Origin of the sequence: Thalassovita litoralis, assembly GCF_900182725.1 — a bacterium.
Classification (GTDB): Bacteria; Pseudomonadota; Alphaproteobacteria; order Rhodobacterales; family Rhodobacteraceae; genus Thalassobius; species Thalassobius litoralis.
This window is the reverse complement of record NZ_FXTO01000022.1, coordinates 1-55,083: the sequence shown is the minus strand read 5'-3', so window position 1 is coordinate 55,083 and position 55,083 is coordinate 1. Positions and strand designations below refer to the sequence as shown.

The window sequence follows — 55,083 nt, the reverse complement described above, 5'->3', positions numbered from 1 at the left end:
GGGAAAGAACGGTCGCAGCCGCGCCATCTGTTCGTCGGTCAGCCAAAATAGATTGCTCATGATACCCCCTGAAAGTTTGGGGATTTGAAGCATGCGACCAATGCGATCTCAAGCCGATTAATGGGTCCTGAGCCTAGGAAAGCAGACGTTCGCAAGCAGTGCAGCATTCGGTAAGGTTGATCTCAAACAGCCATACCCGCCCCAAAAAATAAAAAGGGGCCTTCCGGCCCCTTCCCCATTCTTCAAACCACGCCAGTCTCAGCTCTCGCTCAGCGCGACTTTCATATCCTTAACGATGTAAATCACCTCGCCATCGGCCTCGACAATACCATCGGCCACGCCCATCGTCAGGCGGCGGGTTTGGATCGCCTTGGTGAAATCCACCTTGTAGGTCAGCATCTTGCGGTCGGGGCGGACCATGCCCGTCAGTTTGACTTCGCCGACACCCAGCGCGTAACCGCGCCCCAGCCAGCCGCGCCAGCCAAGGTTAAATCCGGTCAACTGCCACAGCCCGTCCAGACCCAGACAGCCGGGCATGATCGGATTGCCGGGAAAATGACAGTCAAAGAACCACAGGTCCGGGGTGATGTCGAATTCCGCCACCACATGCCCCTTGCCGTGCAGCCCGCCATCGCCCGAAATCTCGGTGATGCGGTCCATCATCAACATCGGCGGCGCGGGCAGTTGGGCATTGCCCGGCCCAAACAGCTCGCCTCGGGCGCATTTCAGAAGATCATCGCGGTCAAAACTGCTCGGATACTGGGACATAAAGATGAAACCCCTTTTATTCAGTCTTTTTCGGTTTCTTTCCCTCTAGCACCCGGTTCGCCCCCCGCGCAAGTCCGCGCAACAGCCACGCTTGCCAGTTGCAACCTGTTTTCAATTGAAATTCCCTGCCCTGATGCCCTATATTAACAGGTGAACTAAGGGAAACGCGACATGAACGTGACGGATCAGGCAAAAGAGCGCGGCGCCGAATGGCTGGCTGGGGGCAATGTGCGCCCGACCCGTCAACGCACGACGCTGGCCGCCTTGCTGGTCGGGGATGGGCAGCATCGCCATGTGACAGCCGAAAGCCTGTATTCCAAGGTTGTCGAACAGGGCGAAAGCGTGTCTTTGGCTACGGTTTACAATACCTTGCGGGCTTTTTGTCAGGCTGGCCTGATGCAAGAAGTCACTGTTGACGGCACCCGATCCTATTTCGACACCAACATCCACGAACACCCGCATTTCTTCTGGGAAGATAACGGTCAACTGACCGATGCCCCCAGTGATGAACTGGTGATTTCGCGCCTGCCCCAAACCCCCGAAGGGGCCGAGGTGACCAGCGTCGATGTGGTCATCCGTCTGCGCCGGAAATAACCCCACATCTGCTATGACCGCGAATCAATGCGTCATGCGCGTTGCATTTCGCCGCGTGTCCCGTACCATCGCGCCAGCCACAGCAGCGGAGGATGGACAATGCGCGCGATCACCTATCAGGCCCTTGGCCCGGCGCAGGATGTCCTGCATCTGACGGATTTGCCCCGCCCCAGCCCAGCGACGGGCGAAGTGCTGGTTCGCGTTCATTATTCCGGTGTGAACCCATCGGACGTAAAACTACGCAACGGCGCACGACCGGGCATAACCGCCCCGCCCTTTCCCGTGATGATCCCCCACAGCGATGGCGCGGGCATTATCGAAGCCGTGGGCGAAGGTGTCCCTGCCGATCGGGTGGGGGAACGCGTCTGGATCTGGAATGCTGGCTGGCAACGGGCCAACGGAACGGCGGCGGATTATGTTTGCCTGCCACAGGCACAGGCGGTTCCGCTGCCGGATTCGGTCACGCTCCAAACCGGGGCTGTTCTGGGCATTCCCGGCCTGACAGCCTGTCATTGTGTATTTGGTGGCGGTGAAATCCGGGGCAAAACGCTGCTGATTTCTGGCGGCTCGGGTACGGTTGGGGTGCTGGCCGTGCAACTGGCCAAATGGGGCGGTGCCAAAGTGATCGCCACCGCATCCCCCGCCCTAGCCCCCCGCGTTCGTGCCGCCGGGGCCGATGCTGTCCTGGACTACGCCGCGCCGGATCTGGCCGCACAAGTTCTGGCTGCCAATGACAACACCCCCATTGATCGCGTGATCGAGGTAGAGGCCGGGCTGAACATCGACCTGATCACCGAGGTCATCGCCGTCGGCGGGTCCATCGCGGCCTATGGTTCGGCGCAAAAAACCGAATTTACCCTGCCCTTCTATGCGTTGATGTTCAAACATGTAACGCTGCAAATGGTGCTGATCTATCTGTTACCGATGGAAGACCGGATCGCCGCCATCATGCGCCTGCACTCTGCCCTGACCGAAGGGGCGCTACACCTCGATATCAGTGCGATTTATCCTGCCGAAGAATGCGCCGCAGCCCATGAAGCGGTTGAAACCGGCCATCGGAAAGGTGCCGTATTGGTGTCTTTTGAATAACCCCTCCGCTCGGTCATTTGGGGAAAGCGGCGGAATTTGAGTATTTTGGGCAAGATGAAAGCGGGTGACGCGCTAAAATCGTAACGATGCGCCGTGCCTGTAGATCAGCCACACCAGCGGGATGCACGTCACCCTTGCTCTTTCTTGGTCCAAATATCCACTGCGCAACCGTTCGGCGATTACGCGGTCAGTGGGGTTATGGATCGGGGGCGATGCGGCTTCCCCATTCAGAGGACCCCAATTCAGATCAGGGCGTTCGCAGGTTCCCCCTTCGTCAGTCTTTGAGCTTCTTCAGGTGATTGCGTGACTTCGCCAGCCCTGCATCAAACCCTTCGCCATCGCCATATTCCACAAACGCCCCATAATGGGCATGGGTGCCATCCACCCGCGCGGCATGTTTGATCGGGCACCAATAGGCCTCAGTCCGGCCTGCGATTTCACGGACATAGGACAGCAACCCGTTGCAATAGCCGCAATAAACGCAGTTCAATTTCTGCAAACCATTCAGATAAGCCAGATGTTGACGGTCAATACGAATGTGATCCGCACGGCGGACCTTGGGGATGCCGTAAACCGGGAAACAAACCGCGTGATAGATCGTCACGAACACATCCAGCAATGCAAACGGCAGGATCAGGGAATAAATCACCGGGGCCGTGATCACCGTCAACGGACGGGTGTGACGCAAAAAGACCAGCCAGCGGACCTTTAGGGCGCGATGCTGGCGGCGCACGCCTTCTTCCCAGACGACGCGATCGTTTTCCATCTTGTACCGAAATGCGGCCCGGCGTTTGGCCAGTTCGGTTTCAAATTCATCCTGCAAGGCGCGGATGCGTTCCAGCAACGTTTCGGCGGCATTCGACATCTTGGACCCTCGGGCAATGACACCGTACCAGCTTAACACGGTTCGCCGATGCAAAAAGCCCCGCCATTTCAAGCGGGGCTTTCCGGCAGCTTTGGATCAGATGGCGTTCAGCCGATCGACACCAGTTCGATGGCAAAGGTCAGTTCCTTGCCTGCCAGCGGGTGATTGGCGTCCAGCGTCACTTCTTCTTCGGTGATGCCCACCACCGTGACCGGCACAACCTGCCCGGTGGGCGATTGCATTTGCAATTGCAGGCCCAGTTCCAGCGGGATTTCAGCCGGGATATTGGAGCGCGGGATCGCCTGCACCGCATCCGGGTGGCTTTCGCCATAAGCTTCGGCGGCAGGGACCACCACGGTTTTCTGATCGCCCACAACCATGCCCGGAATGGCCTTATCCAGACCCGGAATGATCTGGCCCGATCCCACGGTGAATTCCAGCGGATCGCGCCCGGCAGAGCTGTCGAACTGGCTGCCATCGGTCAGCGTGCCGGTATAGTGAATACGGACGGTATCGCCCGGTTTAACCTGGGTCATCGGTTTTCCTGTATTGTAAGGGGATGAATGAAGAGGCCGCCGTTCAGGCGGGTGCTCTGGGTTTGATGGGCGCAGCCTAATGGGCAAAGCACTGGATTGCAAACCGCGCGTTCTGGGGCCTTTCTATCGCCCGCGCCCCGTGCCACCCTGCCCCAAACGGGAGGAACCGCAATGACCATCACAACCTGCATTTTTGATGCCTATGGCACATTATTCGACGTGGCCGCCGCCGCCCGCGAGGTCGCCGCTGAACCGGGGCGTCAGGCGCTGGCGGACAAATGGCCCGAACTGGCGCAGCATTGGCGACTGAAACAGTTGCAATATAGCTGGCTGCGCGCGGTCATGGATCAGCATTGTGATTTCTGGCAGGTCACGCAGGACGGGCTGGATTGGGCGATGGAGGCAACGGGACTGGCCCCCGACCCCGATCTGCGGGCGCGGCTTTTGCAACTGTATTGGGAATTATCCGCCTACCCCGAGGTTCCCGCCATGCTGCGCGCCCTGAAACAGGCAGGGCTGAAGGCGGCAATCCTGTCCAATGGATCGCCCGAAATGCTGGACGGGGCGGTGCGTTCTGCCGGGCTGGGCGACCTGCTGGACGATAACCTGTCTGTTGAATCCGTCGGCATCTTCAAGCCCGCCCGCCCGGTTTATGATCTGGTCGGGCAGCGTTTCGATTGCAGACCTGAACAGGTTCTGTTTGTGTCCTCGAACGGATGGGATGCGGCGGCGGCATCGGGCTATGGATTCGTGACGGCATGGGTCAACCGTGCGGGCGATCCAGTGGACCGACTGCCCGCAAAACCGCAACATATCCTGTCCGATTTGACAGGGATTCCAGCTTTGGCGGGGGCATAATGGCTAAATTTACCACTTCAGACGGCCTGACACTACATTACGAGGATGACGGCGCGGGCCTGCCCGTCCTGTGTCTGGCGGGATTGACCCGCAACACACGGGACTTCGATTTCGTCGCGCCGCACCTGCCCGGTGTGCGCCTGATCCGCATGGATTACCGGGGGCGGGGCCAATCCGGTTGGGCGGATGATTACAGCACCTATTCCGTTCCCCGCGAAGCACGGGACGCGCTGGAACTGCTGGATCATCTGGGGCTGGAAAAAGCGGCTATCCTTGGCACCTCGCGCGGGGGGATGATCGGGATGTTTCTGGCCGCAACGGCCAAGGACCGGCTGCTGGGTGTTGCCCTGAACGATGTCGGCCCGGAACTGAACAAGGACGGGCTGGCGGGCATCGTTGCCAATCTGGGGGTGAACCCGGATGCAAAAACGCTGGACGAACTGGCCGCCCAACGCGCGCAAACACCGGGTTTTGCAAACGTTCCGCCCGAACGCTGGCAGCAGGAAGCCACCCACATTTTCACCCAGACCCGACGGGGGATGGAAATCAACTATGACCCGCGCCTGCGCGATGCGATTGTCGAATCCGCCATCGGAGACACACCCGATCTGTGGCCGCTGTTTCGCGCTGTTGCCCCCCTGCCCTGCGCGGTGATCCATGCGGAAAACTCTGAATTGCTCAGCGCTGAATCGGTGGACCGTATGGCGGCAGAAATGCCGGGCCTGATTGTCGCCCATGTGCCGGATCGCGCCCACATCCCCTTTCTTGACGAACCGCAATCGCTGGACGCGCTGCACCAATGGCTAGGGAAATTGCAATGAATATCGACCTGATCGAAGCCGCCGCACAGCGTCTTGCGGGGCATGTGCGGCGCACGCCGCTGCTGTCCTCGCCGTTTCTGGATGACATTGCCGGGCGGCGGGTGCTGGTGAAACCCGAATGTCTGCAACATACTGGCAGTTTCAAATTCCGGGGCGGGTGGTCGGCCCTGTCGGCGCTGCCGGATGACCAACGTGCCAATGGCGTAATCGCCTTTTCCAGCGGCAACCATGCGCAGGGGGTGGCCTATGCCGCTAAACTGCATGGGGTGCCTGCGGTGATCATCATGCCGTCAGACGCCCCAAAGCTGAAAATCGACAACACCCGCGCCTTGGGGGCCGAGGTGGTGCTATATGACCGCGCTGGCGAAGACCGCGATGCCTTGGGCGCCAGGCTGGCCGCAGAACGGGGGCTGACGCTGGTGAAACCCTTTGACGATCCGCAGGTCATCGCGGGCCAAGGCACCGCCGGGTTGGAAATCGCGGAACAGGCGGCTGAACTGGGCGTCACCCACGCCGATGTCATGGTCTGCTGCGGGGGCGGCGGTCTGACCTCGGGCATTGCCCTTGCACTAGAGGCACGCGCCCCCGACCTGCGCGCCCGCCCTGCCGAACCACAGGGGTTTGACGATGTGAAACGGTCGCTGGCAACCGGCACAATTCAGCGCAACCCCGCCCTGTCCGGATCAATCTGCGACGCGATTATTACGCCGCAACCGGGCGATATGACCTTTCCCATCATGAACCGCCTGTGTGGCCCCGGCATTGCCGTGACCGAGGATGAATGCCTGCACGCGATGGCACTGGCCTTTCTGCGGTTGAAAATCGTGCTGGAACCGGGTGGTGCGGTCGGGTTGGCCTCGGCGCTGTTTCATGGCGATGAAATCGAAGGCGATACCGTGATCGCCGTTGCCTCGGGCGGGAATGTGGACCCGGACATGTTCCAGACAGCGCTGAGTCGCTTCCTGTAATCGGTCCCCCAAATCTGTCCTTGCGGCCGGAAAAGTCCAACTTTTCCGAATAAATTTGCATTGTTAATTATTTTTTGAGATTTTAATTGACACTGCACACTAAATTTGGAACTTTTTGCCCAAGCGAACAGGGAGGAAACCATGCGGACCCAAGTTGCCATCATCGGGGGCGGCCCATCGGGGCTTTTGCTATCGCAACTGCTGCACAAGGCAGGAATCGAAACCGTCGTTCTGGAACGTCAGACACGCGATTATGTGCTGGGACGTATCCGGGCGGGCGTGCTGGAAACCGGCTTTGTCAACCTGATGCGTGAAGCCGGGGTTGCCGAACGGATGGATGCCGAAGGCTTTGTTCACGATGGCACCTTGATCGCCTATGACAATGAACAATTCCGCATCGACTTTGCCAAACACACCAATAATCATGTTGTGGTCTATGGGCAGACCGAAGTCACCCGCGACCTGTACAATGCCCGTGATGCAATGGGGGGTACGGTGATCCACGGCGTCAGCGATGTGGAACTGAACGACTTGACCGGAAAACCCTATGTTACCTTCACCCATGACGGCCAATCAAAGCGGCTGGATTGCGATTTCATCGCCGGGTGCGATGGGTTCCACGGCCCGTCCCGTCAGGCCATCCCGCTGGACGTGCGCCGCGAATACGAAAAGGTATACCCCTTTGGCTGGCTTGGCATCCTGTCGGAAACGCCGCCCGTGGATGACGAACTGATCTATGCCAATTCGGAACGCGGCTTTGCCCTGTGTTCCATGCGCAACGCCAACCTGTCGCGCTATTACGTTCAGTGTTCGCTGTCCGACAGCCCCGATGACTGGACCGATCAGGCATTCTGGGACGAACTGAAACGCCGCATCCCCGAAGACGCCGCGGATAAGCTGATCACCGGCCCGTCCATCGAAAAATCCATCGCCCCGCTGCGTAGCTTTGTCACCGAACCCATGCGCTATGGTGCGCTGTTCCTGTGCGGGGACGCCGCCCATATCGTGCCGCCCACCGGCGCCAAGGGGCTGAACACCGCCGCCAGCGACATCCATTACCTGTATACCGGGCTGGTGCAGCACTACCTGCACAATGACAGCAACGGGCTGGACACCTACAGCCAAAAAGCGTTGTCCCGGATCTGGAAGGCAGAACGCTTTAGCTGGTGGATGACCAACCTGCTGCACCGTTTCCCCGACCAATCCGCGTTTGACATCAAGATGCAACGCGCCGACCTTGAATTCCTGCGTGACAACGACGCCGCCCAAACGGTGCTGGCGGAAAACTATGTAGGATTACCATACTGATGCAAATTGCTGATCTGGACGACATCAAGATTCACTACCGCGAAGACGGCGACCCGAACGGCGCGCCGGTTGTGTTCGCCAATTCGCTGGGAACCGACCTGCGCCTGTGGGACAAGGTGATCGCACGCCTGCCGCAAAACCTGCGCCTGATCCGCTATGACAAGCGCGGTCATGGCCTGTCGGATTGCACGCCTGCGCCCTATTCGATGGGCACTCTGGTGCGCGATGTCGAACGCCTGTTGGATCATCTTCAGGTCAAGGATTGCGTCTTTGTCGGTCTGTCCATCGGTGGCATGATCGCCCAAGGGCTAGCGGTGAAACGGCTGGATCTGGTCCGCGCTGTCGTGCTGTCCAACACCGCCGCAAAAATCGGCCAGCCGCAGATGTGGGCAGATCGGATTGACGCCATAGCCAATGGCGGGATCGAGGCCTTGGAAGGCCCCATTCTGGACCGCTGGTTTGCCAAACCGTTCCGCGAAACCGCTGAATTTTCCGCGTGGCGCAATATGCTGGTCCGCCAGCCGGTGCAGGGCTATGTTGGCTGTTGCGCCGCTATTTCCGGCACCGATTTTTATACCCCCACCAGCGGGTTGCGCCTGCCGCTTTTGGGGATCGCCGGATCCGAAGATGGATCGACCCCGCCCGATCTGGTGCGCGAAACCGTTGATCTGGTGCCGGGGTCCAAGTTCCAACTGATCCGCAAGGCCGGGCATTTGCCCTGTGTCGAACGGCCCGACGAATACGCCGCCATCCTGACCGATTTCCTGAAAGAGGTCGGCCATGTCTGAGCGTTTTGACAAGGGAATGCAGGTCCGCCGCTCGGTTCTGGGCGACGCGCATGTTGACCGGGCCGAAGCCGCTAAAACCGCGTTTGACGACCCATTCCAAACCCTAATCACCGAAGGGGCGTGGGGGACGGTTTGGGCCTCGGACGGGATCACACCGCGCGAACGATCCATGATCACGCTGGCCTTGCTGGCCGCGACCGGCAATTTTGAAGAAATCGCCATGCACATCCGCGCCACCGCCCGCACCGGCGCCAGCAAGCAGGACGTACAAGAAGCGTTCCAGCATGTCGCCATCTATGCCGGGGTGCCCCGCGCCAATCACGCTTTGAAAATCGCCAAGGCAACCTATGCCGAAATGGAGGAGACCCAGGAATGAGCGATCCGATCATCCCAACAGACATGGGGCCACTGATCCCCAGAAACCGGGCCATACACCCGGTTGCCTATGACGTGGATTACAAAACCAGCGTTTCACGCAGCCCCAAATGGCCGCTGTTGTCGATGGAATCCACCCCGTCCGAAGAAACCGGCCCCCGGTTCGGCCATTCCCTGCTGGGACCGCTGGATAACAACCTGATCCTGAACTTTTCCAAAGACCCGGCCAAACCCGCCGTGGGGGAACGCATCCTGATGCATGGTCGCGTGCTGGATGAAAACGGGCGCCCCGTGCCGCATACGCTGGTGGAAATCTGGCAGGCCAATGCCGGGGGGCGGTATCGCCATATCAAGGACAGCTACTTTGCCCCGCTGGACCCCAATTTTGGCGGCTGCGGGCGCACCATTACGGATGAAAACGGCTACTACGAATTCCTGACGATCCGCCCCGGTGCCTATCCTTGGCCGAACCGCGCGAATGACTGGCGGCCCATGCACATTCACATCTCGGTCTTCGGCCACAGCTTTGCCCAGCGCCTGATCACCCAGATGTATTTCGAAGGCGACCCCCTGATCGACCACTGCCCGATTGCCGCCACGATCAAAAGCCGCAGCCAACTGGATCGGCTGGTCGCACCCTTGGATTTCTCGAAATCGCGCCCGCTGGATTTTCTGGCCTACAAGTTCGACATCGTGCTGCGCGGTCGCCGTCAGACCATGTTTGAAAACAAACTGGAAGGGATGTAAGTCATGGTTCAGAAGCTCGACACCCTGATTGAAACACCGTCGCAAACCGCTGGTCCCTATGTCCATATCGGTGCGATCCCATCCTTTGCGGGCAATCCCGGCATCTACCCCGAGGATCTGGGCCTGCGCGCGATCGAAGATGGCGCACAAGGCGACATCATCACCATCACCGGCGCAGTCATTGACGGCACTGGCTGGGCGCTGCGCGATGCCATGATCGAAAGCTGGCAGGCAGACGCCGCTGGCAAATTCCCCGGTCAGGATGGCGCCGATCCGCAGGTCAACGGATTTTGCCGCTTTGCCGCAGACAAAGACAGCGGCGAATTTACCCTGCGCACGGTGAAGCCCGGCAAAACGCCAATGCGCGGCGGTGGATTTCAGGCCCCGCATATCGCCCTGTGGATCGTGGCGCGTGGCATCAACATCGGCCTGCAAACCCGCATCTATTTCGACGACGAGGACAACAGCACCGACCCGCTCTTGAAACGGATCGAACAACGCCCCCGCGCCGAAACCCTGATCGCCAAGAAAACCGGCGAAGGTCAGTACCGTTTCGACATTCGCCTTCAGGGTGACAACGAAACCGTGTTTCTGGACATGTGACGCATTGGGCGGGGTGCGCTTCGGCGTGCCCCAGTCCCTATCTCGGCCCCTATATGAGTTAATTTCCCCAAAACATACCGCGCGGGAATTAACGAAGCGTGTACTCTGCCCCTTGCCGTGCTAACACCGCCTGCAACGACGAACGAAAGGCAAACGGCATGGCAAATTTCCTGCTGATCCACGGCGCGGCCCACGGCGCATGGTGCTGGCGTGATCTGATCCCCGAACTGGCCGCGCTTGGCCATACGGCACACGCGATTGACCTGCCCGGACATGGCAATGATTCCACGCCTTATCAGCAGGTTACGCTAGATAAATACGCCAATGCGGTGCTGGATGCGCTGACTGAACCGGCCATTGTGGTTGGACATTCCATGGCGGGCTATCCGATCACACTGGCCGCTGAACGCGATCCATCCCGGTTTCAGCGCCTTGTCTATCTGTGCGCCTATGTTCCCACATCCGACCTGTCGCTGGCCCAGATGCGGATGGAAGCCCCCTATCAGCCCCTTTTGCCCGCTATTCGTATGACCGATGACAAACAGGGCTGGACCGCCGACCCCACAATGGTGCGGGATATTTTTTACCACGATTGCCCCGATGGCACCACGGAATTTGCCCTGCAAAACCTGTGCGTTCAGGCCACGCAACCCACCTCGGTTCCGGTAACGACAGGCGCAAATTATGCCAGCGTCCCCCGCAGCTATATCCGCTGTGCCAATGACCGCACGATCCCACCGGAATATCAGATCACCATGACACAGGACTGGCCCGCGGCGGATGTTCATACCCTGCCCACCGCACATTCGCCGTTCTTTGCCGATCCGGCAGGGCTGGCGCGGCTGCTGGACCATATCGCACAACACTAAACTAAAGGGACGCTTATGGCCGCCTCGGTTTTTGCCTCTGAACTTTACAGCCGCCTTTTTCCCACTGGTGACGCCGGTCGCCTGTTCTCCGACAGCGCCGAAGTGCGCGCCATGCTGCTGGTCGAAGGGGCCTTGGCCAAGGTGCAGGGCGAAATGGGCCTGATCCCCGTAGAAAGCGCCGCCTTCATTCACCGGGCGTCAATGGAAATCCCGCTGGATCCCGGCGGATTGGCCCAAGCCACCGGCACCAATGGCGTGACCGTTCCGGGGCTGGTTGCGGCCTTTCGCAAGGCGCTGGAAGCCCCCGAACACGCGCAATATGTCCACTGGGGGGCCACGTCACAGGATATTTCTGACACCGCGCAAATGCTGCGGCTGCGTCAATTCCTGGCCCTGCTGGAAACCAACCTGCGCAAGACCCTGCACCAGCTTGGGCTTCTGGCGCACACCCATGCCGACCTGCCCATGCCGGGGCGGACCTATGGCCAGCACGCGACCCCAATCACCTTTGGGGCCACCGCCGCCCATTGGGGGGCACCGCTGCTGGATTTGCTGACGGACCTGCCTGCGCTGCGCGATGGCGTGCTTTGGGTGTCCCTGTCCGGGGCGGCGGGGACCGGGGCGGCCTTTGGTCCCCGTGCTGCGGAATTGCGGGCCGAATTTGCCAAGGCCTTGAACCTGAAAGACCCCCAGCGCACATGGCACGCCGACCGTGGCCCTATTCTGGCGCTTTGCGGTTGGCTGACCCGCCTGTGTGCCGCACTTGGCAAAATGGCCGAGGATACGATCCTGTTGACCCAAACCGGCATATCCGAGGTCACATTGGGCGCCTCCGGCGGATCGTCAACCATGCCGCAAAAACAAAACCCCGTGCAGCCCTCGGCCATTGTCGCATTGGCGCGACAGGCCATCGGGCTGAACGCGATCCTTCAGGACGCGGGCCTGCACCGTCAGGACCGCGACGGTGCCGCATGGTTCACCGAATGGCTGACCCTGCCACAGCTTTGCCTGTCGGCGGCATCGGCCTTGGAACAGGCCACCACGATCACCGCCACGCTGACGCCCAACCCTGCGGCCATGTCATCGGCCCTATCCGGCACACTGGACCTGATCCATGCCGAAGCCCTGTCATTCCGGCTGGCCGAACACCTGCCCCGCCCCGAGGCACAGGCGGCCATCAAAACCCTGTGCAAACAGGCCATTGCCGAAAATACCCCCCTGTCCGATCTGGCCCGCGCCGCCTATCCCGATCTGACGCTGGACGATGTTTTCGACCCAGCACACCAAACCGGGCAGGCCCCGGCGGAGGCCCGCGCCTTCGCTGCTGCCACGCAAAACTTGATCTCCTGATCTCACACGTTCTTTCTTGGTTAAAATATCCTGGGGGGTGGCCTGAAAATTTCCTGAATTTTCAGGCCGGGGGGCAAAGCCCCCCCACCCCGCCCGCCGCAGGCGTTCCCTACGTCACTCTTTCCTGACGCACCCCGCCCCCCTATCTTTGCCGCAGCCCTGCCGCATGGATCGCCACATGACCAACCGCCTGCCCATCCTGTTCATCCTGATCACTGTCATGATCGACGCGATGGGCATTGGCCTGATCATGCCCGTGATGCCCAAGCTGATCCAACAGGTCGAAGGCGGCGATATTGGCAATGCCGCAATTTGGGGCGGCGTGTTGTCGACCTCTTTCGCGATGATGCAATTCCTGTTCAGCCCATTGCTGGGCCGGTTATCCGATGCCTTTGGCCGCCGCCCCGTCCTGCTGGTATCCCTGCTGGTGATGGCGGCGGATTATCTGGTGATGGCGGTGGCCGGGTCCATTTGGGTACTGGTTGCCGGGCGGATCGTGGGCGGCATTACTGCGGCCACCCATTCCACCGCCAACGCCTATATGGCCGACATTTCCGCATCCAAGGATAAGGCCGCCAATTTTGGACTGATCGGGGCAGGTTTCGGGGTAGGCTTCGTGTTTGGGCCAATGCTGGGCGGTCTGTTGGCCGAATACGGCACCCGCGCCCCATTCTATGCCGCTGCGGCGCTGGCCTTGACGAATGCGTTGTTTGGTATGGTGGTTCTGCGCGAAACCGTCACCGATGCCACCCGCCGACCCTTTCGCCTGTCCGGGGCCAATCCCTTTTCGGCGTTCCGGTCGCTTTCTGCGCTCAATTCAACATCAGGCCCGGTGGCACCGCTGCTTTGGGTGGTGTTTCTGTATCATCTGGCGAATGTGGTCTACCCCGCTGTCTGGGCCTATTTTACCATCGCCCGCTTTGGCTGGTCCCCCGGCGTGATTGGCATTTCACTGGCGGTTTACGGGGTGTCTATGGTTGTGGTTCAGGGCGGGCTGATCCGGCCCGCCATCCGTATGTTCGGGGACCGGCGAACCGTGATCATCGGTCTGGGGATCGAGGTCATCGCGTTGGCCCTAGTCGCCCTGTTGTCAAACGGCTGGCTGGTCATGGCACTGATCCCGATTTCCGCCTTGGGCGCGATTGGCCTGCCCGCCCTTCAGGGTATCCTGTCCCATGCGGCCCCGGACGATGCCCAAGGCGAATTGCAGGGCGTCTTGTCCAGTATTGCGTCGGTATCCATGATTATCGGTCCCATACTGATGACACAGGTCTTCGCGCTTTTCACCTCGGACCACGCCCCGTTTCATCTGCCGGGCGCGCCATTTCTGCTGGCAAGCGCGTTGATGGCATTGGGATGGGCTGTCTTTGCGACCTGTCAAAGACCACAGGGGCGTTACGCCTGACATCGCGTATTTTTTTGCGTTACGGAACTTATTTTCGCACTTGAACCCAACCTTCCCCGCAGGCACCTTTCCCACAAGAGGAGAGAGGGTTCAAATCATGTCAAAAGTCAAAGCTGCCGTTTGTTACGAATATAACGCCCCGATGGTGATCGAAGAAATCGAACTGCGCGCCCCGGAACAGGGCGAAGTCGAGGTTCGGATTGATGCCGTTGCCGTCTGCCATTCCGATATTTCATTCTGGCAAGGCGGGTTTGGCGGCGCAGTTCCCGCCGTTTATGGACACGAGGCCGCAGGCACCGTCACCGGCGTTGGGCCGGGCGTCAAAGGCATCGCCGAAGGGGACGCCGTGGCCGTCACGCTGATCCGGTCCTGCGGGGTGTGTCCGTCCTGTGGCACCGGCCATCCCACCACATGCGAAGACCCCGGCGACTGGAAAAACGGGCCGCTGAAAACCAAGGATGGCGCACCGCTGTATCAGGGCGTTTTCACCGGGGCTTTTGCGGAAAAGGTTGTGGTCGACCAAAGTCAGGTCGTGGTGATCCCCGATGACATGCCCAAAGACGCCGCCGCGTTGATTTCCTGCGGGGTGATCACGGGGGTAGGGGCGGCAATCAATACCGCCAATGTCCGTCCCGGCGATGATGTCGTGGTGGTCGGTGCAGGCGGTGTGGGACTGAACGCCATTCAGGGCGCCCGGATCGCGGGTGCGCGCCGGATCATCGCCGTGGATATGAACCCCGACAAGCTGGAAGTGGCCAAGGAATTTGGCGCGACCCACGGTATCGTTCCCGACGCGAAACCTTGGATGAAGGTCAAGGAAATCCTTGGCGGGCGGGGCGCGGATGCCGTGCTGGTCACGGTCGGCGTTGCCGCCGTATACGATCAGGCGCCGCGCTATCTGGCCAATGGCGGCAATGTCGTCATGGTCGGCCTGCCGCATTTTGGATCGAATGCCAGCTATTCCCCGCTGTTGATGGCTGACATCGGGCAATCCATCCTTGGGTCGAAAATGGGCGATGTGGTGATCAAACGTGACATCCCGTGGATGGTAGACCTGTACCAACAGGGCCGCCTGAAGCTGGACGAGCTGATTTCAGGCCGCTGGACATTGGACCAGATCAACGAGGCTTTTGCGGACACCATGACCGGGGCCGCCCGTCGCAATGTTATCATGCTGTCGCACGACGACTGACGCAAAACACGCCAATAGCGGGTGGCGGATATTCGCCACCTGCCCATTTCGGGAATTTTCGCATCTTTCCTGCCCACTGGGTGCTGTAAAACTGCGGAAACACCTTCACACCCCCTATCAAATCGCTGTAAAATAAGGCTATCCCGCATCCAATGCCGCCGCGTTGGCCTATGTCGTTCTTGTCATTTTGGGGAAAATGCCCATCTACGGATAAGACGGCCCCGCTGTGGCCCCGGCCTCGCCCTTTTATGCAGGGCATGTTACAGAAGAATAAACAGCGCAGGATTTGACAGACGTGAACGTACAAGCGCCCCCCGCACCGCCCTCGGAAATGGAACGCAGCGCCGCCAGCGCCGCCGCCTATCTGAAAACGCTGGCCCACGAAGGCCGGTTGATGATCCTGTGTCATTTGGGATCGGGTGAAAAATCCGTGGGCGAGCTGGAAAGTCTGCTGGAAATCCGTCAAGCCGCCGTCAGCCAAATGCTGGCCCGCCTGCGCGAAGAAGGGCTGGTTGCCACCCGCCGCGATGGCAAGACGATCTATTATTCGCTGGCGGATCAAAACACCTACGAAGTGATCCAACTGCTGTATCGCCTGTTCTGTAGCCCGACAGATGCCGCCGAAGGCGCAACCTGCTGATCGTGCGATGATCCCCCTGCCCCGCCTGCGCCTGCGGCTGGTTTATGGCGATAGCCTGAAAATCGGCCCCGGCAAGGCTGATCTGCTACAAGGTATCGCTGAAACCGGGTCCATATCCGCCGCAGGGCGCGGTATGGGTATGAGCTATAAACGCGCGTGGTCTTTGGTCGAAGAAATGAATGCGGCCTTTCGTATGCCGCTGGTGATTTCGTCGCGCGGCGGGGCCAAGGGCGGCGGGGCCGCGCTGACAGACACAGGCCAGCAGGTTCTGACTGCATTCCGTCATCTGGAACAAAAGCTGGAACACGAAGGCGCTGCCGAAATCGCCCAGATTTCAGATTTGCTTTCGCCCGACTTCGATATGTCCGCAGAAAAATAACGCTTGCATTTTTTTGCCACCCAAAGCGATATATTTCCGTGAACATATTGAAACCCCGGAGTCCCATGTCCTTTCTTCGCTTGTGCCTTTTGCTTTTGTTGCCCACCCAACTTTGGGCTGGGAATGTAACTGTTTTTGCCGCCGCCAGCCTGAAAAATGCGCTGGAACAGGTTGCCTTGGACTGGCAGACCGAAACGGGAAATACGGCCACCCTGTCCTTTGCGGGCAGTTCCGCGCTGGCCCGACAAATTCAGGCGGGCGCCCCAGCAGACATCTTTATTTCTGCCAACCCCGGATGGATGGATCATCTGGCCGCAAATGGGCTGATCCGCACCGATACACGCGCCGATCTGCTAAGCAATACGCTGGTGCTGATTGGCCCCGCAGGCACAGCCCCCCTGCCCGGCATCACCCCGGCCACCGATCTGGCCGGATTGCTGGGCGATGATCTTTTGGCGATGGCTTTGGTGGATGCGGTTCCGGCTGGCATCTATGGCAAAGCCGCCCTGATACATCTGAATCTTTGGCCCACCGTCGAAAATAAGGTGGCACAGGCTGATAATGTCCGCGCCGCATTGGCCTTGGTCGCGCTAAAAGAAGCCCCCTTGGGCATCACCTATGGATCAGACGCCGTGGCTGAACCGCGCGTGACCGTGTTGAAAACCTTTCCGGCGGAAAGCCACCCCCCTATCCTGTACCCGGCGGCACAGACCACGGACAGCGCCGCCCCCGATGCAGCGGCTTTTCTGACCTATCTGCGCAGCCCCGCCGCCGCACAGGTCTTTGAACGGTTCGGGTTCAGCCCGGTATCCGCTGACTGATGGATTGGCTGACGCCACAGGAATGGGCCGCCGTCGCCCTGTCGCTCAGGGTTGCGTTGTGGGCGACAGTGGGCAGCCTGCCGCTGGCCATACTGGTCGCGCTGGCGCTGGCGCGAGGCACATTCCCCGGCAAGCAATTGCTGAATGGGCTGGTCCACCTGCCGCTGATCCTGCCCCCTGTCGTCACCGGGTATCTGCTGCTGATCACCTTTGGCAAACGCGCCCCGGTGGGGGCGTTTCTGTATGACACATTCGGCCTTGTGCTTGCCTTTCGCTGGACCGGCGCGGCATTGGCTGCCGCGATCATGGCCTTTCCGCTGATGGTCCGCGCGATCCGGCTGGCGATCGAGGCCGTTGACCCCAAACTGGAACAGGCCGCCGCCACATTGGGCGCGTCGCGGCTGATGGTATTTGCCACCGTCACCCTGCCGCTGGTGCTGCCCGGCATCATCGCCGGGGCCATTCTGGCCTTTGCCAAAGCGATGGGCGAATTCGGCGCCACCATTACATTCGTGTCCAACATCCCCGGCCAGACGCAAACCCTGCCTTCGGCCATCTATGCGTTTCTTCAGGTGCCGGGCGGCGAAGCATCTGCATTGAAACTGGTTGGCGTGTCTGTTGCGCTGGCGATGGGGGCGCTTCTGGCATCCGAAGCTTTGGCCCGCCGCGCCGCCCAAAAGGTGCAGGGATGACCGTTTCCATTCAGATCAGCCACGATTTCGGCCCCTTCCGGCTGGATACCGCGTTTCAGGCTGGCCCCGGCCTGACCGCCCTGTTCGGTCGATCCGGGTCCGGAAAAACCACCGTCATCAATGCGGTTGCGGGGCTTCTGACGCCCCAGCAGGGCAATATCACCGTGGCGGGGCGCGTCCTGTTTGACAGCGCGGCAGGTATTAACCTACCCGCCCATAAACGCCGCGTAGGATATGTGTTTCAGGACGCCCGCCTGTTCCCGCACATGACTGTGGCGCAAAACCTGCGGTATGGGAAACGCTTCAATCACCGCCCCGGCCCCCTGCCAGAATCAGAAGTGATCGACATGTTGGGCATTGGCGGGCTGCTGTCCCGCCGCCCCACGGCCCTGTCCGGGGGGGAAAAACAGCGCGTCGCCATCGGGCGGGCGCTGCTGTCGGCCCCTGATATTCTGCTGCTGGATGAACCGCTTGCGGCGCTGGATGCCACCCGCAAGGACGAAATCCTGCCCTATCTGGAACGGTTGCGTGATCAAGCCCGCCTACCGATCCTGTATGTCAGCCACGCCATGACCGAAGTCGCGCGATTGGCGAACACGCTGGTGCTGCTACAAGACGGCACAGTTCGCCGCGCGGGGCCGGTGACCAATCTGCTGTCTGATCCCGATCTGGCCCCGCTGATCGGCCTGCGCGAGGCGGGGTCGATCCTGACCGCCCGCGTTCTGGCCCATCACGATGACGGGTTAACCGAATTACAGACCGCGGGCGGGCATCTGCACCTGCCCCGGCTTTCCGCCGCCACGGGCAGCACCCTTCGCATCCGCATTCCCGCCCACGAGGTCATGCTGGCCCTGACCCCGCCGCAGGGCATTTCAGCGCTGAATGTCCTGCCCGCTGTGGTGGATCAAATCCGCGAAGGCAGCGGCCCCGGCGTTTTGCTGCGGCTGGCCACAGGGCCGGATTATATTCTGGCCCGAATTACGCGCCGATCCGCAACCGCGTTGGGCCTGCGTCCCGGCACCCGCTGCCATGCCATCGTAAAATCGGTATCCGTCGCCCAAGGCGATGTCAGCGGCCCCGATCAATCCAGCGCATAAAGCGAAATAACGACCTGCCCGGCCAATCGTGCGCCAACCCCGGTGAACATCGTCTTGTTCACCCAGTCATAGCGCGGGTCGCCGGTTTCCAACTGCGCCGTGGTCCGCATGTAATATGTTGCGGGGTCCACCTCCTCGCCGCGCGCCAGTGCCGCCACCACCTCGGCTGGGCCATGCCGATAGCCGTAGTTGCGAATTTCGATCACGGCACCGTCATCGGTTTCAAACGCATACCGCGCCACCAGTTCGGCCACGCCATTCGCCCAGATCGTTTGCCAATCCGCCCCGACATTCAGAATCCGCCCATTCAATGCCGGACCTTCGACCCGCCCGCCGATGATCGGGATAATCCGCCGCTGCCCCGCCTGCCCCGGCCCCAATTCCTTGATCGGGTCCAGATCGACATACAGATCACACACATGGCGCAGCGTGGGCGGCGCAAGGGCCGGACGGTCAGACATTATCGCTCCTCCTTCGAATGTCGTGATCACATTGCCCCCCGACATCAGACAAAACAAGCCCGCCAGCCTGCGACACCGCAAACCTTTCCCGATCGCCTCGCCTTGGTTAAAGCGTCACGCCAAAATCTGTGACACAGGTTTTTTGGCGGACCGCTTTAGGTGCTTGCCAAATCATCCCCGATACCGTCGAATGGTTCGACGAAAACGCCAGACGGAAACGGCCATGACCAGCGACACCGCACAGACGCCCGCGAAAAAACTCAGTTCCTCGGACGCACTGGCGCGGGATATTGTGCGTGGACTTTACGAAGGACGCTACGCCGCCGGGCAACGGCTGGTGGAACCTGATTTGGTGGCGAAATATGGCGTTAGCCGCTCTACCGTCCGCGAGGCCATCAAGAAGCTGACCGCCCAGGGCATCGCCGAATCCCATCTGAACCGCGGGGCGCGTATCCGGCAGCTTACCCGGACCGAGGCTGAAAATATCCTGCTTATTCTGGAACAACTGATCGGTCTGGCCGCCCGACAGGCCGCGCAAAAAATTGACATGCCCGGCAACCGGGAACTGTTTACTCAGATTCTGTCGCCGCTGCTGCAAGCCAATGATACACTGGACAAATTTGAATTTTCCCGGCTGCGCAACAAATTCAACCGGACCTTGGCCCGGATCGGTGGGAATGCTGAACTGGAAACCTTGCTGGCCAATGTAAACGCGCATGTTTTCGGTCATCGGATGGAAGTCAGCCCCGAGCACCGTCGTCAATCCTATCGCAAAATTGGCACGGCGGTTCTGTCGGGGGATGCAGCCACCGCCGAAGCCGAAGCGCGAGCCTATGTGCGCCGGTCGATCTCGCTTTTGAATACGCTTTTCCCCGAAGATTGACGCAGTCCCCCGTCTGGGTGTCTGCGAAAGCAGGGGCTTTGCCCCCGGTCGCCTTTGGCGCCCTCCCCCAGAGTATTTGAAATCAGAAAGAAGCGATGAAGTTGGGGCTGCCCTTGCCGCGCCTGTCACATATTCGTCGAAAATCCGGCGGCAACCGCGATGCAATCTTGCTCTTGACGCGGCAAACCGTTAATTCGCGCGAGACCAAGGAGCTAGGACTGACAATGCCCGTTCTCGTGATGAAATTCGGCGGCACTTCCGTCGCCACGCTGGACCGGATCAAACGCGCTGCAAAGCGCGTGGGGCTGGAAGTGGCCAAAGGCTATGACGTGATCGTCATCGTTTCCGCCATGTCGGGTGAAACCAATAAGCTGGTGGGGTATGTCAACGAAACCTCGCCGCTATACGATGCGCGCGAATATGATGCTGTCGTGTCGTCAGGGGAAAACGTAACCGCCGGTCTGATGGCGCTGACGTTGCAGGAAATGGATATTCCCGCCCGCAGCTGGCAAGGCTGGCAAGTGCCGGTGAAAACCACCAGCGCCCACAGCTCTGCCCGGATCGAGGAAATCCCGACCGACAATATCACCGCCAAATTCGGCGAAGGGATGCGCGTGGCCGTTGTGGCCGGGTTCCAGGGCATTTCGCCCGAGGGCCGTATCACCACGCTGGGCCGGGGCGGATCGGACACCACCGCCGTGGCATTCGCCGCCGCGTTCGACGCGGAACGCTGCGACATCTACACCGATGTGGACGGGGTTTACACCACCGACCCGCGGATCAGCCAAAAAGCCCGCAAGCTGGACAAAATCTCGTTCGAGGAGATGTTGGAACTGGCCAGCCTGGGCGCGAAAGTTTTGCAAACCCGGTCTGTCGAACTGGCCATGCGCTACAAGGTGAAACTGCGTGTGCTCAGCTCTTTCGAAGAACCGTCTGATGAAGCCGGCACGCTTGTCTGTGCCGAGGAGGAAGTCATGGAAAACCGTCCCGTATCCGGTATCGCCTATTCGCGCGACGAGGCAAAGATGACCCTTGTCTCGGTCGCGGACAAACCCGGCATTGCTGCCGCCATCTTTGGCCCGCTGTCCGATGCGGGGGTCAATGTGGATATGATTATTCAGAACGTGGCCGAACAAGGCCTGACCGACATGACCTTTTCCTGTCCCACGGATCAGGTGATGCGCGCCCAAAAGGCGCTGGACGATGCCAAAACCCGCGGCGACATCGCGTTCCAGGAACTGATCGCGGATACCGACGTGTGCAAGGTTTCGGCCGTGGGCATCGGTATGCGGTCGCAATCGGGCGTGGCCGCCAAGATGTTCAAGACCCTGTCGGACGAAGGGATCAACATCAAGGTTATCGCCACCAGCGAAATCAAGATCTCCGTGCTGATCGACCGCAAGTACATGGAACTGGCCGTGCAAGCCCTGCATGATGCGTTCGAGCTGGAAAAAGCCTGATCAAAAGCGGCAGACCACATTCAAAGGCCGGGCCGGATTTACCGCCCGGCCTTTTTCGTTGCCCGATAGGCGGATGGGCGGATACATGCGCACACCTGCGCGACATGCCAGCATAGGGCGAAGACGCTTGATTTTTTACCCTTGTCTGATACATCACTTTTGCCCGGTATTTTAAGGGGCTGCACAACAATCGTACCGACATGCGCAAGATAATTCCGCAACAGGCACTTTTTACGCAAAAATCGAACGCGCGGTATTGATATCCGTTTTCCTTGCCCGCGACTTGTGATCTAAGGCCCATCGGATCGGAAGAACTAGGGACAACCGCCGGAATGCCCGAAACCACGGAAACAGAAAGCCGCAAACTGCTGCGTCGCCTGCGCGATGCAATGGCCGAAGACAGCGCCGGACAGGCGCGGCTGGATAAGATCACCCATCTGATCGCAGATTCGATGGGGACCGAGGTGTGTTCGATCTACCTGTTCCGGGATCGCGAAACGCTGGAACTGTGCGCCACCGAAGGCCTGAAGGCCGAAGCCGTCCACCAGACCAAGATGAAACTGGGCGAAGGGCTTGTGGGGCGCGTCGCGCGCAGCGGCAACGTGGTGAACGAAGCCGATGCCCCCAGCGCCAAAGGCTTCCGTTATATGCCCGAAACCGGGGAAGAGATTTATTCCTCGTTCCTTGGTGTTCCTATTCAGCGGCTTGGTGAAAAACTGGGCGTTCTGGTGGTGCAATCCAAACAGGCGCGGCAGTTTTCCTCGGACGAGGTATATGCGCTGGAAGTTGTCGCAATGGTTCTGGCGGAAATGACGGAGTTGGGCGCCTTTACCGGCGACAATGCCGCGATGACAGCCCGGCATCAGCAATCCGTGATGTTCCGTGGATCAACGGCACAGGAAGGCGCGACCGAAGGCCATGTCTGGCTGCACGAACCCCGTGTGGTGATCACCAACCCCATCGCAGAAGACCCCCATAAGGAACTGACCCGCCTGCACGAAGCCGTGGATAAACTGCGCATCAGTGTGGATCAATTGCTGGCAGGGGCCAGCTCGTCAGGGGATACCGAGCAGTTACAGGTGTTGGAAGCCTACCGGATGTTCGCCAATTCCAAAGGCTGGCTGCGCCGCATGGAAGAGGATATTTCCCGTGGCCTGTCCGCAGAAGCCGCCGTGGAAAAAGAACAATCCACCGCCCGCGCCCGCCTGTCACAAGTCAACGATGCCTATCTGCGCGACCGCTTGCACGATCTGGATGACCTGTCCAACCGGCTGCTGCGCATCCTGACCGGGCAAGGCAAGGAAACCGGCGCAGATATGCCCGCGGACCCGATCCTGATCGCCCGTAATATCGGCCCGGCTGAATTGCTGGATTATGGCCGGTCGTTGAGGGGGATCGTTCTGGAAGAAGGGTCAGTCGGCAGCCATGCCGCCATCGTCGCCCGCGCTTTGGCAATTCCACTGGTGATCCACGCCACCGGCATTACCACCGACGCCTTGAACGGTGATCACATTATGGTGGACGGGGACCAAGGCATCGCACACCTGCGCCCGGACGATACGGTTGTGTCCGCCTTCCGTGATAAAATCGCCATGCAGGCACAGGCGCAGGAACGCTATGCCTCGATCCGGCAGGAACCGGCCCAGACGCTGTGCGGTAAAACCGTTGCCCTGCATATGAATGCGGGTCTGATGGCGGACCTGCCCAGCCTTGACAGTTCCGGGGCCGAAGGTGTGGGCCTGTTCCGCACGGAATTGCAATTTCTGGTCCGCAACCAAATGCCCCGCCGGTCCGAGCTTTCGGCGCTGTATGCGCGTGTTCTGGACGCCTCGAACGGCAAACGGGTGGTCTTCCGTACCTTGGACATCGGGTCGGACAAGGTGCTGCCCTATATGAAGCCACAAGAAGAACCGAACCCGGCTCTGGGCTGGCGCGCCATTCGGGTTGGTCTGGATAAACCCGGTGTGATGCGGATGCAATTGCAGGCGCTTATTCGCGCCGCAGGTGGGCGCCCCCTGACAATCATGTTCCCCTTCGTGGCTCAATACGAAGAATACAAAGCCGCCAAGGCTGAAATGGACAAGGCGCTGGAACGCGAACGCATTCTGGGCCATGCCACCCCCGAAACGCTGGAAATCGGCGCCATGCTGGAAACGCCTTCGCTGGCTTTCGCCCCCGATCGTTTCTATGAGGAGGTGGATTTTCTGTCGATTGGCGGCAACGACCTGAAGCAATTCTTCTTTGCTGCGGATCGTGAAAACGAACGCGTCCGCCGCCGCTATGATACGTTAAACGTTAGCTTTTTGACCTTTCTGGAAAATATCGTCAAACGCTGTGACGCCTCGAATACCTCGCTTAGCTTTTGTGGAGAGGACGCGGGCCGCCCGGTCGAGGCCGCCTGTTTTGCCGCGATGGGCTTTCGTATGCTGTCAATGCGTCCGGCATCAATCGGCCCGGTCAAACACATGCTACGCCGCCTGAATTTGGAAGAATTGCGCGCGGTCATCGAACAGGCCCGCGAAGAGGGGCACCAATCCGTCCGTCCCGCCGTCATGGACTATCTGCGCAGCGCAACCTGACCAGCCAACGCCTGAACCGTGCGCTCAGCGGCTCGTTTTGATTGGTTTGCCAATCAAAACGGATGCGCGCGGCCATCCCATGTTTCAAAGCAGCCCGTGCTATCCAGCGACAGCGCAGCAAAGCGGGACATCAACCCTGTCACGGCTTCCTCGGTGCTGATTTCAGCGGTAGTTCCCCCCATATCGGTCCGCACCCAGCCGGGATGATAGATGCCGACGGCGATACCTTCGGGTTTCAGATCCGTCGCCAGGTTCCGCCCCAGATTCAGCGCCGCCGCCTTCGAGGCGCGGTAAATATAGCTGCCGCCGGGCGCGCGTGTATCGCTGGCCATTTGCGAGGAAATAATTGCGATCTTCGCCCCCTGCGCCCGCCGCAGATTAGGTAGCAACGTCTGGATCGTCAGAAACACACCCGTCACATTGGTGGCCATCATCTGCGCCCAGAGTTCGGGGGCAAATCCGGTATCCAACACCTGCCCCTTGTCTAGGTACTGACCGGCATTGCAGATCAGCAAGTCGACCGGACGATCCGCGACAGCCTGCGCCAGCACGGGAAATTGCGCTGCATCCGACACGTCCAACGGCACATAATCGCCCCCTTGGCGGGATGTGCCGGTGACATCGTGGCCAGTCTGGGCGTAGCGTGTCGCCAGTTCATGACCAATACCACGGTTGGCACCAGTGATAACGATGTGCATAAGCGGTTTCCTTTCGCTTAGTTGGTCTTGCGTCCCGGCAAGAAAGGCAAGGGCAGGACGGGCACGCCATCCTCGATCAGTTTCTTGGCTTCATCAGGCTTGGCCTCGCCATAGATGGCGCGTTCCGGGCTGTCGCCGTCATGCATGGCACGCGCTTCCTGAGCGAAATTCGTCCCGACATATTCGGAATTTTCTTCGACCTTACGACGAAACTCCGTAAGAACGCGTTCAGCGTCCGAGGTGGGGGTACGCAAGGACGGCGCTTTATCTGTCGCCGGGGCCTCACCCTCTGCCGGGGCCGCAGCCGTGCGGGCCGACTGAACACGCGGGGCCATCAGGGATTTTTGTACCTCTGTGCTGCCGCAAATGGCACAGGCCACCATCCCGGCGGCCTTGAGCTTGTCAAAAGCATCACCAGACTGGAACCAACTGTCGAAACGATGATCCCTATCGCATTTGAGGTTGAATTGAATCATAAACCCGCCGATTGCAAAACTGACCTAGTACATACCGCGCGGATGGGGAAAATCAAGCGAGGCACAACATCCGCCGCCGCATCGGCACAAGTCGCCCCTACCGGGGCGAAATAGCATTTACCGAAGGAAAAACAGGGGGGAAGACTATGTTAACACTGTGGCATTGCGAAAACGCGCGATCCTTTCGGCCGCTTTGGGCATTAGAAGAACTGGGACTGGAGTATGAGCTGAAAATGCTGCCCTTCCCGCCGCGTTTTCTGAAAAAGGACTATCTGGCAGAAAACCCGTTGGGGACGATCCCCCTGCTGGTAGACGGCGATACGCGCATGACCGAAAGCGCCGCGATCCCGCATTATCTGGCCATGAAATACGGAAACGGGCGGCTGACGCTGGCACCGGATCATCCCGAATACGGTGCCTACCTGAACTGGCAGCATCACGGCGAAGCAACACTGACTTTCCCGCAAACGATCTGGCTGCGCTATGCCCAATTTGAACCGGACGAACGCAAACAACCCGGTGTGGCAGAGGATTACAAACTGTGGTTCCTGGCACGTCTGCGCATGTTAGAAGCCGTGCTGGAAGATGGCCGCGACTATCTGGTGGGCGGGCAATTCACGATGGCAGATATTGCCGTGCATTACGCACTGTTTCTGGCGGCCCGGATCGGGATGCGGGATGATCTGCCCCCCAATTGCCTGCGTTGGCACGATGCGCTGCGTGCCCGTGATGGATTCCGCGCCGCACAGACACGCCAGACATCAGATGCCACGGCGCAGGGCGTCAAAGCCGCGATCTGAGATAACGGGGGCTTGGGGGCTTTGCCCCCCCGGTCGCCTGCGGCGCCCACCCCCCAGAGTATTTCAGATCAGAAAGAAGCCGGGATGTTTCGTTCTGGTAAGCGACGGTTTAGGTTTGGGACGCTCGCAACAGGACTTCCCTGAGCGCGGTCAGGAATAGATTCCCATCATCTTGGTCAGGATTTGCAGCATCACCTCGTCCGCGCCGCCACCGATCGAGGTTAACCGGCCATCGCGCCAGATGCGCGAGATTTCCACCTCTTCGGTGAAGCCCATCCCGCCCCAGAATTGCAAGCAGCCATCTGCGATTTCGCGGGCCAGACGACCAGCCTTCAGCTTGCAGACCGTCGCCAGCCGCGTTGCGTCCTGACCGTCCACAACCATCCCAGCGGCCTGCCAGCAGGAGGCCCGCAGCAGGTCCAGTTCAGCCTGATATTCCGCCAATTTGAACTGAATATACTGGTTATCCAGCAGGGATTTCCCGAACGCCTTGCGCTGGCGGGTATAGTCAATGGTGCTGTCAATGGCCCGTTGCAACGACCCTATCGTGGAAAACGCCCCCCAGAGCCGCTCCAGCTGAAACTGTTCCATCTGATAGATGAAGCCCATCCCTTCGACGCCGACCAGATTACGCTGCGGGACACGCACGTTGTCAAAATACAGCTGCGCCGTATCCGAGGACCGCATCCCCACTTTTTCCAGCTTACGGGCCACTTCGACGCCTTTGGTGTCCATCGGCATGATGATCAGCGACTTGTTTTTATGTGCCGCCCCATCCGAGGTATTCGCCAGCACGCAACAGACATCGGCCTGTGTGCCGCTGGTCGTCCACATCTTGCCGCCATTGATAACGTAATCGTCCCCGTCCTTGACCGCCGTTGTCTTGATCGAGGCCACGTCAGACCCGCTGCCCACCTCGGATACGCCCAGACAAAACACCAGATCGCCTGCAATCGCCGGGGCCAGATATTCGGCGCGCAAGTCGTCGCTGCCGTGTTTGGCAAAAGCCGGGGTGGCCATATCGGTTTGCACGCCAATCGCCATCGGCACGCCACCACATTTGATGCGGCCCAATTCCTCGGCCATGACAGCGGCAAAGCTGTAATCCAGCCCCATCCCGCCAAATTGTTCCGGTTTGTCGATCCCCAGCAGGCCCAGATTACCCGCCGATTTGAACAGATCATGCGCCGGAAAAATCCCTGCGGCTTCCCAAGCGTCGACATTTGGGTTCACTTCGGTATCAATCCATTTGCGGATAGTGTCGCGCAGGGCGGCGTGATCGTCGGTCAGTTTCATCGGGTGGGTCTCTTTTATGACATTTAGCGCATCCTGTGACAGACCTGTGCCGGGGTCTTGCGCTAACCCACTGACCAAAAGTGACGTTACGTGAACGGGCCGCCCCCTTGCGCCGGGGACACGCCGGGGGAACACTGCCCGCGGAGCGAGATAAGGGAGGGCATTCCAATGCAATTAGAAGGCGTGATCGCCGTCGTAACGGGCGGTGCCAACGGAATCGGCAAAGCACTGGCCGAAGGGCTGCACCAGCGTGGTGCGAAAAAGGTGATCGTCGCGGATCTGGACGGGGACAAGGCGCAGGCCGTGGCCGCGTCGATCAACGGGCGGGCCTTTGCCCTGGATGTTCGCGACGGGGCCGCCATTGGCGCGATGATCGACACCATCGAGGCCGAAGAAGGCCCAATCGGTTTGTTCTGCTCCAACGCAGGTGTGTTGATGGGGCTGGACACGGACATGCGCAGCGCGGTTTCAGCCTCGGATGCGGAATGGCAGGCATCATGGGATATCAACGTAATGGCCCATATCCATGCCGCCAAGCATCTGATCCCCCGAATGGAAGCACGGGGCGGCGGCTATTTCCTTCATACGGTCAGCGCCGCCGGGGTATTGAATCAGATCGGCAGCGCGGTTTACGGGACCACCAAACACGCGGCGATTGGCTTTGCCGAAAATCTGGCCTTTACCCATCGGGATGCCGGAATCCGCGTTTCGGTTCTATGCCCGCAAGCGGTTCAAACCGCTATGATCACCGGCATTGATGGGGGCGGATCGGCCGGGGTAGACGGCATCCTGTCCCCCGAAGAGGTGGCCAAGGCCGCACTGGATGGGGTTCAGAACGACACCTTCCTGATTTTGCCCCATACTCAGGTGCGGGGCTATATGGAAAACAAACTGGCCGATTATGACCGCTGGATTGGCGGCATGGCAAAATTGCAGCGGATGTTGCGCGGGGCGTGATGCCCCGCAGCCTTAACTGGCCCAGTTTTCGGGTGCGAGCGTATAGTTCGCCCCCGGATACACCTTCAGATGCCGCGATCCCTGCCGGATCGAACGCGGTTTCAACCCATAGGTTCGGCGGATCGAATGGCTGAAGTGGCTGCTATCGGGATAGCCCAAATCCAGCGCCACATCGGTCAGGGAATTGTCTCCGCTGGCATGATCCAGAAACCGCCGCGCCCGTTTCCACATCCGCAGCGACCGGAACGATACCCCTGTATTCAGCTTGAACAGATGCAGGAACCGTGAGGGCGACAGGAAGATCTCGCGGGCGTAATCTTCGGCGGATACGGTACAATCCTCCAGATCGTTGCACATCAGTTCCAGAATGCTGGTGATACGCGGCTCCATCTGCCGCGCCTCCAGCCGTTCGCCCAGAAACAGCCAGTCGAATTCCGCTGTCATAAACCCCTGCGACAACACCTGTCCCAACTGGTCCCGCTGCTCTCGCACGCGCGTCAACACCCTCTTCCGGCTGTCGGGATTCTGAACCAATTCCCCCAAACGAACCTGCGCAGCGGGCGACAGGCTTTCCGGCTCGAACCCAAGATTGTGAATCGCCCCTGTCGGCGATACCAGCCGGTGACTTTGATAAGGCGCCACCAAAGCCACCTCGCATTCCGCCCATTCACCTACCCCGATGGCGATCTGAAATGTCCCCTCGGTCGCGCAATACAGCGAAAAAGAGCCAAGATTTCTTGGCTTTTTCGAATTTCCGGCCAAACCGGAATAAAACAACCGCTCGCGCCCGATCATCAGAACGCTGGGGTTCCACGGTGTATTCAACGATGTCTCCTCCCCTTAGGCGGACAAGGCCGCGCGCCCCTAGGCTGCGGATTTTGAACAGATGTGTCAATTATGATCGTCAGACGATATTGCCTGATCACAAAATTTGTCGTAACGTCATGCCAAGATCAGGCCAGTCCCCAACCGGATTGGCAGCAAGGAGGAAACAGATGATCCCAGACAAATCCCCCCGTGTGCTGGAGCTGGAAGAAAAACTTCTGGCTTTCATGGAAGAGCATATCTACCCCAACGAACAGCGTTTTTATCAGGAAGCCGAAGATCACGGCCCCTGGAAACTGTACCCCGTCATCGAAGAACTGAAACCCAAAGCGCGTGAAGCAGGGTTGTGGAACCTGTTCTTGCCCGAATCAGAACACGGTGCCGGGTTGAAGAACATCGAATATGCCTCGCTGTGCGAAATCATGGGGCGGTCCCATCTGGCCCCCGAAGTCTTCAACTGCAATGCCCCCGACACCGGCAATATGGAAGTGCTGGCCCGCTACGGTACGCCCGAACAGCAGGCAGAATGGCTGACCCCGCTGCTGAATGGTGACATCCGTTCGGCCTTTGCGATGACGGAACCGGATGTGGCATCCTCGGATGCAAAAAACATCGAAAGCTCGATCATCCGTGATGGCGATGAATATGTCATCAATGGCACCAAATGGTATACGACCGGGGCCACCCATCCGAATTGCAAGATCTTCATCTTCATGGGGAAAAACGATCCTGATGCCGATCCGTACCGGCAACAGTCGATGATTCTTGTGCCGCGCGACATCCCCGGCGTGACGGTGAAACGGTCCTTGCCGGTCTTTGGTTATTACGGTGTCCCCGACCGCGCTTCCGAAGTGGTTTTCGATAACGTCCGCGTTCCGGCCTCGAATATGCTTCTGGGCGAAGGGCGCGGGTTTGAAATTGCCCAAGGCCGCCTTGGACCGGGCCGCATCCACCATTGTATGCGCCTGATTGGGCTGGCGGAACGGACGCTGGCAAAAATGTGCCTGCGCACCCAGCAACGCGTGGCTTTTGGCAAGCCGGTTTCGGAACAATCCGTCACCCGCGAACGCGTGGCCGAGGCCCGGATCATGATCGAACAATCCCGTCTTTTGACCCTGCGTGCTGCGCATATGATGGATACCGTCGGCAATAAAGAAGCCAAAGCCGAAATCGCCATGATCAAAATCGCCGTTCCCAACATGGTCTGCCAGATCGCGGATTGGGCCATTCAGGCCTTTGGCGGCGGCGGCACCGGCAATGATTTCGGCACCGCCCACGCCTATGCCACCGCCCGCTTCCTGCGTCTGGCCGATGGTCCCGACGAGGTCCACCGGGATCAGCTGGCGCGGCTTGAGTTCCGCAAACAAGCCGCCCGCAACGATACCGGCGGGGTCGATGGCTGGGGCGTTCTACCGCCGCGCATCGCGCTGTCGCCGAATTGAGCGCCTGACCTTTCGTCACCGGCCTGCGGCTTGTACCTGACTTTTGGGGCGCTGCACCAAACCCCGGAGTATTGCAGATCAGAAAGAAACCAATCTGCTTCTTTCTGATGGAAAATACTCTGGGGGAAGGGCGCCGCAGGCGACCGGGGGCAAAGCCCCCCTTTTCACATCCGAACGATACGATCAGTGCCGCCGCATTTGCGGCAGCGATAACCGTTCCGCCAAGGCCATGCGCAGTTCATCCTCGGGGTGGTCTGCGTCAATCGCCAGTTTGCGTAATCCGAAATGAACATGGGCGATTTGCTGGTAATAGCTGGTAAAGGCGTAATTCGTCGCCGCCCCGGCCACTGCGCCCAGAACAGGCACGGTTTGCGCGGCCAGCTTTTGCCCCAGAACCGTAGCCAGATGCGGCGCGACACGGGCGATCAGCGATTGAATCGCCTTGCCCTGTAACGCCATCCGGGTCGTGAAAAATGCCAGATCGGCCCCATCATCCTGCGCCAAAGGCCCGGCGGCGGATAAAACCCGGATACAATCGAACTGTACGCTGTCCGATGCCGGATCAAAGCCATATTCCACCGCAACGCCCTGTATGGCCCGCAACAGAACCGTGGTTGTGACCGGCAACTCCGCCAAGGCCGAAGGCAGCCCGCCAAACCCGCCCGCCGCCCCCATTGCGGTTGCCACAGCGGTGTTCAGCCACATGGGCTGATCGCCCACCATCCCGCGTGATCCGTGGGCGGCCTTCATGGCCACGTTCAGCGCCGCTTCGGTGCCGTCTTCCAGCCGGTCGCGGACAGTGCGGGGCAGTCGATCCAGCAGACCTTCGGCCTTGCCGCCGATCAGGGTTAACACCTGCACGCCCACGCCCCCTGCCGCGCGGTAGCGTTGCGCCAATGCGTCCAGTTCGGTTTCCAGATCCAGCAGATCGTTCGCGTTCTTCATCCGCCCGCCCTTTGCTGCGTTACCTGTCGTAGATTGGTCCCGCAAAGGCCGGTTTCAAGCGGTCAGTTTCGTGACATCCCCCGTCACGCCAGCCCAAGCGCCCTCGGCCAGGGCCTGTCCCAGCACCCGGTCGGGGTTCGTGGGGGGCGGCATCACCACGCCTGTCAGCTTTTCAAACCCAAAACGGCGATAATACGGGGCATCGCCCACCAGCATCACCCGTTCCCAGCCCAATGCCCGCGCACGGGCCAGACTGTCCTGTATCAACAGCGCCCCCAGCCCTTCGCCCTGCCGTGTGGGGTGAACCGCGACCGGCCCCAGCAGCAGCACCTTTTGCTCGCCCACCAGCACCGGCCAATATCTGATTGCGCCCGCCAAAATCCCATCGCCATCGCGTGCAAGGATCGACAGTTCCTTGACCGCAGGCACGCCATCGCGCAACCGATAGGACGACAGCGCCGTCCGACCGGGCGCAAAACACAGATCATACAGGGCTTCGACTTCCCACCAATCGCTTGGCATTTCCTGGGTCAGAGTGAACATTGACGGCGTGCGACTCCGGCTTCGACGAATTTCAGGTGGAAACGCCCCTAACACGGCGCTAGGTCTGAGACAAACGCCAATCCCAAAAGACGCGCAGAGGACACAGGGCAGATGTTTTACGAACCCAAGGACGGGCATGGCCTGCCGCATAACCCATTTAACGCCATTGTCACCCCCCGCCCGATTGGCTGGGTGTCTACCCGCTGCGCCAATGGCGTGGACAATCTGGCGCCGTATTCGTTCTTCAACGCCGTGGCATATACCCCGCCGCAGGTCATGTTTGCCTCGACCGGGGTAAAGCCGGACCAGACCGACGCCAAGGACACCGTGGCCAATATCCGGGCCACCGGGGTCTTTGCGTTGAACGTGGTGTCCTTTGCCCTGCGGGACGCGATGAACGCCAGTTCCGCCACCCTGCCCGCCGATGTGGATGAATTTGCCCATGCCGGATTGGACAAGGGCCAGTGCCGCACCATCGACTGCCCCTATGTCGCCGCCGCCCCGGCAGTGCTGGAATGCACCCTGATCGACATCATCAAACTGCGTGGCGAAACCAATCAGATGGTGCTGGGCGAAGTGACCGGCATCTATATCAACGATGCCTGTCTGAGGGACGGTATTTTTGATGTGACCACGTTCAACCCGCTGTCCCGTCTGGGGTATCGCGATTATGCCGTGGTACGCGAATTGTTCGCCCTGTCCCGCCCGGACGACAAAGCCTGATCCACGCGACGAAACCCGCTTGCAGACAGCGCCGCGCTGCGCAACCATAAGCCGCAAAGGCGGCAGTCACAGGGGTATAACCACATGCAAACCACATTGGGCATTATCGGCGGATCGGGCATCTATGACATCGACGGTCTGGAAGGCGCGGAATGGGTCAGCGTGGCGACCCCTTGGGGCGATCCATCGGACCAGATTTTGACCGGCACACTGGGCGGGGTGAAAATGTGTTTCCTGCCGCGTCACGGGCGTGGGCATGTGCATTCTCCGTCCTCTGTGCCCTATCGCGCCAATATCGACGCGCTGAAACGGCTGGGCGTTACCGATGTGATCAGCGTCAGTGCCTGCGGGTCATTCCGCGAGGAAATGGCGCCGGGCGATTTCGTGATCGTGGATCAGTTCATCGACCGCACCTTTGCGCGGGAAAAATCGTTTTTCGGCACCGGCTGCGTGGCGCATGTGTCAGTGGCGCATCCCACCTGCCCCCGCCTGTCAGAGGTCTGCCATACCGCCGCGCAACAGGCCGGAATCACCGTGCATAACGGCGGCACCTATCTGGCGATGGAAGGGCCGCAATTCAGCACCCTGGCGGAATCCAAAATGTACCGCGAAAGCTGGGGCTGTGATGTCATCGGCATGACCAACATGCCCGAGGCCAAACTGGCCCGCGAGGCCGAGCTTTGCTATGCCTCTGTTGCGATGATCACCGATTACGATAGCTGGCACCCCGACCACGGCGAAGTCGACGTGCAACAAATCATCGCCACCCTGATGGGCAACGCGGAAAAAGGCCGGGCGCTGGTCAGCCGCCTGCCCGCGCTGCTGGGGGCGCAACGCGATCCTTGTCCGCATGGCTGCGACCGGGCGCTGGACTATGCAATCCTGACCGCCCCGGATAAACGCGACCCCACGCTGATGACGAAACTGGATGCCGTGGCAGGGCGGATTCTGGGCTGATGGCACCTGATCTGTGGCTGGCCTTTGTTGCGGCTTCGGCTGTGGTGCTGCTGATACCGGGGCCGACGATCCTGTTGGTGCTAAGCTATGCGCTGACCCAAGGGCGCAGCGTCGCGCTGGCCACCGCTGCGGGTGTGGCCTTGGGCGATCTGACAGCGATGACCGCCTCTTTGCTGGGATTGGGGGCGATTGTCCTGACCTCGGCCTTGGCGTTCACCGCGCTGAAATGGGTGGGCGCGGTTTACCTGATGTGGCTGGGGATAAAAATGCTGCGTGGGGCGCGTCATGCCGAATTGGGACAGTTGACGAAAACCCGCCCCCGCGACGCCCGGAATGTCATGGGACACGCCGCAGTGGTTACGGCACTCAACCCCAAAGGCATTGGGTTTTTCATCGCCTTCGTGCCGCAGTTCATTAATACAGGCAGCCCGTTGGCCCCGCAATTCGCGGTAATGATTGCCACCTTTGTCAGCCTTGGGGCGCTGAACGCGCTGGCCTATGCGCTGCTGGCTGATCGGCTGCGCGCCCGTATCCAACGCCCCGCCATCCTGCAAGGACTAACCCGGTTGGGCGGTGTCACCTTGATCGGTATGGGCGTGTTGACAGCAACACTGCGCCGCGCGGCTTAGTCCCCGCCGTTTTCCTTCATGAAACGCCGGATAAAGCCCCGGATTTCGCGGGCGGCGCTGGTGTCCATGTCCTTGCACAGTTCCACAAAAGCATCGCGTTCGGCCTTGTCCAGACGCAACACCAACTGGCTGTCTTTCTTGCCCGCTTTCTTCGCGTCTTTCTTTGACAAAACTCTTTTCCCCGAACACTTGAATTTTGCACAGCAAATGTATATACATTATATATCCAAACGCTGCACATTCCTTGTGCCGTACAGATACCAAAAAGGGAAGAGAAAATGACATTACAAGCAGCAAAATCCATGCTGGTCCGTGATCGCATGGATTGGCGCAAACCCCATGTGCCGTGGATTTCGGGCCGGTTTTACCGGTTCTTTTCAAACAATCGTCGCGGCTAACCCCAACGCCGCCAAAACCGCCCTACGCCAATCGGCGGGGCGGTTTTGGCAGACCTGCGCGGTTCTGCCCCTTGCCCTGTCTGGCGCCATCGGTCACACCTGTTTTGCACAGATATTTGACTGAACAAGAGGCCGCCATGACCCCGCAGAAATCCGTTCGCGATTATATTCGCACCATCGTTGATTTCCCCCACGAAGGCATCTTTTTCCGCGATGTCACCACATTGTTTGCCGATCCGCGCGGGTTTCGTCTGTGCGTGGATCAACTGCTGCATCCCTATGCCGGGCAGCGCATTGACAAGGTGGTGGGGCTGGAAGCGCGGGGTTTCATTTTGGGTGGGGCTGTAGCGCACCAGCTTGGCACCGGCTTTGTGCCAATCCGCAAAAAGGGCAAACTGCCCCACACCACCATCAGCCAAGATTATAAGCTGGAATATGGCGAAGCGATCGTGGAAATCCACGATGACGCAATCCAGCCGGGCGAAACCGTACTGGTCGTCGATGATCTTCTGGCCACCGGCGGCACCGCCGAGGCTGGGATCAAGCTGATCGAACGTCTGGGCGGGCAAATCGTTGGCTGCGCCTTTGTGGTGGACCTGCCTGATCTGGGCGGGCGGGACCGGCTGACCCAATTGGGGATGGAGGTTCACGCCCTTTGTGCGTTCGAGGGGCTGTAACGCCCCGCGTTCCCCCGGCCTTAGCGCAGCACCGCACCCGGATTCATGATCCCGTTCGGGTCAAAAAACGCCTTTAGCCCGCGCATCAGATCCAGCTTCACCGGGTCGCCGTATCGTTCCAGATCGTCGACCTTCAGCCGCCCCACCCCATGTTCGGCGCTGAACGATCCGCCCAATTCATGCACCAGATCATGCACTTGCCTGCTGATCTGCTCTTTTTGTTGGGGATAGTCAGATTTATGCCCGCCAGCGGGGGGGAATACGTTGTAATGCAGGTTGCCATCCCCAAGGTGACCAAAGCAGTTGATCCGGAAATCCCCGCTTTTTTGGACCAGCTCATTTCCCCGTGCAATGAATTCGGGCACCGATCCCAACGGCACCGAAATGTCATGCGAACAAATGGCCCCCACCCGACGATTCCCTTCGGGAAGCTGTTCACGGACCTCCCAAAATTCTGTGCGCTGCGCTTCGGATTGGGCGATCACGCCGTCGCTGACGATCCCCTGATCGAAGGCCGCCACAAACAACGCCTCTAACGCGTCAGACGGCACCAGCCCCCGTGCCAAGCCCACATCAATCAGGACAAACCATTCTGGCAGTTCCTCGAAGGGCTGGCGCATTTCCGGGAAATATTCGCGCAAAAACTCCAACCCGGTGCGGTAAATCAGTTCAAAGGCGCTGACGCCCTCGCCCATCAGATCACGCGCCAAGGCCAAGAGTTTCAGCGCGCTTTCGGGGCTATCGACCACCATCAGCGCGGTCCCTTCGCCCGCCGGGCGCGGGCTAAGCTTCAGGCTGGCCGCCGTAATGACCCCCAGCGTTCCTTCGGCACCGATGAACAAATCGCGCAGATCGTAGCCGGTGTTATCTTTCCGCAACCGGCTTAGGTTATTCATGATCCTGCCATCCGGCAAAACCACCTCCAGCCCCAGACACAGTTCGCGCGTATTGCCATAGCGCAGCACATTCACCCCGCCCGCATTGGTGGACAGGTTCCCGCCAATCCGGGCGGTCCCTTTGGCCGCGATAGACAACGGAAACAAGCGATCCGCCGCTTCGGCGGCACTGTGCAAATCCTGAAGGATCACGCCCGCTTCGGCGATCATGATATTTTCAGTGGGATAAATGCCACGGACGCGGTTCATCCGTTCCAGTGACAACACGATCGGCATTGGCCCATCCGGCATCACCTGCGCCCCAACCAGCCCCGTACCACCGCCATAGGGAACAACCCCCACTCGCGCCGCATTGGCCATACGCAGCACCGTTGCCACCTGCTCCGCACTGTCCGGCGTCACCACAGCGGCGGCTTGTCCGGTCCATGCCCCGCGCGGTTCTTCCAGATAGCGCGGTTCAGGGTCGCGCAACGCCTTTTCCGGCAATGCGTTTTTCAAGTCTTGGACAAAGGCGGGGGTGGCTGCATTCAGGGTCATGCGCAAATCATTATCACGCTTTCCCGTTTCGTCCAGTGCAGCCTTATTGAAGCGACCGCAGATATCGCGGTTGTAAAACCACGACGGTCGGTCGACGCGGCAGGCTACGCAGCGAAACCATCACTTCGCTGTCCCCATCCTGCACAATATCGAAATCGTCCTGCATCCCGTCCAGAAAGGCGGACAGGGTAAAGTCCCCGAACCAATGCATCGGAATCACAACTGAAGAGCGCAGTTTTTTCAGCAGCTTAATCATGGTTGGCAGGTCCAGCGTCATACCACCGTCCACAGCGGCCATAACAACATCCAAGCGCCCCAAAGCCGCATATTGCGCCGCGTCCGGTTCGTGATGCAAATGGCCCAAATGCCCCACGCACAGCCCCGCGACCTCGAAAACAAAGATCGAGTTTCCCTTTTCCTCGATCCCGCCCATACCACGGATGTCTGTTGGCACATTGCGCACCAACATATCGCCAATCTCCTGATAATGTTCGATACCTTGGCCATAATCACCCCATCCGGGCATAACATGCGGGATCGCCGGATCGGGGTAGGCGGTCCAATGCGTGTCATGGGCGTGGTTCATCGTCACGATATCGGGCAGAAAATCCACATTTCCGATATAGCCGGTATAATCCGTCACCGCCGACACCCCGCCCGGCGATTGTATCAAGAACGACGCATGAGCCAGATAGCTGATGCGCACAGTATAATCCGGCAAGGGATCGCGGAAACTTGCCTTATGCACATACTCTATTCCCGGTGCAGCGTCGGCAATGGCAATACAATGGCTGGGTGGGCGGTTTTGCTGCGCCCATACAGGGCCGGTACAAAACATCAGGGCAAAAACAATACGCAGAAACATCGGGCGCAACCTCCTACAGGAAAGGTAGCACGCCTTTGGCGTCTGTCACGCCACCATTACGCCTGCCCGACGTCTGTCCGCCCCCGCCGGTCCATTCGCAACGACGAATACAGGACATGACTGCGCCAGCGCCCGTCAATTTGCAGATAGGATTGGGCAACGCCTTCGTATTTGAAACCGGCTTTTTCCAGCACCCCGCGCGAGGCGGTGTTTTCCGGTAAACAGGCGGCTTCGATCCGGCTCAGGTCCAGTTTGTGAAACGCGTGATGCACCACCGCCAGAATGGTTTCACGCATATAGCCCAACCGGGCATAGGGTTCACCGATCCAATAGCCCAAGGTTCCCGCCTGCGCCGGGCCACGCCGGATATTATCCAGCGTGATCGCCCCCAAAAGCGCCTGATCGTCCCGCCGGATCAAGAACAGCGGCAGCGCCGATCCATTATTGATCGACCGCTGCGCCCAATACACCCGATTGGTAAATGCCTTGCGCGCCAGATGGTCAGAAGCCCAGGTGGGTTCCCACGGTTGCAGGAAATCCCGGCTGTGCAAACGCAACGACGACCAATCCCGATAGTCGGAATGAACGGGCGGGCGCAACGTCATGCGCTCGGTTTCGATCCGAACCTTCCGCTTGGGCAGTAACATCAGGCAGCGCGCCTTTCCTCCAACGCCTCCAGCGTTGGGGCTTGTTCCACGGGGCCATAAAGCGCCAATGCCGTTGGCGCGCGCACGGCCATATCTTCGGCGAATGCTTTCACGTCCTGCGTGGTTACGGCGTCGATGCGCTCGACCACCTCTTCCAGCCCCGGCACACGGCCCCAGATCTGGATCATCCGCGCCAGCCGTTCAGCCCGGTTTGACGGGCTTTCCAGCCCCATCAACAGCCCGGCCTTCATCTGGGCGCGGGCGCGGGCAACTTCTTCCTCGGTCATGTCGCTGGCTGCGCGTTTCATTTCGTCCAGCGTCACCAGCGCCAATTCCGCCAGTTGTTCGCCCGATGTCCCGGCATAGATCGTCATCATGCCGGTATCCGCATACGCCCCGGCCTGCGAAAAGATCGTATAGCACAGGCCGCGCTTTTCGCGGATTTCCTGAAACAGACGACTGGACATACCGCCACCCAAAGCCCCGGCATAGATTTGCGCGGTATGCAGGGTCGTATCGCCGTAATTCGGACCTTCGAATGCCATTGCGAAATGCGCCTGTTCCAGCGCCTTCACCGTGCGGGTTTCCCCACCATGAAACCGGGCCTCGGACGGGGCAACGGAAATCAGCGGCGACAGGTGGCCGAACAGTTTCTCAGCCTCGCGCACCAGCGCATCGTGATCTACGGCCCCAGCCGCCGACAGGATCATCTGCCCCGGCCCATATTGCTCCGCCACAAATGCCGACAGATCATCGCGGGTAAAGGCCCGCACACGTTCCGCCGGGCCAAGGATCGTCCGGCCCAGCGGCTGATCCGGGTAGGCCTTTTCCTGCAACCAGTCAAAGATGATGTCGTCCGGGGTATCCAGCGACTGCCCGATTTCTTGCAGGATCACACCGCGCTCGACCTCGATTTCGCGTTCGTCGAAAATCGGATTCAGCACGATATCGGCAATGACATCCAGCGCCAGCGGCACATCGTTTTCCAGAACACGGGCGTAATAGGCCGTCACCTCGCGCGAGGTGTAGGCGTTCATATAGCCGCCCACATCCTCGATCGCTTCGGCGATTTGCAGCGCGGTGCGCCGCTTGGTGCCTTTGAACGCCATGTGTTCCAGAAAATGCGCGATGCCGTTCTGTTCCACCCTTTCGTGGCGTCCGCCCGCCAGAACCCACAGCCCAATCGCCGCAGATTGCAGGCCGGGCATATGTTCAGTGACAATACGAAAGCCGTTGGAAAGAGTGTGCAGTTGGACGGTCAATTCTGGATACGCTCGCGGATCAGGGATTCAAGCGCGGCCAGATCGTTGCCGATCTCGGTCACGCGTTCGGAACGCTCATACAGGTCAGCCATGCGGGCTGGCAAGTCCGGATGCACGCCCGTCGCCGCCTTGACCGCCGCCGGGAATTTCGCCGGGTGTGCGGTGGATAGCGTGATCATCGGCACATCGGTTTTGCGGTGTTCGTTGGCCACCTTCACGGCAACGGCCGTATGCGGACACATCAGTTCGCCCGTGGTGGCAAACATATCGGTGATGGTTGCGCTGGTTTCGGCCTCGGAACAGTTGCCGGAATCGAACAATTCCTGAAGCGCCTGAAGCGCCCCCTGACTGACAGTGAACCCACCGTTTTTCAGTTCGTCCATCAACTGACTGACAGCCGCCCCATCCTGCCCATAGGCATAGAACAGCGCCCGTTCAAAATTCGAGGACACCTGAATATCCATCGACGGGCTGATTGACGGGATCACCCCATCCGGGCGGTATTCCCCTGTCGTCAGACAGCGGTGCAGAATATCGTTCTGGTTGGTGGCAATCACCAGCCGATCAATCGGCAGGCCCATACGTTTCGCGATATAGCCCGCGAAGATGTCGCCAAAGTTGCCGGTCGGCACGGTAAAGCTGATCTTGCGATCAGGCGCGCCCAAAGCAACAGCGGAATAGAAATAATAGACAACCTGCGCCAGCACCCGCGCCCAGTTGATCGAATTCACGCCCGCCAGTTTGACCCCATCGCGGAAATCAAAATCGTTGAACATGTCCTTCACGCGGGCCTGACAATCGTCAAAATGGCCTTCGACGGCCAGCGCGTGAACATTCGCCTCGGCGGGGGTGGTCATCTGGCGGCGCTGCACTTCGGACACGCGGCCATTGGGGAACAGGATGAACACATCCACCGCGTCCAGCCCCTTGAACGCCTCGATCGCGGCAGACCCGGTATCGCCCGAGGTCGCCCCGACGATCGTCACCCGGCTGCCATTGCGTTTCAGCGCGGCCTGAAACAGTTGGCCGATCAGTTGCATGGCGAAATCTTTGAACGCCAGCGTCGGACCGTGGAACAGTTCCAGCAGGAAATGATTGCTGTCCAGTTGCACCATCGGCGCGCGGGCGGTGTGACCGAACCCGGCGTAAGCCTTGGCGATGATGTCCCGGAATTCTGCATCGGTAAACGTGTCGCCGATATAGGGGCGCATGATACGGAAGGCGGTTTCCTCATAGGACAGCCCCGCCAGCGCAGCGATTTCCGCCTTGTCCAGCGTCGGGATGGTTTCGGGAACATACAGCCCCCCATCACGCGCCAGCCCGGTCAGCATAGCCTCTTCAAAGCTCAGAACAGGGGCCTGCCCCCGAGTCGAGATATATTTCACTGGTCTTTCCCTTTCGCGGGTTTGATCTGGCGCCACAGGAACAGGCCCAGCATCGCCGTCCAGACGGCGGCCAGACCGAACCATTGCACGGCATATCCGAAATGGTCATTGGGAATGCCCTCGACCCCGACAGGTAGCGGGGAAACCGGGGCGTCGTCGAACGAGGTATCACGCGCAATCACAAGGATCGGGGCCGTGCCAAGCGCCTGCGCCAGCACGTCCACCTCGCGGGCGAACCAGATATTAGCGGCACGGTCGTTTTCAGGGGTATAGCTGTCCCGTTCCTGCGGCCAATGCAGGTTGCCCGTAACGGTGACATTTTCAAAAGGCGGTTGGGGCGGCGTACCCTCTAGCTGGATGAACCCGCGATCCACAAGGATTTCGCGGCCATCGCTTAGCTTCATCGCATTAATCAGGCGATACCCGGCCCCTTCGGATTTCTGGCTGACCAGAACCCGGATTGTCGGGCCAAGAATATCCCCGCGCACACGCACCGGCAAAAATCGGTCTGCGTCCGGATCTGGCTGTGCGGGCAATGCTACGGGATCGGCGTGAATGCGGGCCTCGATCTGGGCCAGCACGTTTTCTTTCCACTCTAACCGGCGCAATTGCCAGACGCCCAGCGACATCAGGATCGCAGCGCCCAGCAGGCCAAAGATCAGCGGAAACAGGATGCGACGCATCAGGCGACCCCTTGGAAACACAAAGCGCACAAGGCTGCCCCTCGTGCGCTTTGCTTTTTGCTGTTTATGCCCGGATTTTCAACCGGAAACAGGTGCGATTAGCCGCCCCAAACGTAGACAGCGGCGAACAGGAACAGCCACACCACGTCCACGAAGTGCCAGTACCAGGCAGCAGCTTCAAAACCGACATGCGCTTCGGGGGTGAAATGCCCCTTCATCGCCCGCAACATGCAAACGAACAGGAAGATGGTGCCAACAACCACGTGGAAGCCGTGGAAGCCCGTCGCCATAAAGAAGTTCGCGCCATAGATGTTGCCCGAGAAGCCAAAGGCCGCGTGGCTGTATTCATAGGCTTGGAACACGGTGAAGATCAGACCCAGCGCAACCGCGATTGCCAGACCGTTGATCATGTCCTTGCGGTTATTTTCATGCGCGATGGCATGGTGCGCCCAAGTCGCAGCCGCACCGGAACACAGCAGGATCAGGGTGTTGATCAGCGGCAGGTGCCACGGGTCAAAGGTTTCAATCCCAGCCGGGGGCCAAATGCCATCCACGCGGGGGCTGTTTTCGCCCATCGGGTACATGGCATGCTTGAAGAAGCTCCAGAACCACGCGGCAAAGAACATCACCTCGGACATGATGAACAGGATAAAGCCATAGCGCAGGCCGATTTTCACCACGGGGGTGTGATCGCCAATCTGGCCTTCTTGTACGACGTCAGACCACCAGCCGAACATCACGTACAGAACGCCAATGAAGCCGATCAACAGCATCCAAGGAGAATCAGTGTGGAAATAGATCACTGCCCCAAAGAGCATGATGAAAGCCGCCACCGAACCCAATAAGGGCCACAAGGAAGGTGGCAGAATGTGGTAGTCATGATTTTTTTCGTGCGCCATCGCGTTTCCCTCGTTGGAAGGCTTCTTAGTTTAGGTTTTTCGATTTGTCGGCAGCAAGCGAAGCGTGCTTTTCCGGCAGGTCGATTTGATAGAACGTATAGGACAGGGTGATCTGGTGAACGTATTTCGCTTCCCGGTCCTGCACAATTTCGGGGTCGACATAGAAAGTCACAGGCATCTGGACCCGCTCGCCTGGTTGCAACACCTGTTCGGTGAAGCAAAAGCAGTCGATCTTGGTGAAATAGCCGCCCGCCGAAAACGGGGCCACATTATAGGCCGCCTGCCCGGCAACGGGTTTGTCCGTGGGGTTATAAGCCTCGTAAAAGGCCAGCCCGGTTTCGCCGATGCGCAATTCCATTTCACGCTGCATGGGTTTGAATTCCCACGGCATTCCGCGTTCTTTTGAAGCGTCGAACCGCACCTTGATGGTCTGGTCCAAAACCTGATCGGCCCCGGTATCGGCAGTCTGCGTAACACCGCCAAAGCCCGTGACGCGGCAAAACCAGTTGTAAAACGGCACCGATGCCCAAGCCAAACCGCCCATGACAACGACAACGCTGACCAGTTGCAGCAACGTTTTTTTCTTGCCGTCCATTGCCATTACTTGCTTGCCCCCTGCGTTGCGGTGGGTTTCGGCCCCAATCCGCCCGTGGTGACTTTGACGACGGTCATGCCAAAAACAATCGCGACAAAGGCCACCAGAACCAGCCCCAGCCCGATATTCCGCCCCGAGCGGCGTTTATGCAATTCGTGTTCGACGTGTTCAAAACCCATCTTACCAGCCCCCCAGACCATAAGGTTTCAAGGCTGCTTCGGCCAGAATCGCACCGAAATGCAGGAACAGATACATAAGCGACAGCCCAAAGAACGATTTTTCCAGCCGGTATTTATCTACCTGCGCCTGACCTTCGTTCCGGCGCCAGATTTTGAACGCGCCCAGCAGGAACAGGACGTTCAGCACCACAGCAACGCTCAGGTAAATCGGCCCACCGATTTCCGTGAAGCCCGCGCCAATCGCAATGGGGGCCAGCAGAATCGTATAGACCAGAATATGATTGCGGGTCACACGGCGACCGTGGGTCACGGTCAGCATCGGAACGCCCGCTTTTTCGTAATCCGAATTCATGAACAGCGCCAGCGCCCAGAAATGCGGCGGGGTCCACATGAAAATCAGCATGAACATCAGCACGGATTCAACGCTGACGCCACCCGTCACAGCCGCCCACCCGATCATCGGAGGAAACGCACCCGACGCGCCGCCAATCACGATGTTCTGCGGGGTCCAGCGTTTCAGCCACATCGTATAGACGACGGCATAAAAGAAGATGGTAAAGGCCAACAGCGCCCCGGCCACAGCATTGGTGGCCAGCCACAACATGACACAGGCAAAGACCGAAAGCGTCAGACCGATCGCCAGCGCCTCGCCGCCCGTCACCTTGCCCGAGGGAATCGGGCGCGATGTGGTGCGTTTCATCACCTGATCAATATCGGCATCCCACCACATGTTCAGCGCGCCAGACGCACCACCGCCCACGGCGATGAACAGCACGGCACAAAATGCAATAAACGGATGAATGCCGCCCGGCGCGGCCAGCAAACCAACCATAGCAGTGAAAACCACCAGCGACATCACGCGCGGCTTCAGCAGGGCGAAATAATCGCGGAAACCGGCTTCGCCGCCCTGTGTCTGGGTATTGATGCTTGCGTCGCTCATTCTTTGCCTTCCGAAGCCGCATAAAGCGACCGATGGGTAAGTCGTCTGTTCGGAAAGCGCCAGATTGGCGCCTTCCCTTATCTAAGTCGGCCTCAGCTTAGTTCAGCGCGGCGACTTTCATGCTGCTGGGCGTACCGGCGTATTGCTCTTTCGCCTGCTCCAGCCATTTTTCGTATTCGGCTTCGCTGACCACTTTGACGGTGATCGGCATATAGGCGTGGTCCTTGCCGCACAGTTCCGAACACTGACCGAAATAGATGCCTTCTTTTTCAGCCTTGAACCACAGCTGTGCGATACGGCCCGGCACGGCGTCTTGCTTCACGCCAAAGGCGGGAATGGTCCACGAATGGATCACGTCAGCGCCGGTCACGTCCATCACGACGACCTTGTTCACCGGAATCACAACCTGAGTATCGGTTGCCAGCAGGAATTCATCTTCGTTGTAGCCTGCTTTTTTCAGCTTTGCTTTCATTGCATCGCTCGACACATAGGCCTGTGCGCCTGCATCGTCATCTTCCGAAGTCATCGTGGCAGGCTGGCCAATCATGTAGCTGTCAAAGGCAAATTCATGGTCGGTGTATTCATAGCCCCAGTACCACTGGTAGCCGGTGACTTTGATATGCACTTCGCCTTCGGGGATTTCCTGCTGCTTGAACAGAACCGGCAGCGAAAACGCACCGATGAAGACCAGAATCACAATCGGGATAATCGTCCATGCGATTTCCAGCGGCGAATTGTGGGTAAAGCTGGCCGGGGTCGGGTTGGCGCGGCGGTTGTAGCGGACGACCACAATCGCAATCAGCGCAATAACGAACAGCGTAATCGCAGAGATTATGATCAGGATCAGGTGATCCAAACCTTGCAGGTCGCGGGCCAGTTCAGTTGCTGCGGGTTGGAAACCCATAAGGCCGGGATGGGGTTTCCCCACGGTTTCCACTGCGTCCTGAGCAAGGGCCGGGGCCGCGATAAAGGCTGCTGCTGCCGCCAGAAGGCTGGAATTCAGTTTCATATGTCACCCTGATCGGTTGAGGTGTTTGTTGTTCATTTCGACGCCAGGTTCCCCGTCACAGGGAAAACCCGTTGTTTTGTCGCCGCTAGAAACCATATTCTCCTTCACAGAACAACAATGGCACTTGCGGCAAACGGACGCTTTTTTTGATTTAGATCAAATCCCCGCCGCTGAAAAGACAGGAAAAACAAACATGAGCGATACCGCTTTTCGCCCGTTCGAGCAGACGTTGGACCAAAGTAAGGCCCTTGAATTGCTGAAAGAAGCCACCTTGGGCGCCGAGGACGGAGAGCTTTTTCTGGAACGTCGGCGCAGCGAAGCGCTTGTTTTTGATGATGGTCGCGTAAAAACCGCCAGCTACGACGCATCCGAAGGATTTGGCCTGCGTGCTGTTCGCGGCGAGGTGGCCGGATACGCTCATTCCACCGAAATTTCCGAATCCGCCCTGCGCCGCGCCGTGGCCACGGCCCGGTTGGCCGTGGGGGATGGCGGCGGCACACTGGCGCTACCCCCGGCGGCCACGAATAAACGGCTATATACCGACGACGATCCCATTGGCGGGGCCAGTTTTCCGGTGAAACTGGACACGTTGCGCCAGATTGACGACTTTGCCCGTGGGCTGGATTCACGGGTGGTACAGGTGACAGCCACCATCGCCGCATCCCTGCAAGAGGTCGAAATCCTGCGCCCCGAAGGCACCCATTTACGCGATGTGCGGCCAATGACGCGGGTCAATGTTTCCGTCATCGTGGAACACAACGGGCGGCGCGAATCCGGCACGGCGGGCGGTGGCGGGCGTGTTGGCCTGTCTGGCCTGCTGGACCCGGCAGATTGGCAGGCCAAAGCCCAAGAGGCCCTGCGCATCGCGCTGGTGAACCTGGAGGCCGAACCCGCCCCCGCCGGTGTCATGGATGTGGTTTTGGGGCCGGGCTGGCCCGGTATCCTGCTGCACGAAGCCATCGGTCACGGGCTGGAAGGGGATGCGAATCGCAAAGGCTCCAGCGTGTTCGCCGGGCTAATGGGGCAGCAAGTGGCCGCCAAGGGCGTGACCGTGCTGGATGACGGCACCATCCCCGACCGGCGCGGTTCCATCAGTTTCGACGACGAAGGCACACCATCGGGGAAAAATGTGCTGATCGAGGACGGGATTTTGGTGGGTTTCATGCAGGACCGTCAGAATGCGCGTCTTATGGGCGTCAAACCCACCGGGAACGGACGGCGCGAATCCTATGCCCATACGCCGATGCCCCGGATGACCAACACCTATATGATGGGGGGCAATGCCAACCCCGCCGACATCGTGGCCGATCTGAAGGACGGGATCTATGCCGTTGGTTTCGGGGGCGGTCAGGTCGATGTGACCAATGGCAAATTCGTGTTTTCTTGCACCGAGGCCTATCGCGTGAAAAACGGCAAGATCGGCGCGCCGGTCAAAGGGGCCACCCTGATCGGGGACGGGGCCACCGCGCTGCACCAGATACGCGCCTTGGGCAATGACATGGCGCTGGACCCCGGTTTGGGCAATTGCGGCAAGGCCGGGCAATGGGTGCCGGTTGGCGTGGGCCAGCCCACGGTGATGATTGGCGGCCTGACGGTAGGCGGCGCAGCGGCATGATTCTGCGCCTGCGCAGTCGCCTGCGCGGCCACCGGCAACTGAACTGGGGCGCCGTCTTTCTGGCGGGCATGATCAGCCTGTTCGTTCCAGTGCTGCTGGGGCTGTGCATGGTTTATTTAGGTCAGCCATTGGGGGAACTGATCGGTTTCACCGGAGATTTGCCAATTCTGGTTTCGGCAATCGGGATGATGCTGGTCTATTCCCCCCTGCTATCCTGGGCGGGCATGGTCATCGGTGCGTTGCTGTCAGTCGTGGCGATGATCTACGGATGGGCCGGGCCGGGTATGGCGATTTTAGGCGGGGCTGGTATCGGTTGGGGAATCGCGCAGGCCATCGACAGCGCGATTGTACTGCCCGTGATCGGCGCGATCTGCGGCGGGGTATATTGGCTCATGATCCTTGTCCTGTGCCCCGACGCTGTCGCCCCGCGCCAATCCGATGAAAGCGATACATGATATTCCCGGCGGGTTTGCTTTGGTGAAACGCGCCGGGAAAAACAAAATCACCCCCAAGCAAAAAATCCTGTTTCGGTTTACCTGCCGTTAACCGCTTTGCCCCTACACCGAATGGGCAAGTAGGCGAGGCGACGATGACCAACACCAATCATCCTTCCACTCACCCCCCACTCCCACCCACCACGGAAGATGAGCGGGTCTTGTGGCTTCGCCTCTTGCGATCCTACCGTGTCGGCCCCAGCACCTTTTACCGGATGCTGGCCGAACACGGATCGGCCGCCGCCGCGCTGGAAGCGTTGCCGAATGTGGCCGCAACCGCAGGCGTTACCGATTATACCCCCTGCCCCGAAGGTGTCGCACGGGCGGAACTGGCCGCGGCCCGCCGCTGTGGGGCGCGGATGATCTGTGCCGGGGCAGCAGATTACCCCCGCCACCTGTCCGAAATTTCCGATACGCCTCCGATCCTGTGGGTCGTGGGCGATATGTCGGTTCTGCACCGCCCGATGATTGCGCTGGTCGGGGCGCGCAATGCCTCGTCCCTTGGGACACGCATGGCCAAGGGGCTGGCCAAGGATTTGGCAAAACGCGGCTATGTGGTTGTGTCCGGTCTGGCACGGGGCATCGACACAGCCGCCCATGCGGCCACATTGGACACAGGCACCATCGCCGTCATGGCGGGCGGGGTCGATGTGATTTATCCGGCGGAAAACACCCGCTTGGGCGAAGAGATCGTAAAAACCGGCCTGCGCCTGTCTGAACTCCCGTTCGGCATCACCCCGCAAGCCCGGCATTTCCCCCGCCGCAACCGGCTGATTTCCGGGTTGGCGCAGGCGCTGGTCGTGGTCGAAGCCGCCGCCCGATCCGGCAGCCTGATCACCGCAAAAAACGCGCTAGATCAAGGGCGCGAAGTTCTGGCCGTTCCCGGCCACCCGTTCGATGCCCGCGCCGCAGGCTGCAATATGTTGATCCGCGACGGGGCCATGCTGGTGCGCCATGTCGATGACATTATAGACGCCCTGCCACAAGCTGACGCCCCCAAACCCGAACCTGAATTGCCCTTGGCAGCCCCGCCACCCACGGCACGACCCAAACGGTCGCTGCGCGAAACCGCTGACCTGCACAGCCGAATCCTGCGCCGTCTTGGTCCCTCTCCGGTGGCCGAAGATCAGCTAATCCGCGATCTGGGTGGGGTTGCATCTGCCCTAGCCCCCGCGCTGACCGATTTGGAACTGGATGGCAGGATCAAACGCCAACCGGGCGGACTGCTGTCACTTGTGCCTTAATACAAGGCTGAAAAACACCGCGCCAAAGGTGCGACCAAGCCACCCTGCAACGTTGCATTGACAAACCCCCCTTACGACCCACATTTTCCGCCGCCATACGCTAAGGTGCGAGTCGAAAGGAATTTCCATGCCAGTTGTCGTTGTTGAATCCCCGGCTAAGGCCAAGACAATCAACAAATATCTGGGGTCAGACTACACCGTTTTGGCGTCTTACGGACATGTCCGTGACCTGCCCGCCAAAAATGGTTCGGTCGACACGGACCACGATTTTGACATGACATGGGAGGTCGGAAACGACAGTCGCAAGCATGTCAAAGCGATTGCTGACGCCCTGAAAAACGACAATGCTCTGATTTTGGCGACTGACCCTGATCGCGAAGGCGAGGCAATCAGCTGGCACCTTGAGGAAACCCTGCGCAAGCGGCGGGCCATCAAAAAGGACACGCCGGTGTCCCGTGTGGTGTTCAATGCCATCACCAAATCCGCCGTGACCGAGGCGATGAAAAATCCCCGTGATATCGACCAGCCGCTAGTGGACGCATACCTTGCCCGCCGTGCGCTGGACTATCTGGTGGGGTTCAACCTGTCGCCGGTGTTGTGGCGTAAACTGCCCGGTGCGCGGTCTGCTGGGCGGGTGCAATCCGTTTGCCTGCGCCTGATCGTAGAACGCGAAATCGAAATCGAAGCCTTCAAGCCCCGCGAATACTGGTCTGTCGGCGCGGTTTTGGGAACCCCGCGCGGTCAGGAATACGAGGCACGGCTGACCGTTCTGGCCGGGGACAAGCTGGATAAATACAGCATCGAAAATGAAACGCAGGCCGAACTCGCGGTACAGGCGATCACCAGCCGCGATCTGACTGTGAAATCGGTCGAGGCCAAGCCCGCCAGCCGCAACCCCACCGCGCCGTTCATGACCTCGACCCTGCAACAGGAAGCCAGCCGTAAATACGGCATGGGCGCGCGCCAATGCATGAGCGCCGCCCAGCGGTTGTACGAGGCCGGATATATCACCTATATGCGGACAGATGGCATCGACATGGCCCCCGAAGCCGTGGCCGCCGCCCGTGACGCGATCAAGGACCGCTACGGCGCGGAATACGTGCCCGCCAGCCCGCGTATTTATAAAAACAAGGCGAAAAATGCGCAGGAAGCGCACGAATGTATCCGCCCCACGGATATGACGCTGGACGCCGGGAAGCTGAAAGTCACCGAAGCCGATCAGAAAAAACTGTATGATCTGATCTGGAAACGGACCATCGCCTGCCAGATGGAAGCCGCCCGGATGGAACGCACCACCGTGGATGTCAGCAGCAAGGACGGACAGGTGGAACTGCGTGCCACGGGTCAGGTTGTGTTGTTTGACGGGTTCCTGCGCGTCTACGAAGAAGGCCGCGACGACAGCGTTCTGGACGATGACGACAAGCGTCTGCCGCAGATCATGGAAGGCGAAAAAGCCGACAAGCGCCAGATCAGCCCCGAACAGCATTTCACCCAGCCCCCGCCCCGCTATACCGAGGCGACGCTGGTCAAAAAGATGGAAGAACTGGGGATTGGCCGCCCGTCAACCTATGCCAGCGTAATCACCACGATTCAGGATCGCGAATATGTCCGCAAGGACAAAAACCGCCTGTTCCCCGAGGATAAGGGCCGGATCGTCACGGTGTTCCTGATGAATTTCTTCAAGCGGTATGTGGAATATGATTTCACCGCCGATCTGGAATCCCAACTGGATGACGTGTCCGCCGGGGATCGCGATTACAAGGACGTGCTGTCGCGGTTCTGGCGCGACTTTTCCGCCGCAATTACCGAAACCAGCGACCTGCGCATCACCGAAGTGTTGGATGTGCTGGATGATGCGCTGGCGCCGCAACTGTACCCCCCGCGCGAAGATGGCAGCGATCCGCGCGTCTGCCCCAAATGCGGAAACGGTCGGTTGCATCTGAAAACCTCGCGCACGGGGGGGTTTGTGGGCTGCGGCAACTATCCCGAATGCACCTATACCCGCCCGATCGCGGGCGAAGGGGCCGAAGGCGACGAACGCCTGCTGGGCGAGGATGCCGGGGATGAAATCTGGCTGAAGGCGGGGCGCTTTGGCCCCTATGTTCAGCGCGGCGAGCCGACCCCGGAAAACAAAAAGCCGCCGCGGGCCAGCCTGCCGCGCGGGTGGTCCAAGGATGACATGGACCTTGAAAAGGCGCTGACCCTGCTAAGCCTGCCGCGCGAAGTGGGCGAACACCCCGATGGTGGCATGATCACCACCAATTTCGGGCGCTTCGGCCCCTATGCCATGCACCAGTTGCCGGACGAGGCAAAGCCGGTCTACGCCAACCTGAAAGACCCCAATGACGTGTTCGAGCTGGGCATGAACCGCGCGGTGGAACTGCTGGCCGAAAAACGCGCCAATCCGGGCCGGGGCCGCAGTAGTGCCGCAGCAAAAGCCCTGAAAGAACTGGGCGAACACCCGGAATCCGGCGGTGCGGTGAACATCATGGAAGGCCGCTATGGTCCCTATGTCAAATGGGACAAGGTGAACGCCACCCTGCCCAAGGACACCAAACCCGAAGACGTGACAATGGAAATGGCAGTGGCCCTGATTGCGGAAAAAGCAGCCAAGAAAAAACCCGCCCGCAAAACCAAAGCCAAGAAGTAAAGGCCGCCCCTTAAACTGCCGCTCGTATTTCTACGTATTGGCCCGGACGGGCCAATTTCGTAGAACGCGGGCAATGCCAATGGTGTGGTGGCGTGGCCTGTGTTTGGTTTTGGCCCCGTCCCGTACCGTTTGGCCCTATGGGTTTGAGGGAGACATCCATGAAGAAAGTCTACGCAAACGCCGCCGAAGCCCTGGATGGGCTGCTGTTCGACGGTATGCTGATCGCCGCCGGGGGCTTTGGCCTGTGCGGTATTCCGGAATTGCTGATTGCCGCCATCCGCGACGCTGGCACCAAAGACCTGACCGTTGCCAGCAACAACGCTGGCGTTGACGATTTCGGTCTGGGTGTGCTGCTGCAAACCCGTCAGGTGAAAAAGATGATTTCGTCCTATGTGGGCGAAAACGCCGAATTCATGCGCCAATACCTGAGCGGCGAACTGGAACTGGAATTCAACCCCCAAGGGACGCTGGCCGAAAGGATGCGGGCCGCAGGTGCGGGTATCCCCGGTTTCTACACCAAAACCGGCGTCGGCACCGTGATTGCAGACGGCAAAGAAGTGAAAAACTTCAACGGGCAGGATTACATTCTGGAAACTGGCCTGTTCGCCGATCTGGCCATCGTGAAAGCGTGGAAAGCGGACGAAACCGGCAATCTGGTGTTCCGCAAAACCGCCCGCAACTTCAACCACCCCGCCGCCACCTGCGGTAAGGTCTGTGTGGTCGAGGTTGAAGAAATCGTGCCGACCGGGTCACTGGACCCCGACAACATCCACCTGCCCGGCATCTATGTGCATCGCATCATTCAGGGCCAGCACGAAAAACGGATCGAACAGCGCACCGTGCGCCAGCGTGAGGAGGCATAATTCATGGCTTGGGATCGTAACCAAATGGCCGCCCGCGCGGCACAAGAACTGCAAGACGGCTGGTATGTGAACCTTGGGATCGGTATCCCGACGCTGGTGTCCAACTACATCCCCGAAGGCGTCCATGTGACCCTGCAATCGGAAAATGGGATGCTGGGCATGGGTCCGTTCCCCTTTGCGGGCGAAGAAGACCCCGATCTGATCAACGCGGGCAAGCAAACCATCACCGAACTGCCGCAGACCGCCTATTTTGACAGTGCCACCTCCTTCGCGATGATTCGCGGCGGCAAAATTGCAATGGCGATTCTGGGCGGCATGGAAGTGTCCGAAAACGGCGATCTGGCGAACTGGATGGTTCCCGGTAAGCTGGTCAAGGGCATGGGCGGCGCGATGGATCTGGTGGCCGGTGTAGGCCGCGTGGTCGTCGTGATGGACCACACCAATAAACACGGCGACTCCAAGGTGCTGAAAGAATGCACCCTGCCGCTGACCGGAAAATCCGTGGTGGATCGCATCATCACCAATCTGGGCGTTCTGGATGTGGTCGAAGGTGGCCTGAAAATCGTCGAATGCGCCGATGGCGTGACCGAGGATGAACTGCGTGCCGCGACCGAGGCCACGATCGTCGGCTAAGCCCCACGATGAAGTATTGGCAAAGCCCGGCCCATCGCGGTCGGGCTTTTGCGTTCAAAGCCCCAGATTAAACACGCATCCGTCCGAAATCAGTTGCGGCGGTGTTTTGCACAGCCCCCGCGCCGTTGCGAATGCGGCCAGAACCTTTGGCACATAGGCGCGGGTTTCCGCAAAGGGCGGCACCCCGCCATGTTTGCGCACCGCATTTTCCCCGGCGTTATAGGCGGCCAGCGCCAAAATGGGATCACCGTCGAATTCCTTTAGCAGCCAATCCAGATAGGCCACGCCGCCCCGGATATTGTCTGACGCATTCAACGCATCCGCCACGCCGAACCGATCTGCCGTCGCGGGAATCAGCTGCATCAGCCCTTGTGCCCCTGCCCCGCTGACAGCATCGACCCGGCCCCCCGATTCCACCGCGATCACCGCCAGCACCAGCGCGGGTGAAACCCCGGTCCCGACAGTCGTCATCAGCAAATCTGCGTTCCGGTCCCGTGCAATGGACAAAAGAACCTGCAATCGCGGGGCCCCCATCCCCTGCCCTGCCGGAGGATTCGCCAATTGGGTCAACGCGGGCTCTAATCGTCCCGGCCCGCTCGCCGTCAGCTCCGGTGAAATCACCTCCCAGAACCAGCCAAAGCTGTCACCTGTGGCCGGGCTGGGCGTTTCGCCCTGCGGTTCGGCCGATTTCGCTGCCGGTTTCTGTATTTTCATATCCTGCGGGGTGATCTGCACCGTGATCCGCTTCGTATCTCCCGCCGCCGGTGGCTTTACCCGCTTGAACGTGAACTCGGGAAACGGCGGTGGCGATTCTGCCAACGCTCCCCCAGCCACCACAAGCGCCAGCACGGCGCCCAACAGCCCTTGCCCGGATTTCATGGATTTGCCTGCTCTGCCCATTTTTATTGAATACAGTGTCGCAAAAAATCACGTTCAAAACCAGCCAGACCATTCCAAGAACGCCTGAAATCGGGAATTCCTGCCACATTTCACCCTGCCCCATCCCGGCATTAACGAATTATTCATTTTTATTTTCTGCATTTTCAAATGGTTAAAAGAAAATTCAGGATTTTATAAAAAGACACTGTTTTCGCTGAAATCACGCCCAACTCTCGCCTGAATCGGGGGGCTATATAAGCTCATACCAAGACGGCAGCGGGCCGGAAGAGAGAGACCGAACCGCCAACCACCGCCAAGGTTAAGCAAAACTGAAAACACATTCCGAAGGGATAAAATCATGATCAAGTTCATCAAAAACTTCCGCAAAGACGAAGCTGGCGCCGTGACCGTTGACTGGGTTGTGCTGACCGCCGCTGTTGTGGGTCTGGGTGTTGCAGCGTTCACCGCTGTTGAAACCTCCACCTCGGGCCTGACCACCGAAATGACCACCGCAATCGGCGCTGCTGACGCGACCACCACGATTGGCGGCTAATAGGCCCCGCGCCTTCCGGCCCCAAACACAGGGGCCGGTTCCAAAACATCCCAAGAGCCGCGCATTTGCTGCGGCTCTTTTGCATTTCGGCACCACGAATCGCGGCAGCCCGGCGTTTCCTGAAACGCGCCCCAACCCCTTTCCCCAAACGTCCTGAACCGGCCCAGCTACGGCCATTTTATTGCCAGACAAATTTGGCAAACTCGCTCTGTTCCGCCTCGAAGGCGGGTACGATAACGAGTAAAGGACCATATCATGTTCAATTTCATCCGCCGTTTTCACCGTGACGAATCCGGGGCCGTAACCGTCGATTGGGTGGTGCTGACCGCCGCTGTTGTCGGGTTGGCTGTCGCGGCCTTCGCTTCGGTTGAAACGTCAATCGCGGACCTGGTCGCTGACATCGTTGCAGCACTGACCGCCGCCGATGCAACCACCACAATCGGCAGCTAATTCTGCAACGCCCCACCAAAGAAGAGCCGCGCCCAGTGCGCGGCTCTTTTCGTTTCGGACCAATGTCCTGAAAAAGATTAAGAAATTCTTCATAAATGTACCAATCACGCCCAACTCTCGCCTGAATCGGGGGGCTATATAGGCTCATACCAAGACGGCAGCGGGCCGGAAGAGAGAGACCGAACCGCCAACCACCGTAAGCTTACGCCGAGGGCCGTCTGGCGGGCTGATTTCGCGAGGGTTTAACGAGTGTCCTTATGGACGCACACGAAGACACCCCCCGCATTGAAG

60 protein-coding genes are annotated in these 55,083 nt (G+C 59.6%); 37 read left to right on the top strand and 23 right to left on the bottom strand.

Annotated elements, in window-relative coordinates:
- Positions 1–258: 258 nt before the first annotated feature.
- Positions 259–768, bottom strand: coding sequence for a bifunctional 3-hydroxydecanoyl-ACP dehydratase/trans-2-decenoyl-ACP isomerase (gene fabA / locus FN828_RS14665; protein WP_142494227.1), 510 nt, complete (start codon positions 766–768; stop codon positions 259–261).
- Positions 769–939: 171 nt separating this feature from the next.
- Between fabA and irrA the strand changes: the two genes are divergently transcribed.
- Both irrA and FN828_RS14655 read left to right on the top strand, forming a co-directional pair.
- Positions 940–1,362, top strand: coding sequence for an iron response transcriptional regulator IrrA (irrA, locus tag FN828_RS14660; protein WP_221930556.1), 423 nt, complete (start codon positions 940–942; stop codon positions 1,360–1,362).
- A 99-nt stretch (positions 1,363–1,461) separates the two neighbouring features.
- Positions 1,462–2,451: an NADPH:quinone reductase gene (locus FN828_RS14655; RefSeq protein WP_142494226.1), complete on the top strand. Its 990-nt coding sequence runs from the start codon at positions 1,462–1,464 to the stop codon at positions 2,449–2,451.
- 274 nt (positions 2,452–2,725) lie between these two features.
- Here FN828_RS14655 and FN828_RS14650 read toward each other — a convergent pair whose 3' ends face one another.
- Both FN828_RS14650 and FN828_RS14645 read right to left on the bottom strand, forming a co-directional pair.
- A complete protein-coding gene (locus tag FN828_RS14650; protein ID WP_142494225.1) occupies positions 2,726–3,316 on the bottom strand; it encodes a hypothetical protein in 591 nt (196 codons plus the stop codon).
- 107 nt (positions 3,317–3,423) lie between these two features.
- Positions 3,424–3,852: an FKBP-type peptidyl-prolyl cis-trans isomerase gene (locus FN828_RS14645; protein ID WP_142494224.1), complete on the bottom strand. Its 429-nt coding sequence runs from the start codon at positions 3,850–3,852 to the stop codon at positions 3,424–3,426.
- Positions 3,853–4,023: 171 nt separating this feature from the next.
- On the opposite strand from FN828_RS14645, the gene FN828_RS14640 reads away from it, so the two are divergent.
- The 17 genes from FN828_RS14640 (at position 4,024) to modC (ending at position 18,765) form a co-directional block, all read left to right on the top strand.
- On the top strand, positions 4,024–4,710 hold the full coding sequence (locus tag FN828_RS14640; RefSeq protein ID WP_142494223.1) for a haloacid dehalogenase type II: 687 nt from the start codon (positions 4,024–4,026) through the stop codon (positions 4,708–4,710).
- Entirely contained in the window at positions 4,710–5,531 is an 822-nt protein-coding gene (locus FN828_RS14635) for an alpha/beta fold hydrolase (protein ID WP_142494222.1), read from the top strand. The genes FN828_RS14640 and FN828_RS14635 overlap by 1 nt, the downstream gene beginning before the upstream one ends.
- A complete protein-coding gene (locus tag FN828_RS14630; protein WP_142494221.1) occupies positions 5,528–6,499 on the top strand; it encodes a threonine ammonia-lyase in 972 nt (323 codons plus the stop codon). Before FN828_RS14635 ends, FN828_RS14630 begins: the two co-directional genes overlap by 4 nt.
- Before the next feature lie 141 nt (positions 6,500–6,640).
- Positions 6,641–7,807 carry a 4-hydroxybenzoate 3-monooxygenase gene (pobA, locus tag FN828_RS14625; protein ID WP_142494220.1) on the top strand — a complete coding sequence of 389 codons (1,167 nt, stop codon included), beginning with the start codon at positions 6,641–6,643 and terminating at the stop codon, positions 7,805–7,807.
- Positions 7,807–8,595, top strand: a complete 789-nt coding sequence (gene pcaD, locus FN828_RS14620) for a 3-oxoadipate enol-lactonase (RefSeq protein ID WP_142494219.1) — start codon at positions 7,807–7,809, stop codon at positions 8,593–8,595. Before pobA ends, pcaD begins: the two co-directional genes overlap by 1 nt.
- Positions 8,588–8,971, top strand: coding sequence for a 4-carboxymuconolactone decarboxylase (gene pcaC, locus FN828_RS14615; protein ID WP_142494218.1), 384 nt, complete (start codon positions 8,588–8,590; stop codon positions 8,969–8,971). The genes pcaD and pcaC overlap by 8 nt, the downstream gene beginning before the upstream one ends.
- The gene (gene pcaH, locus FN828_RS14610) at positions 8,968–9,717 is read left to right on the top strand and encodes a protocatechuate 3,4-dioxygenase subunit beta (RefSeq protein WP_142494217.1); all 750 of its coding nucleotides are present in this window, start codon (positions 8,968–8,970) and stop codon (positions 9,715–9,717) included. The genes pcaC and pcaH overlap by 4 nt, the downstream gene beginning before the upstream one ends.
- Positions 9,718–9,720: 3 nt before the next feature.
- Positions 9,721–10,320: a protocatechuate 3,4-dioxygenase subunit alpha gene (gene pcaG, locus FN828_RS14605; protein WP_142494216.1), complete on the top strand. Its 600-nt coding sequence runs from the start codon at positions 9,721–9,723 to the stop codon at positions 10,318–10,320.
- A 158-nt stretch (positions 10,321–10,478) separates the two neighbouring features.
- Complete coding sequence (locus FN828_RS14600; protein WP_142494215.1) at positions 10,479–11,189, top strand: alpha/beta fold hydrolase; 711 nt, start codon at positions 10,479–10,481, stop codon at positions 11,187–11,189.
- Between the two features lie 15 nt (positions 11,190–11,204).
- A complete protein-coding gene (locus FN828_RS14595; RefSeq protein ID WP_142494214.1) occupies positions 11,205–12,539 on the top strand; it encodes a class-II fumarase/aspartase family protein in 1,335 nt (444 codons plus the stop codon).
- A 166-nt stretch (positions 12,540–12,705) separates the two neighbouring features.
- Positions 12,706–13,944 (top strand): TCR/Tet family MFS transporter, encoded by a 1,239-nt coding sequence (locus FN828_RS14590; RefSeq protein WP_142494213.1) that lies wholly within the window; start codon positions 12,706–12,708, stop codon positions 13,942–13,944.
- A 97-nt stretch (positions 13,945–14,041) separates the two neighbouring features.
- Positions 14,042–15,136: a Zn-dependent alcohol dehydrogenase gene (locus tag FN828_RS14585; protein WP_142494212.1), complete on the top strand. Its 1,095-nt coding sequence runs from the start codon at positions 14,042–14,044 to the stop codon at positions 15,134–15,136.
- Between the two features lie 331 nt (positions 15,137–15,467).
- Positions 15,468–15,776, top strand: a complete 309-nt coding sequence (locus FN828_RS14580) for an ArsR/SmtB family transcription factor (protein ID WP_142494229.1) — start codon at positions 15,468–15,470, stop codon at positions 15,774–15,776.
- Between the two features lie 7 nt (positions 15,777–15,783).
- Positions 15,784–16,155 (top strand): winged helix-turn-helix domain-containing protein, encoded by a 372-nt coding sequence (locus FN828_RS14575; protein ID WP_142494211.1) that lies wholly within the window; start codon positions 15,784–15,786, stop codon positions 16,153–16,155.
- Positions 16,156–16,220: 65 nt separating this feature from the next.
- Positions 16,221–16,976 carry a molybdate ABC transporter substrate-binding protein gene (modA, locus tag FN828_RS14570; RefSeq protein ID WP_142494210.1) on the top strand — a complete coding sequence of 252 codons (756 nt, stop codon included), beginning with the start codon at positions 16,221–16,223 and terminating at the stop codon, positions 16,974–16,976.
- On the top strand, positions 16,976–17,668 hold the full coding sequence (gene modB, locus FN828_RS14565; protein ID WP_142494209.1) for a molybdate ABC transporter permease subunit: 693 nt from the start codon (positions 16,976–16,978) through the stop codon (positions 17,666–17,668). The genes modA and modB overlap by 1 nt, the downstream gene beginning before the upstream one ends.
- Positions 17,665–18,765, top strand: a complete 1,101-nt coding sequence (gene modC, locus FN828_RS14560; protein ID WP_142494208.1) for a molybdenum ABC transporter ATP-binding protein — start codon at positions 17,665–17,667, stop codon at positions 18,763–18,765. The genes modB and modC overlap by 4 nt, the downstream gene beginning before the upstream one ends.
- On the opposite strand, the gene FN828_RS14555 is transcribed toward modC, so the two are convergent.
- Positions 18,750–19,226: a DUF3237 domain-containing protein gene (locus FN828_RS14555; RefSeq protein WP_142494207.1), complete on the bottom strand. Its 477-nt coding sequence runs from the start codon at positions 19,224–19,226 to the stop codon at positions 18,750–18,752. The two genes, modC and FN828_RS14555, sit on opposite strands and share 16 nt — an antisense overlap.
- Before the next feature lie 223 nt (positions 19,227–19,449).
- On the opposite strand from FN828_RS14555, the gene FN828_RS14550 reads away from it, so the two are divergent.
- The 3 genes from FN828_RS14550 (at position 19,450) to ptsP (ending at position 24,148) form a co-directional block, all read left to right on the top strand.
- Entirely contained in the window at positions 19,450–20,109 is a 660-nt protein-coding gene (locus FN828_RS14550; RefSeq protein ID WP_185959031.1) for a GntR family transcriptional regulator, read from the top strand.
- Between the two features lie 224 nt (positions 20,110–20,333).
- On the top strand, positions 20,334–21,569 hold the full coding sequence (locus tag FN828_RS14545; protein WP_142494205.1) for an aspartate kinase: 1,236 nt from the start codon (positions 20,334–20,336) through the stop codon (positions 21,567–21,569).
- Positions 21,570–21,901: 332 nt separating this feature from the next.
- Positions 21,902–24,148: a phosphoenolpyruvate--protein phosphotransferase gene (gene ptsP / locus FN828_RS14540; protein ID WP_142494204.1), complete on the top strand. Its 2,247-nt coding sequence runs from the start codon at positions 21,902–21,904 to the stop codon at positions 24,146–24,148.
- Between the two features lie 53 nt (positions 24,149–24,201).
- On the opposite strand, the gene FN828_RS14535 is transcribed toward ptsP, so the two are convergent.
- Both FN828_RS14535 and FN828_RS14530 read right to left on the bottom strand, forming a co-directional pair.
- On the bottom strand, positions 24,202–24,846 hold the full coding sequence (locus tag FN828_RS14535) for an SDR family NAD(P)-dependent oxidoreductase (RefSeq protein WP_142494203.1): 645 nt from the start codon (positions 24,844–24,846) through the stop codon (positions 24,202–24,204).
- 17 nt (positions 24,847–24,863) lie between these two features.
- Complete coding sequence (locus FN828_RS14530) at positions 24,864–25,322, bottom strand: DUF1178 family protein (protein WP_142494202.1); 459 nt, start codon at positions 25,320–25,322, stop codon at positions 24,864–24,866.
- A 146-nt stretch (positions 25,323–25,468) separates the two neighbouring features.
- Here FN828_RS14530 and FN828_RS14525 point away from each other — a divergent pair, with 146 nt between their 5' ends.
- Positions 25,469–26,122 carry a glutathione S-transferase family protein gene (locus tag FN828_RS14525; protein WP_142494201.1) on the top strand — a complete coding sequence of 218 codons (654 nt, stop codon included), beginning with the start codon at positions 25,469–25,471 and terminating at the stop codon, positions 26,120–26,122.
- Positions 26,123–26,272: 150 nt separating this feature from the next.
- Here the strand turns inward: FN828_RS14525 and FN828_RS14520 are convergent, their stop codons facing one another.
- Positions 26,273–27,418: an acyl-CoA dehydrogenase family protein gene (locus FN828_RS14520; RefSeq protein WP_142494200.1), complete on the bottom strand. Its 1,146-nt coding sequence runs from the start codon at positions 27,416–27,418 to the stop codon at positions 26,273–26,275.
- Between the two features lie 168 nt (positions 27,419–27,586).
- Here FN828_RS14520 and FN828_RS14515 point away from each other — a divergent pair, with 168 nt between their 5' ends.
- Positions 27,587–28,375, top strand: coding sequence for an SDR family NAD(P)-dependent oxidoreductase (locus FN828_RS14515; RefSeq protein WP_142494199.1), 789 nt, complete (start codon positions 27,587–27,589; stop codon positions 28,373–28,375).
- Positions 28,376–28,387: 12 nt separating this feature from the next.
- Here FN828_RS14515 and FN828_RS14510 read toward each other — a convergent pair whose 3' ends face one another.
- Positions 28,388–29,200: a helix-turn-helix domain-containing protein gene (locus FN828_RS14510; RefSeq protein WP_142494198.1), complete on the bottom strand. Its 813-nt coding sequence runs from the start codon at positions 29,198–29,200 to the stop codon at positions 28,388–28,390.
- Positions 29,201–29,370: 170 nt separating this feature from the next.
- On the opposite strand from FN828_RS14510, the gene FN828_RS14505 reads away from it, so the two are divergent.
- On the top strand, positions 29,371–30,642 hold the full coding sequence (locus FN828_RS14505) for an acyl-CoA dehydrogenase family protein (protein ID WP_142494197.1): 1,272 nt from the start codon (positions 29,371–29,373) through the stop codon (positions 30,640–30,642).
- A gap of 183 nt (positions 30,643–30,825) precedes the next feature.
- Here the strand turns inward: FN828_RS14505 and FN828_RS14500 are convergent, their stop codons facing one another.
- Positions 30,826–31,587, bottom strand: coding sequence for an EcsC family protein (locus FN828_RS14500; RefSeq protein ID WP_142494196.1), 762 nt, complete (start codon positions 31,585–31,587; stop codon positions 30,826–30,828).
- A 54-nt stretch (positions 31,588–31,641) separates the two neighbouring features.
- Positions 31,642–32,130, bottom strand: a complete 489-nt coding sequence (locus tag FN828_RS14495) for a GNAT family N-acetyltransferase (RefSeq protein WP_142494195.1) — start codon at positions 32,128–32,130, stop codon at positions 31,642–31,644.
- A 111-nt stretch (positions 32,131–32,241) separates the two neighbouring features.
- On the opposite strand from FN828_RS14495, the gene FN828_RS14490 reads away from it, so the two are divergent.
- From FN828_RS14490 to FN828_RS14480, 3 genes are all read left to right on the top strand, one after another.
- A complete protein-coding gene (locus tag FN828_RS14490) occupies positions 32,242–32,853 on the top strand; it encodes a flavin reductase family protein (RefSeq protein ID WP_142494194.1) in 612 nt (203 codons plus the stop codon).
- An 84-nt stretch (positions 32,854–32,937) separates the two neighbouring features.
- The gene (locus FN828_RS14485; protein WP_142494193.1) at positions 32,938–33,810 is read left to right on the top strand and encodes an S-methyl-5'-thioadenosine phosphorylase; all 873 of its coding nucleotides are present in this window, start codon (positions 32,938–32,940) and stop codon (positions 33,808–33,810) included.
- Complete coding sequence (locus FN828_RS14480; RefSeq protein ID WP_142494192.1) at positions 33,810–34,439, top strand: LysE family translocator; 630 nt, start codon at positions 33,810–33,812, stop codon at positions 34,437–34,439. The genes FN828_RS14485 and FN828_RS14480 overlap by 1 nt, the downstream gene beginning before the upstream one ends.
- Here the strand turns inward: FN828_RS14480 and FN828_RS20585 are convergent.
- The gene (locus FN828_RS20585; protein WP_185959030.1) at positions 34,436–34,609 is read right to left on the bottom strand and encodes a hypothetical protein; all 174 of its coding nucleotides are present in this window, start codon (positions 34,607–34,609) and stop codon (positions 34,436–34,438) included. The genes FN828_RS14480 and FN828_RS20585 overlap by 4 nt on opposite strands.
- Positions 34,610–34,974: 365 nt before the next feature.
- Between FN828_RS20585 and FN828_RS14475 the strand changes: the two genes are divergently transcribed.
- Positions 34,975–35,514: an adenine phosphoribosyltransferase gene (locus FN828_RS14475; RefSeq protein ID WP_142494191.1), complete on the top strand. Its 540-nt coding sequence runs from the start codon at positions 34,975–34,977 to the stop codon at positions 35,512–35,514.
- 20 nt (positions 35,515–35,534) lie between these two features.
- Here the strand turns inward: FN828_RS14475 and FN828_RS14470 are convergent, their stop codons facing one another.
- The 11 genes from FN828_RS14470 to coxB form a co-directional block, all read right to left on the bottom strand.
- A complete protein-coding gene (locus tag FN828_RS14470) occupies positions 35,535–36,947 on the bottom strand; it encodes an FAD-binding oxidoreductase (protein WP_142494190.1) in 1,413 nt (470 codons plus the stop codon).
- Between the two features lie 43 nt (positions 36,948–36,990).
- A complete protein-coding gene (locus tag FN828_RS14465; RefSeq protein WP_235891492.1) occupies positions 36,991–37,812 on the bottom strand; it encodes an MBL fold metallo-hydrolase in 822 nt (273 codons plus the stop codon).
- A 56-nt stretch (positions 37,813–37,868) separates the two neighbouring features.
- Positions 37,869–38,459, bottom strand: a complete 591-nt coding sequence (locus FN828_RS14460) for a GNAT family N-acetyltransferase (protein WP_142494189.1) — start codon at positions 38,457–38,459, stop codon at positions 37,869–37,871.
- Positions 38,459–39,721, bottom strand: a complete 1,263-nt coding sequence (locus tag FN828_RS14455) for a M16 family metallopeptidase (protein WP_142494188.1) — start codon at positions 39,719–39,721, stop codon at positions 38,459–38,461. The genes FN828_RS14460 and FN828_RS14455 overlap by 1 nt, the downstream gene beginning before the upstream one ends.
- Entirely contained in the window at positions 39,718–41,106 is a 1,389-nt protein-coding gene (gene thrC, locus FN828_RS14450) for a threonine synthase (RefSeq protein ID WP_142494187.1), read from the bottom strand. The genes FN828_RS14455 and thrC overlap by 4 nt, the downstream gene beginning before the upstream one ends.
- Entirely contained in the window at positions 41,103–41,792 is a 690-nt protein-coding gene (locus FN828_RS14445) for an SURF1 family protein (protein WP_185959032.1), read from the bottom strand. The genes thrC and FN828_RS14445 overlap by 4 nt, the downstream gene beginning before the upstream one ends.
- A 95-nt stretch (positions 41,793–41,887) precedes the next feature.
- A complete protein-coding gene (locus FN828_RS14440; protein ID WP_142494185.1) occupies positions 41,888–42,688 on the bottom strand; it encodes a cytochrome c oxidase subunit 3 in 801 nt (266 codons plus the stop codon).
- 25 nt (positions 42,689–42,713) lie between these two features.
- The gene (locus FN828_RS14435) at positions 42,714–43,289 is read right to left on the bottom strand and encodes a cytochrome c oxidase assembly protein (RefSeq protein WP_142494184.1); all 576 of its coding nucleotides are present in this window, start codon (positions 43,287–43,289) and stop codon (positions 42,714–42,716) included.
- Positions 43,289–43,462, bottom strand: a complete 174-nt coding sequence (locus FN828_RS20580; protein ID WP_185959029.1) for a hypothetical protein — start codon at positions 43,460–43,462, stop codon at positions 43,289–43,291. The genes FN828_RS14435 and FN828_RS20580 overlap by 1 nt, the downstream gene beginning before the upstream one ends.
- A gap of 1 nt (position 43,463) precedes the next feature.
- Positions 43,464–44,402 (bottom strand): heme o synthase, encoded by a 939-nt coding sequence (cyoE, locus tag FN828_RS14430; RefSeq protein ID WP_142494183.1) that lies wholly within the window; start codon positions 44,400–44,402, stop codon positions 43,464–43,466.
- A 97-nt stretch (positions 44,403–44,499) separates the two neighbouring features.
- The gene (gene coxB / locus FN828_RS14425) at positions 44,500–45,411 is read right to left on the bottom strand and encodes a cytochrome c oxidase subunit II (RefSeq protein ID WP_142494182.1); all 912 of its coding nucleotides are present in this window, start codon (positions 45,409–45,411) and stop codon (positions 44,500–44,502) included.
- A 193-nt stretch (positions 45,412–45,604) separates the two neighbouring features.
- Between coxB and tldD the strand changes: the two genes are divergently transcribed.
- From tldD to FN828_RS14395, 6 genes are all read left to right on the top strand, one after another.
- Positions 45,605–47,026, top strand: a complete 1,422-nt coding sequence (gene tldD, locus FN828_RS14420; protein WP_142494181.1) for a metalloprotease TldD — start codon at positions 45,605–45,607, stop codon at positions 47,024–47,026.
- Positions 47,023–47,481 carry a hypothetical protein gene (locus FN828_RS14415; RefSeq protein WP_142494180.1) on the top strand — a complete coding sequence of 153 codons (459 nt, stop codon included), beginning with the start codon at positions 47,023–47,025 and terminating at the stop codon, positions 47,479–47,481. The genes tldD and FN828_RS14415 overlap by 4 nt, the downstream gene beginning before the upstream one ends.
- Before the next feature lie 134 nt (positions 47,482–47,615).
- Positions 47,616–48,764, top strand: a complete 1,149-nt coding sequence (gene dprA / locus FN828_RS14410) for a DNA-processing protein DprA (protein WP_142494179.1) — start codon at positions 47,616–47,618, stop codon at positions 48,762–48,764.
- Between the two features lie 127 nt (positions 48,765–48,891).
- A complete protein-coding gene (topA, locus tag FN828_RS14405; RefSeq protein ID WP_142494178.1) occupies positions 48,892–51,414 on the top strand; it encodes a type I DNA topoisomerase in 2,523 nt (840 codons plus the stop codon).
- Between the two features lie 158 nt (positions 51,415–51,572).
- Positions 51,573–52,277, top strand: a complete 705-nt coding sequence (locus FN828_RS14400) for a CoA transferase subunit A (protein WP_142494177.1) — start codon at positions 51,573–51,575, stop codon at positions 52,275–52,277.
- A 3-nt stretch (positions 52,278–52,280) separates the two neighbouring features.
- The gene (locus FN828_RS14395) at positions 52,281–52,910 is read left to right on the top strand and encodes a CoA transferase subunit B (protein ID WP_142494176.1); all 630 of its coding nucleotides are present in this window, start codon (positions 52,281–52,283) and stop codon (positions 52,908–52,910) included.
- A gap of 54 nt (positions 52,911–52,964) precedes the next feature.
- Here the strand turns inward: FN828_RS14395 and FN828_RS14390 are convergent, their stop codons facing one another.
- Positions 52,965–53,789, bottom strand: coding sequence for a lytic transglycosylase domain-containing protein (locus FN828_RS14390; protein ID WP_142494175.1), 825 nt, complete (start codon positions 53,787–53,789; stop codon positions 52,965–52,967).
- 358 nt (positions 53,790–54,147) lie between these two features.
- Between FN828_RS14390 and FN828_RS14385 the strand changes: the two genes are divergently transcribed.
- Together FN828_RS14385 and FN828_RS14380 are read left to right on the top strand one after the other, a co-directional pair.
- Positions 54,148–54,342 (top strand): hypothetical protein, encoded by a 195-nt coding sequence (locus FN828_RS14385; RefSeq protein WP_142494174.1) that lies wholly within the window; start codon positions 54,148–54,150, stop codon positions 54,340–54,342.
- Positions 54,343–54,597: 255 nt separating this feature from the next.
- On the top strand, positions 54,598–54,792 hold the full coding sequence (locus tag FN828_RS14380; RefSeq protein WP_142494173.1) for a hypothetical protein: 195 nt from the start codon (positions 54,598–54,600) through the stop codon (positions 54,790–54,792).
- Positions 54,793–55,083: the final 291 nt, after the last annotated feature.

Bases quoted from the DNA above. Each gene is read 5' to 3' on its own strand.
- fabA (WP_142494227.1), bottom strand. From the start codon at position 768: ATGTCCCAGTATCCGAGCAGTTTTGACCGCGATGATCTTCTGAAATGC.
- irrA (WP_221930556.1), top strand. From the start codon at position 940: ATGAACGTGACGGATCAGGCAAAAGAGCGCGGCGCCGAATGGCTGGCT.
- FN828_RS14655 (WP_142494226.1), top strand. From the start codon at position 1,462: ATGCGCGCGATCACCTATCAGGCCCTTGGCCCGGCGCAGGATGTCCTG.
- FN828_RS14650 (WP_142494225.1), bottom strand. From the start codon at position 3,316: ATGTCGAATGCCGCCGAAACGTTGCTGGAACGCATCCGCGCCTTGCAG.
- FN828_RS14645 (WP_142494224.1), bottom strand. From the start codon at position 3,852: ATGACCCAGGTTAAACCGGGCGATACCGTCCGTATTCACTATACCGGC.
- FN828_RS14640 (WP_142494223.1), top strand. From the start codon at position 4,024: ATGACCATCACAACCTGCATTTTTGATGCCTATGGCACATTATTCGAC.
- FN828_RS14635 (WP_142494222.1), top strand. From the start codon at position 4,710: ATGGCTAAATTTACCACTTCAGACGGCCTGACACTACATTACGAGGAT.
- FN828_RS14630 (WP_142494221.1), top strand. From the start codon at position 5,528: ATGAATATCGACCTGATCGAAGCCGCCGCACAGCGTCTTGCGGGGCAT.
- pobA (WP_142494220.1), top strand. From the start codon at position 6,641: ATGCGGACCCAAGTTGCCATCATCGGGGGCGGCCCATCGGGGCTTTTG.
- pcaD (WP_142494219.1), top strand. From the start codon at position 7,807: ATGCAAATTGCTGATCTGGACGACATCAAGATTCACTACCGCGAAGAC.
- pcaC (WP_142494218.1), top strand. From the start codon at position 8,588: ATGTCTGAGCGTTTTGACAAGGGAATGCAGGTCCGCCGCTCGGTTCTG.
- pcaH (WP_142494217.1), top strand. From the start codon at position 8,968: ATGAGCGATCCGATCATCCCAACAGACATGGGGCCACTGATCCCCAGA.
- pcaG (WP_142494216.1), top strand. From the start codon at position 9,721: ATGGTTCAGAAGCTCGACACCCTGATTGAAACACCGTCGCAAACCGCT.
- FN828_RS14600 (WP_142494215.1), top strand. From the start codon at position 10,479: ATGGCAAATTTCCTGCTGATCCACGGCGCGGCCCACGGCGCATGGTGC.
- FN828_RS14595 (WP_142494214.1), top strand. From the start codon at position 11,205: ATGGCCGCCTCGGTTTTTGCCTCTGAACTTTACAGCCGCCTTTTTCCC.
- FN828_RS14590 (WP_142494213.1), top strand. From the start codon at position 12,706: ATGGATCGCCACATGACCAACCGCCTGCCCATCCTGTTCATCCTGATC.
- FN828_RS14585 (WP_142494212.1), top strand. From the start codon at position 14,042: ATGTCAAAAGTCAAAGCTGCCGTTTGTTACGAATATAACGCCCCGATG.
- FN828_RS14580 (WP_142494229.1), top strand. From the start codon at position 15,468: ATGGAACGCAGCGCCGCCAGCGCCGCCGCCTATCTGAAAACGCTGGCC.
- FN828_RS14575 (WP_142494211.1), top strand. From the start codon at position 15,784: ATGATCCCCCTGCCCCGCCTGCGCCTGCGGCTGGTTTATGGCGATAGC.
- modA (WP_142494210.1), top strand. From the start codon at position 16,221: ATGTCCTTTCTTCGCTTGTGCCTTTTGCTTTTGTTGCCCACCCAACTT.
- modB (WP_142494209.1), top strand. From the start codon at position 16,976: ATGGATTGGCTGACGCCACAGGAATGGGCCGCCGTCGCCCTGTCGCTC.
- modC (WP_142494208.1), top strand. From the start codon at position 17,665: ATGACCGTTTCCATTCAGATCAGCCACGATTTCGGCCCCTTCCGGCTG.
- FN828_RS14555 (WP_142494207.1), bottom strand. From the start codon at position 19,226: ATGTCTGACCGTCCGGCCCTTGCGCCGCCCACGCTGCGCCATGTGTGT.
- FN828_RS14550 (WP_185959031.1), top strand. From the start codon at position 19,450: ATGACCAGCGACACCGCACAGACGCCCGCGAAAAAACTCAGTTCCTCG.
- FN828_RS14545 (WP_142494205.1), top strand. From the start codon at position 20,334: ATGCCCGTTCTCGTGATGAAATTCGGCGGCACTTCCGTCGCCACGCTG.
- ptsP (WP_142494204.1), top strand. From the start codon at position 21,902: ATGCCCGAAACCACGGAAACAGAAAGCCGCAAACTGCTGCGTCGCCTG.
- FN828_RS14535 (WP_142494203.1), bottom strand. From the start codon at position 24,846: ATGCACATCGTTATCACTGGTGCCAACCGTGGTATTGGTCATGAACTG.
- FN828_RS14530 (WP_142494202.1), bottom strand. From the start codon at position 25,322: ATGATTCAATTCAACCTCAAATGCGATAGGGATCATCGTTTCGACAGT.
- FN828_RS14525 (WP_142494201.1), top strand. From the start codon at position 25,469: ATGTTAACACTGTGGCATTGCGAAAACGCGCGATCCTTTCGGCCGCTT.
- FN828_RS14520 (WP_142494200.1), bottom strand. From the start codon at position 27,418: ATGAAACTGACCGACGATCACGCCGCCCTGCGCGACACTATCCGCAAA.
- FN828_RS14515 (WP_142494199.1), top strand. From the start codon at position 27,587: ATGCAATTAGAAGGCGTGATCGCCGTCGTAACGGGCGGTGCCAACGGA.
- FN828_RS14505 (WP_142494197.1), top strand. From the start codon at position 29,371: ATGATCCCAGACAAATCCCCCCGTGTGCTGGAGCTGGAAGAAAAACTT.
- FN828_RS14500 (WP_142494196.1), bottom strand. From the start codon at position 31,587: ATGAAGAACGCGAACGATCTGCTGGATCTGGAAACCGAACTGGACGCA.
- FN828_RS14495 (WP_142494195.1), bottom strand. From the start codon at position 32,130: ATGTTCACTCTGACCCAGGAAATGCCAAGCGATTGGTGGGAAGTCGAA.
- FN828_RS14490 (WP_142494194.1), top strand. From the start codon at position 32,242: ATGTTTTACGAACCCAAGGACGGGCATGGCCTGCCGCATAACCCATTT.
- FN828_RS14485 (WP_142494193.1), top strand. From the start codon at position 32,938: ATGCAAACCACATTGGGCATTATCGGCGGATCGGGCATCTATGACATC.
- FN828_RS14480 (WP_142494192.1), top strand. From the start codon at position 33,810: ATGGCACCTGATCTGTGGCTGGCCTTTGTTGCGGCTTCGGCTGTGGTG.
- FN828_RS14475 (WP_142494191.1), top strand. From the start codon at position 34,975: ATGACCCCGCAGAAATCCGTTCGCGATTATATTCGCACCATCGTTGAT.
- FN828_RS14470 (WP_142494190.1), bottom strand. From the start codon at position 36,947: ATGACCCTGAATGCAGCCACCCCCGCCTTTGTCCAAGACTTGAAAAAC.
- FN828_RS14465 (WP_235891492.1), bottom strand. From the start codon at position 37,812: ATGTTTCTGCGTATTGTTTTTGCCCTGATGTTTTGTACCGGCCCTGTA.
- FN828_RS14460 (WP_142494189.1), bottom strand. From the start codon at position 38,459: ATGTTACTGCCCAAGCGGAAGGTTCGGATCGAAACCGAGCGCATGACG.
- FN828_RS14440 (WP_142494185.1), bottom strand. From the start codon at position 42,688: ATGGCGCACGAAAAAAATCATGACTACCACATTCTGCCACCTTCCTTG.
- FN828_RS14435 (WP_142494184.1), bottom strand. From the start codon at position 43,289: ATGGCAATGGACGGCAAGAAAAAAACGTTGCTGCAACTGGTCAGCGTT.
- FN828_RS20580 (WP_185959029.1), bottom strand. From the start codon at position 43,462: ATGGGTTTTGAACACGTCGAACACGAATTGCATAAACGCCGCTCGGGG.
- cyoE (WP_142494183.1), bottom strand. From the start codon at position 44,402: ATGAGCGACGCAAGCATCAATACCCAGACACAGGGCGGCGAAGCCGGT.
- coxB (WP_142494182.1), bottom strand. From the start codon at position 45,411: ATGAAACTGAATTCCAGCCTTCTGGCGGCAGCAGCAGCCTTTATCGCG.
- tldD (WP_142494181.1), top strand. From the start codon at position 45,605: ATGAGCGATACCGCTTTTCGCCCGTTCGAGCAGACGTTGGACCAAAGT.
- FN828_RS14415 (WP_142494180.1), top strand. From the start codon at position 47,023: ATGATTCTGCGCCTGCGCAGTCGCCTGCGCGGCCACCGGCAACTGAAC.
- dprA (WP_142494179.1), top strand. From the start codon at position 47,616: ATGACCAACACCAATCATCCTTCCACTCACCCCCCACTCCCACCCACC.
- topA (WP_142494178.1), top strand. From the start codon at position 48,892: ATGCCAGTTGTCGTTGTTGAATCCCCGGCTAAGGCCAAGACAATCAAC.
- FN828_RS14400 (WP_142494177.1), top strand. From the start codon at position 51,573: ATGAAGAAAGTCTACGCAAACGCCGCCGAAGCCCTGGATGGGCTGCTG.
- FN828_RS14395 (WP_142494176.1), top strand. From the start codon at position 52,281: ATGGCTTGGGATCGTAACCAAATGGCCGCCCGCGCGGCACAAGAACTG.
- FN828_RS14390 (WP_142494175.1), bottom strand. From the start codon at position 53,789: ATGAAATCCGGGCAAGGGCTGTTGGGCGCCGTGCTGGCGCTTGTGGTG.
- FN828_RS14385 (WP_142494174.1), top strand. From the start codon at position 54,148: ATGATCAAGTTCATCAAAAACTTCCGCAAAGACGAAGCTGGCGCCGTG.
- FN828_RS14380 (WP_142494173.1), top strand. From the start codon at position 54,598: ATGTTCAATTTCATCCGCCGTTTTCACCGTGACGAATCCGGGGCCGTA.